This window comes from Nocardioides glacieisoli (assembly GCF_004137245.1).
Taxonomy (GTDB): domain Bacteria; phylum Actinomycetota; class Actinomycetes; order Propionibacteriales; family Nocardioidaceae; genus Nocardioides; species Nocardioides glacieisoli.
In genome coordinates this window covers 1-56585 of record NZ_SDWS01000015.1, presented here as the reverse complement: position 1 = coordinate 56585, position 56585 = coordinate 1, and the positions used below count along the sequence as shown (strand labels likewise).

The window sequence follows — 56585 nt, the reverse complement described above, 5'->3', positions numbered from 1 at the left end:
GTCGCTGCCAGCCTCCGGTCACGGAGTCGAGCACGACGCAGGGCAGCGTGACGACTGCCGCCGACACTGCCCACACTGCTCTGTACCTCCTCATGGTCGCCCTCCCGCCGTTCAGATGTCCTCGGGGAGCATCTCGATCGCGCCGCACGGGCACTCGGCGACGCAGATGCCGCAGCCCTTGCAGTAGTCGAGGTCGATCTCGTACGTCCCCGGCATGCCGATGTTGTGCACGGCGTCGTCGGGACAGACCGCGACGCAGTTGTCGCACGAGAAGCAGGTGCCGCAGGACATGCAGCGACGCGCCTCGTAGAGCGCGTTGTCGGCGTCGAGTCCCTCGACCACCTCGTCGAACGTCGACTGACGGCGTACGGCTTCGAGGCGCGGTCGGTGGGCGCGCGGTGCGTCCTCGTAGTACCAGGTGTTCAGCATGTCGAAGGCGGCCAGCTCACGCGGGGGTTCGGGTGCGGGGGCCAGGCCGGCGAGCCAGTCGTCGATGCGCCCGGCGGCCACCCGGCCGTGCCCGATGGCGACCGTCACCGACCGGTCCCCCGGCGTCACGTCACCGGCCGCGAAGACACCCGGCTGGCCGGTCATCATCGCCGAGGTCGTGTGCACGACGCCGCGGCCGAGGTCGACGTCATCGAGCCCGGCGAGCAGCGACAGGTCGGAGTCCTGGCCCAGGGCCAGCACCACCGAGTCCGCGGCCAGCACCTCGGTGCGCCCGGTCGGCTGCGGGAACCCGGCCTCGTCGAGCTCCATCTGCTCGACGACGATCGAGGACTCCTCGACCTCGCCGATGGTGGACAACCAGCGGAACCGCACGCCCTCCTCCTCGGCCTCCTGGACCTCGATCTCGTTCGCCGGCATCCGCTCCCGGGTCCTGCGGTAGACCACGAGCGCGTCCTCGGCGCCGAGCCGCTTGGCCGTCCTGGCCGCGTCGATGGCGGTGTTGCCTCCGCCGTAGACCGCGACGCGACGACCGAGGAGTGGCTGCTCCCCCGCCGCGACCCCGTGGAGCACGCTCACCGCGTCCAGCACGTGGGCGGCCGACCCGGCCGGGATGTAGGCCCGCCTGCCGATCTGGGCACCCACGCACACGAGGGCTGCGTCGAAGTGCTCCTCGGACATGGTCGAGACCAGGTCGTCGACGCGGGTGTCCAGCTCCAGCCGGACGCCGAGGTCGAGGATCCGCTGCACCTCGGCCTCGAGAACCGTCCGCGGCAGCCGGTAGCGCGGGATCCCCCAGCGCATCATCCCGCCGGGACGGGACTCGGCCTCCTTGAGGACGACCTCGTGACCCAGCCGGACCAGGTGGTACGCCGCCGCGAGACCGGCGGGGCCCGCACCCACCACCAGCACCTTTCGGCCCGTCGGCGGACCAGCGGGAGGCGGGCGCCACCCGAGCTCCAGGGCGCGGTCACCGAGGAAGCGTTCGACCGAGTTGATGCCCACCGACTCGTCCAGCTGGCCGCGGTTGCAGCTCGTCTCGCACGGGTGGTAGCAGACCCGTCCCATCACGGCCGGGAACGGGTTGGCGTCCATGATGCGCCGCCAGGCCCGCTCGTAGCCCGCGTCGCCCTCCTCGGCGTCGTAGAGCCAGTCGCGCACCGCCTCACCGGCCGGACAGGCGTTGCCGCACGGTGCCTGTCGGGTGACGTACGACGCCCGCTCCGTGCGCCACGTGCCGGTCAGGTCCGCCCGGCTCGACGCGGGGGCGAGGGTGATCGCGAAGGGCAGGTCGTGCTCAGACATGGTCCACGCCATCCGGGTCGACGACGGTGACGAGGTCGTACCTGTCGATGTTCCGGTCCGCACCGGCCTGGATGCGGGCGACCACGTCCGGCCTGCCGTCCGGGCCGAAGAGGTGCGCGAAGCGGCCCTGGAGGGTGAGGTAGTCCTCGACCGGCACGCGCCGGCGGATCGGCGTCGTGGCCGTGACCACCCCGTGCTCGGCCTCGAACACCGGGAACAGCCCGCTCTGCGTGGCGAGGCGGGCCAGGCGGATGGTGTCCTGCGACGCCGACGCCCACCCCAGCGGGCACGGCACCAGCACGTGCAGGTAGCGGGCGCCGCGCAGCGACATCGCCTTCTCCACCTTCCGCTCGAGGTCGCGCAGGTCGGCCACGGTGGCCGTCGCGACGTAGGGGATCTCGTGGGCCATGGCGATCCGGGGCAGGTCCTTGCCCTGGCCGAAGACGTTCCCCGGCTCGGACCCGACCGGCCTGGTGTTGGCGGTGCGGGCAGCGGGAGGCGTGGCCCCCGAGCGCTGGACGCCGGTGTTCATGTAGCCCTGGTTGTCGTAGCAGACGAACAACACGTCGTCGTTGCGCTCGAACATGCCCGACAGGCAGCCCAGGCCGATGTCGACGGTGCCGCCATCGCCGGCCTGCGCCACCACCCGGACGTGCTCGCGCCCCTGTGCCTTGAGGGCGGCGGCGACGCCGGTGGCCACGGCGGCGACGTTGCCGAACAGCGAGTGCACCCACGCCAGCTGCCACGCGGACTCGGGATAGGGGGTGGAGAACACCTCGAGGCACCCGGTCGCGTTGGCGATGACGATCTCTCCGCCGGCAGCCCGCATCGCCGCGTCGAGCACGAACCGCGCTCCGAGCGCCTCACCGCAGCCCTGGCACGCACGGTGCCCGGACGTGATCGAGCTGGCGCGGCCCGGGTCGGCCTGGACCGACCGGTCGCCGGGGTCCAGCAGTCGGTTGCCCGCGGCGAAGGTGCCGATCTGGTAGAGCTTGAGATCCGTCGGTGCCATCAGGACTCCTTCGCCAGTGCCAGGCCGAGCTCGCGCGCGACCACGTCCTGGTCGAGGTCGAGGAAGTGGAGCCGGTCGGGGTCGACCTCGCCACCGATCACCGCGGCGAGCAGTGAACGGATGCTCGCGCGCGTGACCGGACGACCGCCCAGTCCGGCCACCACGTCGTGGACCCGGGTCGCCGACGTCGCCAGCGTGAGGCGTACGTCCTGGCCGAGCATGGTCCCGGAGCCGACGGCGAAGGCCCGGTTGAGCACTACCACCTGCTCGAGGCCGGCCAGTGCCGCGCGCACCTCGTCCAGCGGCCACGGCCGGTAGCACGACACGGCGACGACGCCGATGGGGACGCCGACGTCTCGCAGCTCGTCCACCACGTCCTTGACGGAGCCGAGGACCGAGCCCATGGCGAGGACCGCGATCGTCGCCTCCTCCATGCGGTAGGAGCTGACCAGCCCACCGGACGAGCGTCCCGTCGCCTGCTCGAACGCCTCGGCGATCACGGGCACCTCGTCGAGCACCCTCAACTGCTGGGCCGCGGCGAGGTACTTCACCTCGGTGAACGCCTCGGGTCCGACCATCGCGCCGATGGTGACCGGGGCGGCCGGGTCGAGGACCTGTCGCGGCGAGAACGGCGGCAGCAGGGAGTCGACCACCTCCTGGTCCGGGACGTCGATCTCCTCGACCGCGTGGGTCAGCACGAAGCCGTCCATGCAGACCATGACGGGGAGCGAGAGGCGCTCGGCGAGGACGAACGCCTGGACGTGCAGGTCCACGGCCTCCTGGTTGGACTCGGCGAAGAGCTGGACCCAGCCGGCGTCGCGCTGCGACATGGCGTCGGAGTGGTCGTTCCAGATGTTGATGGGCGCGCCGATGGCCCGGTTGGCCACGGTCATCACGACCGGCAGTCCGAGGCCCGACGCGTTCGGCAGCGCCTCGGCCATGAAGAGCAGGCCCTGGCTGGCAGTCGCCGTGTAGGTGCGCGAACCCGCCGCCGAGGCACCGATGCAGGCCGACAGGGCACCGAACTCCGACTCGACCATGAGGTACTCGCACGGCTCCAGCTCACCGGTGCGCACCAGGTCGGACAGCGCCTCGACGATGTGGGTCTGCGGCGAGATCGGATAGGCGGCGATGACCTGCGGTCGACACCGGGCTACGGTCTCGGCGACCGCGCGCGAACCCTCGAGCTGCCTAAGCACGGACCCCACCCCCCATCGTGAGACGGACGCGCACATGGGCGAGGTGGGCGATCTCAGCGTTGGCCTCGGCCACCTCGCCGGTGAAGCGCTGGCGGATCGCGTCCTGGACCGCGGCGAGCGTGACCACCCCGGTCAGCGCGGCGAAGCCGCCGAGGAGTGCGGTGTTGGGCAGCGCCCGGCCGAGACGTTCGCGGGACAGGTCGGTCGCCGGGACCGTGACGAGGTGGGCCGGATCCATCCCGCTCACCAGGTCGTCGACCCCGAGGTCCGCGAACGGGGACGAGCTGTTGACCAGCACGAAGCCGGACGGCTTGATCCCGGCGAACACCGGGACGAGCCGCAGCAGCGTCGGGTCCTGCACGATGACCGCGTCGGGCTCGGCGATGGGGTCGTGGGCGCGGATCGGGGCGTCGTCGATGCGGCAGAACGCCACCACCGGCGCACCGGTGCGCTCGGACCCGAAGCTGGGGAACGCCTGTGCATGCAGCCCCTGGTCGAAGGCGGCCACGGACAGCATCTCCGCGGACGTGACGGCACCCTGGCCGCCCCGTCCGTGGACACGCACGCTGAACACGGGGTCAGCTCGTGACGGAGGACGGGGTGAGCGAGCTCCCGACGAGTCGGGTGAGGTCGGCGAGGCGGCAGGTGTAGCCCCACTCGTTGTCGTACCAGCCGAAGACCTTGGCGAACCGGCCCGAGGCCTGCGTGAGGCCGGAGTCGAAGACGCACGACGCCCCGTCCCCGATCACGTCTGCGGAGACGAACGGGCCGTCCTCGTAGCGCAGCAGGCCGGCCAGGGGCCCGGACGCGGCCGCGGCGGCGAAGGCGGCGTTGACCTCGTCCGCGGTGACGTCGCGATCGAGCAGGACGCCGAGGTCGACCAGCGACCCGTCGACCACGGGCACGCGCAGCGCCACACCGTCGAGGCGTCCGGCGATCTCCGGGAGGACCTCCCCCACGGCCTTAGCCGCGCCGGTGGTGGTCGGAACGATGTTGACCGCGGCCGAGCGCGCCCGGCGGGCGTCCTTGTGGGGGCCGTCGAGGAGGTTCTGGTCGCCGGTGTAGGCGTGCACCGTGGTCATGAACCCCGTCTGGATGCCGAAGGCGTCCTGCAGGACCTTGACCATCGGCGCCACGCAGTTGGTGGTGCACGAGGCGTTGGACACGACGACGTGCGCGGCGGCGTCGTACGTCGTGTCGTTGACGCCCATCACGATGGTGGCGTCCACGGACGTGCCCGGTGCGGAGATGACGACCCGCTGGGCTCCGGCGTGCAGGTGGCCGGCGGCCTGGTCGCGCGTGCGGAACTTGCCGGTGCACTCGACGGCCACCTCGACGTTCTCGCTGGCCCAGGGCAGCTCCTCGGGATCGCGGCAGGACGAGACGGCGATCTTGCGCCCGTCGACGACGAGCACGTCCCCGTCCACCTCGATCTCCCCCGGGAACCGTCCGAAGGTGCTGTCGCGGCGCAGGAGCGTCGCCAGCATCGAGATGCCCATGAGGTCGTTCACCGCGACGACCTCGAGGTCGTCCGTCTGTGCTGCGCGGCGCAGGAGCGCCCGTCCGACCCTGCCCATGCCGTTGATCCCGACGCGGATGCTCATCGTGGTGCCTTCCTTCGCCGCCGCGGTCGCGGGGCCTCTCCACCCACGCTCGCCCTCGAGGACCGGGCGCCACAGGGCCGAAGGTCATCCGCCGGACGGGCATTCGGACTCGCGAGGCTCCGCCGGCGAGGACGCGCGTGATGACGGTGCCGCTGCGCCGTGCCTCGACATCTCACGACCTCGTGGTCCCGGGCCGGACAGGCCGTTCTCCCCTGCCGGCGGCGTCCCCACACGCGTTGACTCGCATGCGACGGACTTGTCGCCAACCCCACAGGAGTGAGCATCATGCGTGCAGCAGTCGTACCAGCCCTCGGCGCCCCGCTGGAGATCCGGGACGTCCCCGTCCCGACACCGGGTCGCGGCCAGGTCCTGGTCAGGATCGAGGCGAGCGGCCTGTGCCACACAGACATCCACGCCGCCCGAGGTGACTGGCCGGTGAAGCCGAAGATCCCGCTCATCCCGGGACACGAGGGCGTGGGTCACGTCGTCGGTGTCGGCGAGGAGGTCGACCCCTCGCTGACCGGGACACGTGTCGCACTCCCCTGGCTCGGTCATGCGTGCGGCAGCTGCCGCTACTGCGTGTCGGGGTGGGAGACCTACTGCACCACGCCTGCCTACATGGGCTACACGATGGACGGCTCCTACGCCGAGTACGCGCTCGGGTACGCCAGCCACGTCGTCCGGGTCCCCGATGGCGTGTCGTCGCTCGACGCGGCGCCGATCACGTGCGCCGGCGTGACGACGTACAAGGCCCTGAAGGTCGCTCGGCCCCAGCCCAATGAGACCGCCATGATCGTGGGTGTCGGCGGACTGGGGCACATGGCCCTGCAGTACGCCCGCATCTTCGGCACGCGGACCGTCGCCGTCGATGTCGAGGACGACAAGCTCGCGCTCGCCAAGGAGCTGGGCGCCGACCACGTCGTCGACGCCCGGGGCGACCAGGCGGCGGAGCTCGCGGCGCTCGGCGGGGTCGACGTCGCTGTCGTGACCGTCCCGTCGCCCTCGTCGATGCGCGCCGCACACGCCGCACTGAACCCGAACGGCCGGCTCGTGCTGGTCGGGCTGCCGGCGGACAACCGGCTCGAGCTCCCGGTGTTCGAGACGGTGCTCAAGGGCATCTCCGTCATCGGTTCGCTGGTCGGCACCCGCAACGACCTCGCCGACTGCTTCGCCCTGCACGAGCAGGGCCACACGCGGGTCGTCACCGAGACGCGGCGTCTCGAGGACGTCAACGCCTGCTTCGACGAGGTCCTCGCCGGCCGCGTGCCGGCGCGTCTCGTCTTCGACCTCGCGCTGTGACGCGAGGCCTCGAGGTCCACCTGGAGGAGCTCGGTGAGCACTCGTGGTGGAGGGCCCTGCTGACCACGATCTCCGGGAGCTACGGGAGTGCTCTCTACCGCTTCGTCGCGGTTCCGGTGGGTGAACCGGCCGAGCACCGCGCCGCCTCGCACGCGCTCGTCAGCTCGACGTTCCCGGTGCTCCGCCTCCAGGACATGGACGACACCACCGAGCCGCACGCCTGGCTCCCGCTCGCGCAGGAGCAGCTGCGCGAGCTCGACGCCGACCTCGCCGCGCACGGTTGGCAGCGGTCGGCCGAGACCGGCCCGCACTGGTGGTCGTTGCACTACACCCCGTCGTGACCGGGGACGGGTCAGGTCTGCGGTGAGACCTCGTCAGCGGTGAGGTCCCACTCCAGCTCGGCCCGTGCGACGTGCACCGGGACGACCATGACAGGACACCGGGACTCGCGGAGGACCGTTCGCGCGATCGAACCCAGGTGGTGCGGGCCCCACGGGGCCCGGCCGTGTCGTCCCATGACGACGAGCCGGGCGACCCGGGAGTCGTCGACGAGCACGTCGGCGGGCCACTGGTGGCGCACCTCGACCTCGACGCTCACGCCGGGGTGGCGGGAGCGCAGCGTGCTGACCGCCTCCGTGAGGACGGTCCGTTGCTCGGCCCGCCACTCGGCGGCGATGCGCGAGGTGATGATGTCGTCGTAGACCGCGTCCAGCCGCCACCCGTGGACGACGCGCACGGGTGCGCCGGTCGCCTCGGCCCAGACGAAGGCCTCGGCCAGGGCCTCGGACGGTCCACCGTCCTCGTGGACGCCGACGACGACCTCACCACCCGCGTCCGGCGGTTCCCAGTCCTCGTTGACCGACACCACCGGGCAGCCGGCCCGGGAGGCGACTCCGGTCACGGTGTGGCCGGTGACGAGCCGGGCGAGACCGTGCGCGTGCCGGTGCTGGACGACCAGCATGCGGGCGTCGACGGCGAGGTCCCCGAGCACGCGCCAGGGGGCGCCGGCGACGGCCAGCGAGGTGAACTGGATCGAGCCGTCGCTCAGCTCCCGGAACTCGTCGCCGACCTCCTTGACCACCCAGTCACCCGCCTCGGAGGCATCGGCATAGCTGAGGAGGATGCCTGGAGGAGGGGCGGGGTGCCCAGGGTGGAAGGCGTGCACGAGCACGACGTCACGTCCCTCACGCCGGGCGCAGTCGGCCGCGAACCGCAGGGCGGCCCGCTCCCGGCCGGGGCCGGTGACCCCCACCACGACCGAGCCAGGCCTGGGGTGGGCGGGTGCGTTGTCCTCGGTGCTCATCATCGTCCTCCTTCGCGGGGTGGTCACTTCAGCGCGCTACCGGCCGCCTCGAGATCGAGGTCGGGGAGCACGGGCACGTGGACGGCCGGGACGACCCGGACCGGGCAGTGTGCGTAGAGCAGCGTGGTGCGAGCGGTGGATCCGAGGTGCGCGGCCGCGGGGAATCCGTGTGCCTTCCGCGCGATGACCAGCTCGTCGGCATCGACGGACGCGTGCACGAGTGCCTGCGCCGGGTGGTCGTGCACGCACCTGAGCTCGACCTCGACGTCGGGGTAGCTGTGCCGCCAGGGCGCGACCAGGTCCTCGAGCTCCGACCGCGCGCGGTCGCCCCACTCGGCAAGCGTGGCGGGGTCGGAGACGATGATGTCGTCGTACGCCGAGGGGAACCGCCACGCGCGCAGGACGACGAGCCGGCTGCCACGCCGACGAGCGACCTCGAACCCCTCGGCCAGGAGGGCCTCGGACTGGTCGGGTCGCTTGACCCCCACCAGCACGGTGCCGGTCTCGCGATCGGCCGACCAGGTCTCCGGGACGGACACGACCGGAACCGCAGCGCTGGCGGCGACACCGGTGGACACGTTGCCGGTGAGCAGCCGGCTCGTCACTGGGCGCCGGTCGCTCCCGACGACGATCTCGAGGGCGTGCTCGCCGGCGGTCACGAGCGTCTTCACCACCGCCCCGCGCTCGAGCTTCGTCGCCAGCGTCGCACCGGAGGTCGAGCCGACCTCGCGGAGCGTCGTCTCGAGGGCCGCGCGGCCGGCCTCCACGAGCTCGGCCGGGGCAATGGGGTACATGCCCGCGATGGGGGCGTAGTCGGGGATGACGTGGACGACCTCCACGTTGCCTCCACTGAGCGCCGCTTCCTTGACCGCGTACCGGAGCGCGTTGGCGCTGGCCGGCGTGCCGTCGACGCCGACCACCAGGTCGCGCGTACGGCGGGTGGGGCGATTCGTGTGCGACATGGTCGGGACCTCCTGGGGTGTCTTTCCGGCACCACCAGCCTGCGGCTCTAGTGGGCCGCGCGGCAGGGCCGGACGGACGTGCGCGCCGGGACGAACGGCCCGCTCAGTCGAGCAGGACCCGTTCGCCGGGCGAGGGAACGACGGCCGTCCAGCCGAGCTCCGAGGCGATGCGGGTGACGAGGGCGTGGGCCGATGCCGGCTCGCCGTGGACGACGTAGACGGTCCGCGGGGCGCGGGGAGCGCGACTGAGCCACTCGATGGTCTCGGTGCCGTCGGAGTGCACGGAGAAGTCGGGGACGGACACGACCTCGGCACGCACCGGCACGTAGCGGCCGTGGATCTTCACCTGCCTGTCTCCCTCGGCCAGCTGCCGGCCGCGCGTCCCCTCCGCCTGGTAGCCGGTCAGCACGACGGTGTTGCGGCGGTCCGGCAGCTGGTGGGCCAGGTGGTGCAGCACACGACCACCGGTGGCCATGCCCGACGCCGAGATGACGATGCAGGGCTGGCTGGGTCGGTTGAGGAGCTGGGAGCCGGCGACGTCATGGACTGCGTGCACCGACCGGTCGTCGAACCCGGCGACGAGCTCGCGGGCCTCGGCCCGGAACTGCGAACCTCCCCGCGCAGCAGCGCGCCGGTACACCTCGAGTGCCGCCAGCGCCATCGGGCTGTCGACGTGGATCGGGACGTCGGGGACCAGCTTCTCGCGGACCAGCCGTTGCAGCTCGAGGAGGACCAGCTCGGTGCGGTCGACCGCGAACGCCGGGACGAGGACGCTGCCACCCCGCTCGATCGTGCGGCACACCGCGTCCGCGAGGACGTGCGGGTCGGGCAGCGGGTGCCGCCGGTCACCGTACGTCGACTCGACGACCACCGTGTCGACCTCGGGCGGGTCCTCGGGCGGGGCCAGCAGCGGGTGGTGGGCGCGGCCGAGGTCTCCGCTGAACAGCACCCGGCTCGCGCCGATGCGGACCTCGATCGTCGCCGAGCCGAGGATGTGCCCCGCCGGACGCCAGGTCGCGCCGACGTGCGGCGCCAGCTCGACGTGTGCACCCGTCCTCACCGGGGAGAACAGACGGAGCGCCCGCTCGACGTCCTGGTGGTCGTAGAGCGGGAGCGCCGGCGAGTGCTTGGAGAACCGGGAGGCGTCGGCGTGCGCCGCGTCCTCCTCCTGCAGGTGCGCGCTGTCCCGGAGCACGATGGCCGCCAGGTCGGCGGTCTCCCGGGTGCACCGCACCGGTCCGGCGAACCCGTCCCGGACGAGACGGGGCAGGTAGCCGGTGTGGTCCAGGTGTGCGTGCGTGAGGAGCACGTGGCCGATCGTGGCCGGGTCGACCGGGAACGTGTCCCAGTTGCGTCGCCGGTGCACCGCGAGGCCCTGGTAGAGGCCGGCGTCGACCAGCACCCGGCCCGTCGGCACGTCGAGGAGGAACTTGCTGCCGGTCACGGTCCCGACGCCGCCGAGGAACGTCATCGCTGCGGTGGGTGCCGCGCTGCGGGTCATGTGCGCCTCCGTCTCCTGGTCCGGCACCCCACCTTCGGTCGAGCCATCCCACGCCGGACAGGGCCTTCGTGCCGTCCGGTACAGGTCGTAGGTCCCTGTCCGCGCCGGAGCGACCGGCGCACGCTGGCCACATGCCGGTCTGCACGTCACCCATGCCCGCGGCGGTCCTCACCTCCGACGGTCGCCACGCGACCATCCGGCCCCCGGACCAGGGCGACCGGGCCGGGCTGCTGGACCTGCACGACGGGCTCGACGACGCCGCCCTGCGGCTCCGCTTCTTCAACGTGAGCCACGCCGCCGGGCGCCACTACGTCGACCACGTGCTGGCGGCGCGTCCCGGAGCCGTGATCAGCCTGGTGGCGGTCGTGGACGGCGCTGTCGTGGGGCTCGGCACGGCCGAGCTGATCACACCGGACGCCGCCGAGCTGGCGTTCGTCGTCTGCGCCGCGGAGCGCGGTCACGGCCTCTGCACGCTGCTGCTGGAGCACCTCACCGCGCAGTGCCGTGCGCTCGGCATCAGGCGGCTGGTCGCCGACGTGCTCCCGGAGAACACCCGGATGGCCCAGGTCTTCCGCGACGCGAGTCCCACCGCCGAGCACCACCTGGAGCACGGCGTCATGCGCTACGAGCTCGACACCGATCCACCATCCAGGGAGAGCGACCAACCATGACCACCACCACCGTGCCGAGCACGCCGCGTCCCGCGGAGCAGGTCCCCTACCCCGTGCACGTCGACGCCGAGCTGGATCCGCAGCTGAGCCGCGGCCTCTGGCTGGTGAAGTGGCTGCTCGCGATCCCGCACTACCTCATCCTGGTCGCACTGTGGATCGCGTTCGCCCTGATGACCGCGCTGGCGTTCGTCAGCATCGTGGTCACGGGCAGGTATCCCCGCAGCCTGTTCGACTTCAACGTCGGAGTCATGCGGTGGAGCTGGCGGGTCAGCTTCTACTCCTACAGCGCGCTGGGCACCGACCGCTATCCGCCGTTCACGTTGGCGGACGTCCCGGACTACCCGGCCCATCTCGAGGTGGACTACCCCGAGCACCTCTCGCGCGGACTCGCGCTCGTGAAGTGGTGGCTGCTGGCGATCCCCCACTACCTGGTCATCGCGCTTTTCGCCGGCGGCGTCGGCTACGGCGTACGTGGTGCCGACGACTCGCCGCTGCTCAGCATCAGCCTCATCGGGGTCCTCGTGCTCGTGGCCGCCGTCGCGCTGCTCGTCACCGGCCGCTATCCCCGGTCGGTCTTCGACCTGGTGCTCGGCCTGAACCGCTGGGTGCTGCGCGTCGCGGGTTACGTGAGCCTGATGACCGACCGCTACCCGCCGTTCCGGCTGGACCAGGGCGGGCACGAACCCGCCGCAACCGGGGCCGCACCGGACGACCTGCAGCCCCGGACCACACCGCCCGTCGAACCCGTGCGTCCCGGACCGGACGGGTGGACGGCCGGCCGGGTCGTGACCCTCGTGGTGGGCTCGCTGGTCGTCCTCGCCAGCCTCATGGTGGCCGGGACCGGCGGCACGCTCGCCGTCATCGACAGTGACCGCCGCAGCTCCGACGGCTTCCTGATGAGTCCCACCGAACGGCTCGACACCGAAGGCTTCGCCATCGTCTCCGAGGACGCCCGCGTGCAGACCGACGACGTGTCCGACTGGCTGCCCGACCACGTGCTGGACGACGTACGGCTCGCGGCCGGCTCGGCGGACGGCGGCGAGCTGTTCCTGGGGATCGCCCGGTCCGAGGACGCCGCTGCCTACCTGGCGGACGTACGGCACGACGTCGTGAGCGGGGTCGAGGACAGCGGACCCGTGTACGAGGCGGTCGCCGGCCGCGCGCCCGGCTCGGCGCCGATCGACGAGTCGATCTGGGTCGTGTCCGACGTCGCTGCCGAGCCCGAGGTCACGTGGGCGGTCGAGGACGGCAGCTGGACCGTGGTGCTGATGAACCCCGACGGGTCGGCCCGGGTCGCGGCGGACCTCCGCGTCGGCGCCGAGGTCCCCGCCCTCCAGACGCTCGTCGGCGTCCTGCTCGCCGCGGCGGCGCTCCTCCTCCTCCTCGGCGCCGTCCTCGTCGCCGTACCCCTCCGACTCGCTGCCCGCACCCACCCCGAAGGACCCCGCACATGACGACCACCACCTCCGTCCACCCACACGACCAGCTGGTCGGGCAGCTCGCCGCGCCCACCGAGGCCGAGGTCCGCGCGCTCGACGCCTGGTGGCGCGCGTGCAACTACCTCACCGTGGGCCAGATCTACCTCAAGGACAACCCGCTCCTTCGTCGCTCCCTCGTCCCCGAGGACATCAAGCCCCGCCTGCTGGGCCACTGGGGCACCAGCCCCGGACTGTCCTTCGTCTATGCACACGTGTCCCGACTGATCCGGCACACCGGCCAGCACGCCATCTACCTCGCCGGGCCCGGTCACGGCGGCCCCGCGCTGGTCGCCGCGGGCTACCTGGAGGGCAGCTACACCGAGACCTACCCGCAGGTGACCCGCGACGAGGACGGGATGCGCCGGTTGTTCCGCCAGTTCTCCTCCCCGGGCGGGATCCCCAGCCACGTGTCGGTCACGACGCCCGGATCCATCCACGAGGGCGGCGAGCTCGGCTACGTGCTCGTGCACGCCTTCGGTGCAGTGATGGACAACCCCGACCTGCTCGCCGTGGCCGTGGTCGGCGACGGGGAGGCCGAGACGGCACCCCTCGAGGGGTCGTGGAAGGGCATCTCCTTCCTCAACCCCGCCCGCGACGGAGCGGTGCTGCCGGTCCTGCACCTCAACGGCGCCAAGATCGCCGGGCCCACGGTGCTGGCCCGCAAGGACCCGGCCGAGGTGCGTTCACTCTTCGCCGGTCACGGCTACGAGGTGATCGAGGTCGAGGGCGCCGACCTGCCCGGCATGCACCTCCGGTTCGCTGCCGCTCTCGCCCAGGCCTGGGGCACCATCCGCGCCATCCAGGACTCGGCCCGCGGCGGTGACTGGGACGGGAGCCGCCCACGCTGGCCGCTCATCGTGCTGCGCAGCCCCAAGGGCTGGACCGGGCCCGACGTGGTAGACGGCATCCAGGTCCTCGGCACCCACCGCGCCCACCAGGTGCCGCTCTCGCGCGTCAAGGAGGGCCCCGACCACCTGCGCCTGCTGGAGCAGTGGATGCGTTCCTACCGGCCCGAGGAGCTCTTCGACGCCGACGGAGCGACGGCGCTCGTCCGGGAGGCCAACCCCGCCGGAGACCTGAGGATGAGCGCGACGCCGTACGCCAACGGTGGCCGGATGCGGCCGCTCGACCTGCCCGACCACCGCGACTTCGCCGTCGACGTGCCGGCACCCGCCACGGTGCGGCGCGAGTCGACCCGGCAGCTCGGCGAGCTGCTGCGCGAGACCTACGTCCGCAACCCGCACACGTTCCGGCTCTTCTCCCCCGACGAGACCACGAGCAACCGTCTCGGCGCCGTGCTCGAGGTGTCCGACCGCGCCTTCGCCGAGCGCGTCACCGAGGCCGACGACCACGTCTCCGTGGACGGTCGCGTCATGGAGGTCCTCTCCGAGCACAACTGCCAGGGGTGGCTCGAGGGCTACACCCTCACCGGCCGCCACGGCATGTTCGCCACCTACGAGGCGTTCGCGATGGTGAGCGCGTCCCAGACCATCCAGCACGCGAAGTGGCTGCAGGAGGCAGATGCGCTGCCGTGGCGCAGGCGCGTCCCGAGCCTCAACATCCTGCTGACCTCCACCGCGTGGCGCAACGACCACAACGGCTTCAGCCACCAGGGCCCCGGACTGATCCAGAACGTCATCACCGCGCGCGGCACCGTGGGCCGGGTCTACCTGCCGCCGGACGCCAACTGCCTGTTGTCGGTGGCCGACCACTGCCTGCGCTCGACGTCGTACGTCAACCTCCTCGTCATCGACAAGCAGCCCCAGCTGCAGTACCTGACGGCCGAGGAGGCCGACGAGCACTGCGCGCGTGGCGCGGGGGTCTGGGAGTGGGCGGGCAACGACGACGGCACCGTCGACCCCGACATCGTGCTCGCCTGCGCCGGCGACGTGGTCACGATGGAGGTCGTCGCGGCTGCCCAGATCCTGCGCGAGCGCCTGCCCCGGCTGCGCACACGTGTGGTCAACGTGGTCGACCTGATGTCCCTGACGCGGCACCGCGACCACCCGCACGGCATGCACGAGACCGCCTTCAAGGAGCTCTTCACCGACACCGTCGACGTCGTGTTCGCCTTCCACGGCTACCCGGGTGCCGTCCACCACCTCGTCCACGGACGGCCGGACACCGACCGCTTCCACGCGCGCGGGTTCACCGAGCAGGGCACGACGACCACGCCTTTCGACATGGTGGTGCGCAACCACGTCTCGCGCTACGACCTCGTCATCGACGCCATCAACAACGCACGCCGGACGCCGCCCGGTGCCAGCGACCTCAAGGCGTGGTGCGAGGAGCGGCTGGCGGCCCACCACGCCTACGTGGTCGAGCACCTCGAGGACCTCCCCGAGGTGCGGGAGTGGACGCTGCCGGTCCGCGACGGGGCAGGCGGGTGACGCCGCCCGGACCGACCGTCCTGGTAGTGAACTGCGGCAGCTCGACGCTGAAGGCCGCGATCGTCGACCCTGCCTCCGGCGCGCGCCGCAGGTCCGCGCTCGTCGAGGACGCCCGATCCCCGGCGGACGCGATCGACCGGCTCCTCGGCGAGTGGGGCGACGACCTCGACGACGTGGTCGCGGTCGGCCACCGGGTGGTGCACGGCGGCATGGTCTTCTGCGGACCCGTAGCCGTGGACGACGCCGTCGTCGTGGCCCTGGACGGGTTGGTGGACCTCGCGCCGCTCCAGATGCCGCCGGCCCTGGCGGCACTCCGCGCTGTGCGCCGACGCCTGCCCGACCTGCCGCACGTGGCCGTGTTCGACACGGCGTTCCACCGGACGCTGCCCGAGGTGGCCCACCGCTACGCCGTGCCGCAGGAGTGGTCCGACCTCGGGGTCCGGCGCTACGGGTTCCACGGCCTCAGCCACCGCTACGTGTCCGGCCGCGCCGCGGAGCTCCTCGGCCGCCCGCTCGAGGAGCTACGACTCGTGTCGCTCCACCTCGGCAACGGCTGCAGCGGCACCGCTGTGCTGGACGGGTCGTCGATCGACACCACCATGGGCCTGACGCCGCTCGAGGGGCTCGTGATGGGCACCCGCAGCGGCGACATCGACCCGGGCGCGCTCGCCTTCGTGGGGCGTCGGCTCGGCCTGGGCCTCGACGAGGTGGTGCTCGCCCTCAACGAGCGCAGTGGCCTGCTGGGGCTCTCCGGGAGCAGCCACGACTGCCGCCTCCTGAGGGAGCAGGCCGGTCAGGGGTCGCGCACCGCGCAGCTGGCGCTCGACGTGTTCTCCTACCGTGCGGCGAAGGCGGTCGGCGCGCTGGCGGTCGCCCTGGGTGGACTCGACGTCCTGGTGCTGACCGGAGGCATCGGCGAGCACGACGCCGACCTGCGCAGTGCGCTGCTGTCCCGCCTCGGACTCTTCGGCCTCGAGGAGGACGAGGAGGCGAACGCGCGGCACGGGTCCGGCACGGCCGGACGGATCAGCCGTCCCGGTCACCCGGTCGCCCTGGTCGTGCCCACCGACGAGGAGCTCGTCATCGCGCGTGACGCCGTGGAGGTCGTGGTCGGCTAACGGGCCACCGCGACCGGGCACTGCGCGTGGCGCAGCACCGACTGGCTGACCGAGCCGAGCAGCAGCCCACCGACGAAGCTGCGTCCACGTGCTCCCACGACCACGAGCGAGGCGCTCGCGGACGCGTCGACCAGCGCCGTCGCTGGAGACGTGCCGATCGCCTCCAGCTCCAGCTCGACGTCGGGGTGGTCCTCCCTCACGCCGGCGACACTCTCCGAGAGCAACCGGCGGCGCTCGTCCTCGTCGGCCAGGCTGCGCGGCACGGCGCTCCAGACGTCCGTCGACGGGACGTGGACGTACCAGCCGTGCAGCGCCACCACGGTCCCGCCCGTGCGTTCGGCGCGTCGACAGGCGAGCTCGAGCGCGGCCCGGCTCCCCGGCGAGCCGTCGACACCCACGACGATGCGCCGGGCACCCGGGTCGCGTGGCTCGCGTACGACGACCACCGGCGAGGTGGCGTGCCGGGCCACGTGCTGGCTGACGGAGCCGAGGATCATCTCGCTCGCCGGGGCGTGACCCCGGCTTCCCAGCACCACGAGGGACGCCGAGGCGGCGGCCTCGAGCAGCTCGCCCACGACGCTGCCGACCGCGTGGTCGAAGGTGGCGACGCCCACCCCCGCCCCTGTCAACGCAGTGCGGGCGCGGTCGAGGACCTCCGGCACGGTCGACGCGACGGCGACCGGCACGCCGTGGCGCATGGAGACGACCATCGGGGTCTCCTGCACGTCCTCGACCGTCATCACGCGCACCGGCAGGCCGGTGCCGCGCGACTCCTCGGCCGCCCACTCCAGGGCGCGATCGGCGTCGGCGGATCCGTCGTAGGCGAGGAGGATGGGAGCGGTCGTCATGGCTCCACCGTGCCCCGGGGGGACCGCGTCGGGGCAGGGCCGTTGGACCTGTTCCGGGCGGCCGTCTAGCCCTGCGGGTGCCTGGCCGCGAACACTGCCGCCTGGGTGCGGCTCGTGAGGCCGAGCTTCGTGAGCACCGCGGAGACGTAGTTCTTGACCGTCTTCTCCGACAGCTGCATGCTCCGCGCGATCTCGCGGTTGGTCAGCCCTTCACCGACGTGCTCGAGGATGCGCTTCTCCTGGGTGGTCAGGACCTCCAGCTCCTCGTCGGCCGGCGGCCCGTTGCGGATGCGGTCCAGCACCTGGGCCGTCAACGCCGGGTCGAGCATCGACTGGCCGCCGGCGACGCGGCGCACGGTGTCGACCAGGTCGTTCCCGCGCACCTGCTTGAGGAGATAGCCCGACGCACCGGCCATGATCGCGGCGAACAACGCCTCGTCGTCGTCGTAGGACGTGAGGATGAGGCCCTTGATCGTGGGATCGATCGATCGCACGTCACGACACACGTCGATGCCCGATCCGTCGGGGAGCCGGCCGTCGAGGATCGCCACGTGCGGGCGGAGCGCCGGGATGCGGGCCGTGGCCTCCCGGGCCGACCCGGACTCCCCCACCACCTCGATGTCGCCCGTGGACTCCAACAGGTCCTTGATGCCGCGTCGGACGACCTCGTGGTCGTCGAGCAGGTACACGCGGATGGTCGTCTGGTCGTTCACGGTTCCACGCTAGGTCCGCACGTGGGGACCTGCCTCGGTCGATGGTCCTCCGTGGGCGGGACCTTGGTCCCTTCTCGTCGTCCCCTCCCCGGCCACCCCGCAGGGCAGCACGGCCCACCCGCGCGGGACCTGCGGCTCTCGTGACCACGCACACGGTGGGCGTAGCAAGGACGTGGCGACACCGTCACCCCGGCACTGTCGCCAGAGGGAGGGACACCGTGAACACCGTGAGGAACCCCGGAGCCGCACCCGGCAGAGAGGTCGAGGAGGCGACCGCAGCCGTCTCGGCTGCCGCCCTCATGGGCCGACCGGTGGCGTCGATCGACCACACGGCATCGGTGCGCGACGCCGCCACGGCGCTGGCGAGCGACGGTGTGGGCGCCCTGGTGGTCCTGCACGGCGAAGCCATCGTGGGAGTCGTCGCGGAGCGCGACGTCGTCGCGCACGTCGCGCTGGGTGCCGACCTCGACCACCTGTCCGTCGGGGACGTCATGCAGGGGGACGTCGTCACCACGACCGGAGATGCGTCGGCGTGGGAGGCGGCGCGAGCGATGACCAGCGCCGACGTACGACACCTCCCGGTGCTGGTGGACGGCCGCGTCGCAGGGATGCTGTCCATCAAGGACGTGCTGGCCGCGCTGAGCAGCCCACGGGTCAGCGGAGACTGATCGGCGGGAAGAACCGCGCCGGGTCCTCGTCGTCCTCGTGCACCCGCGCGGCCGGACCGACGATGAGTGGGTCGGGCACACCGACGAGCTCATGGTCCTTCTGCGGGTAGTCGAGCTGGGAGAGCACGACCCGCATGGCCTCGAGCCGCGCCCGCTTCTTGTCGTTGGACTTGATGACCGTCCAGGGCGCGTCACCGGTGTCGGTGTGGAAGAACATCGCCTCCTTGGCGTCGGTGTAGGCCTCCCACTTGTCCAGGCTGGCCAGGTCGGTCGGGGACAGCTTCCACTGCCGGACCGGGTCGGAGGACCGAGCGGAGAACCGGGCGGCCTGCTCGGCCCGCGACACCGAGAACCAGAGCTTGACCAGGTGGATGTCGGAGTGCACCAGCATGCGCTCCAGCTCCGGCGTCTCCCGCATGAAGTTGAGGTACTCCATCGACGTGCAGTAGCCCATCACCCGCTCGACGCCGGCCCGGTTGTACCAGGAGCGGTCGAACAGGACGATCTCGCCGGCGCTCGGCAGGTGGGCGAGGTAACGCTGGAAGTACCACTGGGACTTCTCCTGCTCCGTGGGCACGGTGAGCGCCACCACGCGAGCCCCGCGGGGGTTGAGGTGCTCCATGAAGCGCTTGATCGCACCTCCCTTGCCGGCTGCGTCACGTCCCTCGAACACGAGCGCCAGCTTCTGTCCGGTGTCCTTCACGTGGGCCTGGAGCTTCAGCAGCTCGATCTGGAGGAGCCGTTTCGTCTCCTCGTACTCCTGGCGCCGGAGCTTGGCGTCGTAGGGGTAGCCCTGCCGCCAGGCCGGGAGGCCGTCGACGCGCGCGACGTCGTCGGCCTCCTCGCCCTCCGGTCGCAGGTCGTCGTCCAGGTCGAGCAGCTCGTCCAGCTCCTCGGCGTGGCCGGGAGCGGTCGTGGAGGTGTCGGTCATGAGGTGGACGGTAGGCAGCACGACACGGCCGCACGAGGGCCGAAGGTCCGTGGCACCCGCGACTTCAGGCACTGCCCCGGTGGGTCACCGGGGCGGGACGCTGGAAGCCACCGACCCGAGGAGTCCGACCATGCAGTCCCCCACGAACGCCACGACGGCCACGATGAAGGCCCTCCGACTCGAGCACTGGCAGTCGCCTGCCGTGCTGCGCGACGTCGACCGTCCCGAGCCCGGCCCGGGCGAGGTCCTGGTCCAGGTCGGCGGAGCGGGCGCCTGCCACTCCGACCTCCACCTGATGCACGAGTTCGGCGAGGGCCAGCTCCCCTGGTCACCCCCGTTCACGCTCGGCCACGAGAACGCCGGCTGGGTGCACACGCTGGGCGACGGGGTCACCGGCCTCGAGCCGGGCCAGCCGGTCGCCGTGGTCGGCGCGTGGGGCTGCGGCACCTGCGAGCGCTGCCGGGCGGACCTGGAGACCTACTGCGACCACCCCGAGCGCACCCGCGCACCCGGAGGCGGTGGCGGCCTCGGGCTCGACGGCGGGATGGCCGAGTTCCTCCTCGTCCCCGACGCCCGCCACCTCGTCCCGCTCCCCGACGGGCTCGAGCCGGTCCACGCGGCACCGCTCACCGACGCGGCGCTCACGCCGTACCACGCCGTGCGTCGCTCGTGGGGCAAGCTCGGCCCCGGCGCCACCGCCGTCGTGATCGGGGTCGGCGGTCTCGGCCACCTGGGCATCCAGGTGCTGCACGCGACGACCGCGGCCCGGATCATCGCCGTGGACCCGCGGGAGTCGGCTCGCGACCTGGCCAAGCGGAGCGGTGCCGACCTCGTCCTCGCCCCCGGCGACGCACTCGCCGCGACCGTCCGGGAGGCCACCGGAGGCATCGGTGCCGACGTGGTGCTGGACTTCGTGGGATCGGACGAGACGCTCCTCTCGGCCGCCGCGATGGTGCGCCAGCTCGGCGACCTCACCCTCGTCGGTCTCGGTGGCGGCACCCTGCCGGTGTCGTTCTTCTCCCCGCCCTACGAGGTCAGCGTCCAGTCGACCTACTGGGGCAACCGCCACGAGCTGGTCGAGGTGCTCGACCTCGCGTCCCGCGGCCTGCTCCACGCCGAGGTGCGGGTCTTCGGGCTCGAGGAGGCCGTGACGGCGTACGAGCTCCTCGCCGCCGGCGCCATCGACGGCCGCGCCGTCATCGCACCGAACACCGAGTACCGGCCGTGAGCGCCGCGGCGGACACCACTCCGACCACCGGCTCCGGTCGCCGGACCACGGCCCTGGTGGTGTTCGAGTCGATGTTCGGCAACACGGCGCACGCTGCCCGGGCGATCGCCGACGGCCTGACCGAGGTCGGGGTGTCGGTCGACGTGGTGGACGTCGCGTCGGCCCCGGAGGAGCTCCCGGCAGACCTCGACCTGCTGGTGGTGGGCGCGCCCACCCACGCGTTCGGCCTGAGCCGACCGTCGACCCGCGCGGACGCCGTGCGTCAGGGCGCCGATCCCGACCACGCAGCGGTGGGGATCCGCGAGTGGCTGGGCGCGGTGCGCGTCCCCGCCGGCGCCACGACCACGGTCGGTGTCTTCGACACCCACGCCACCCAGGTCCGCTGGCTGCCACAGGGGGCGTCCTCCACGATGGCCCGGGCGGCTCGTCGCCGCGGCCTCAGCCCGGCCGGACGCCATCTCGGACTGGTCGTCAACGACGTGAAGGGTCCTCTCGCCGACGGCGAGCGCCAACGCGCGACCGAGTACGGCCGGCACCTGGCCGAGGGGCGTCGCACCGCCGCCGAACGCTAGGGCGTCTCGGCGTGCGGGGTGCTCGGCACGGTCCACGTGACGGTCGTGCCGCTGCCGGGCGCCGACTCGACCTCGACGTCGCCACCGTGCTTGATCGCCCGCTTGCGCATGTTGTCCAGCCCGCTCTGGGGCGCGTCGAGGTCCATCCCCTGGCCGTCGTCGGCCACCCTCACGGACACGCACGAGGCGTCCACCCGGACGTGCACGTGGACGGTGCCGGCCCGGGCGTGCCTGGTCACGTTGGTCAGGGCCTCGCCGAGGACCGCCAGGAGGTCGGGCACCACGGCCGGGGCCACGGCCGTCCGCAGCGGTCCGTCGATGGTCAGCCTCGGACGAAGCTTCATCGTGGCCCCTGCGCGGTCGACCAGCCGCTCGATCTCGCTCTGGACGTCGGACGCCTGCTCCATCGCCCCGAGCGAGAAGATGGTGCGACGGATGTCCTTGATGGTCCCGTCGAGGTCGTCGATCGCCTGCTCGAGCCGGGGTGTGACCTGCGGATCGCGGGTCATGTTGGCGACGCTCTGGAGCCCGAGACCCACGGCGAACAGACGCTGGATGACCAGGTCGTGCAGGTCCTGACCGATGCGGTCCCGGTCCTCGAAGACGATGAGGCGGGCCTGGTCCGTGCGGCTCCGTGCCACCTGCAGCGCCAAGGTGGCCTGCTCGGCGAAGCTCGCCGGCAGGGCCGGGTCCACGCGGCGGAAGCCTTCTGCGTTGGCCTTCGTCCACGCCAGCGAGAGGACGCCCTCGACGCCGCGGCCCGAGCGCAGGGGCACCACCATCACCGGTCCCAGCCTGGGCCACCCGTCGATCGAGGACGGGTCGACCGCCCGCGCGTCCGCGGCCACGTCCTCGACGGCGACTGCCTCACCGCTGCGCACCACCAGGCTGGCCAGCGAGTCCTCCATCCGCAGTCGCTGCATGGCATCGAGGTCCACGGGTGCTCCCGAGACGACCTCGAGGCGCAACGCCGCGCCGTCGGACCCGGTCACCACCCACGACACGTCCGCCCCCGAGACGGCCCGGGCGCGGTCGGCGACCGCCTGGAGCGCGTGCTCCGCCTCGGACTCACCCGCCAGCAACGCGACCGTCTCGGCGGTCGCGGTGAGCCAGGCCTGCCGGTGCTCGGCCTCCTCGTAGAGCGTGGCGTTCTCGATCACCACGCCGGCCGCAGCGGCGAGCGCGACGACGACCTCCTGGTCGATGTCGGTGAAGTCCCCGCCTCCCGCCTTCTCGGTGAGGTAGAGGTTGCCGAACACCTTGTCCCGGATGCGGATGGGCACCCCCAGGAAGGACCGCATCGGCGGGTGGTTCGCCGGGAAGCCGTACGACACCGGGTGCGCCGCGATGTCGTGCAACCGGATCGGTCGCGGATCGTCGATGAGGAGCCCCAGCAGTCCGTGACCGGTCGGGAGCTCACCGATCCGCGTCACCACCTCGGTGGCCATGCCGTGGTGCACGAAGGTGCGCAGCCCCCGGCCCGTCCCGGAGGCGAGGACACCGAGTGCGGCGTACTGCGCGTCGACCAGCTGCCCGGCAACGGCCACGATGCGCGCCAGTACGCCGTCGAGGGTCAGGTCACCGGCCATCGTGACGACCGCGTCGAGGAGGAGCCGCAGACGCGCCTGCTGGTCCAGCGCACCATCCATGCGCGCCAGGACCTCACGCAGCAGGTCGTCGAAGGCGACGGCGCCCAGTGCCGGCTCGTCGCCGTGCTGACCGTGCTCGCCGTGCTCCATCGAGCGCCTCCCTCATGTGGCGGACCTCAGGAACGCACACGCTAGTCGCCTCCGGCGCAGTGGCAACCACCGCGCCAGACCTCGGTCCGGGGCCACCGCCAGGGGTCGCAACGGCCCGCCAGCTGGTGACCAACGGCTCTGTGGTGAACAGGGTCGGTCGGCGCAGGCTTTGTCCAACCCATCGGAGCGGTCGGAGGACACACCATGACCACCACTACGCCCGTGCCGGCAGGCACGATCCGCCGCATCGTCGAGCTCGCGACCCGCGCGCCCAGCGTGCACAACACCCAGCCGTGGCGCTGGGTCGCGCACGGGCACGTGCTCGAGCTGTACGCCGACCACTGGCGAGGCCTGCCGGTGGCCGACCCCACGGGGCGCGACCTGACCGTGAGCTGCGGCGCGGCACTGCACCAGGCCTCGGTCGCGTCCGCCGCCCTCGGCTGGTCGCCCACCGTGACCCGCCTGCCCGACCCGTCGGACCCCGATCTGCTGGCGCGCGTGGAGCTGACACCGGCCCCGCCGCCGGCCGACGCCGCCGACCTGCTCGAGGCCATCGATGCGCGCTGCACCGACCGTCGCCGGTTCACGTCGTGGCCCGTCCCGGACGAGCGTCTCGCCAGGCTCGCCCAGGTCGCGACCCAGGCCGGCACGCGCGCCGTGCCCCTCACCGACGTGTCAGAGCGGTTCCGTGCCGACCGGATCGTCCTCCAGGCGACCGAGCGCTACCGCTCGGACCAGGCGATGACGACGGAGCAGCAGGCCTGGCGCGACCGGTCCTTGGTGGACGGCATCCCGTCGACGGTGGTGCCCCGCCGCACCGGCAGCGTCGGCGCCCCCGAACGGTTCGCGGACGGTGACCTCGACGACCGCGACGAGCATGCGGTCGAGGGCTCGGACGGGCTCGTGGTCATCTTCGACGTCCAGGACGACCCGGCTGCCTGGCTGCGGGCCGGCGAAGGGCTGAGCGCTCTCTGGCTGGCCGCCATGGCGGGTGGGCTGTCGGTCGTGCCGCTGAGCCAGGTCGTCGAGGTCCCGGAGTCGCGCAGGGCCTTCCAGATCGAGGTGCTGGGCGGACTCGCCCACCCACTCATCCTGGCTCGGATCGGCTGGCAGGCGATCGGGCGCAGCGAGCTCGTCCGCACACCGCGCCGAGCCGTCGACGACGTGCTCGAGATCGCCTGAGGGGACCTGGCGAGGTGCTCGGGTGACAGGTCCCGTGGGCATGGGTCCTCCGGCCCTGACCTCGGCGCCTGGATCGCCGTACGGTCGCGGCATGGACGACCCGATCACCCGCATGAGCCACGAGCAGTGCTGGGAGTTCCTGCGCCGGCACGAGCTCGGCCGGATGGCCTACCACCTCGCCGACGAGGTCCACATCGTCCCGATCAACTACGCGGTCGACCACGACCCCGTCAGCGGGGACCACTCCCTCCTCTTCCGCACCGCGGAGGGATCCAAGCTCCTCGGCGTCGTGATGAACGCGGACGTCGCCTTCGAGGTCGACGAGGTCGACGGTGAGCACGCCACCAGCGTCGTCCTGCGCGGCCGCGGTCGTCGGCTCGAGGAGGACGAGGAGCACCGTGCCGAGAACGTTCCCCTGCACCCGTGGGTGGCGACCCCGAAGTGGAACGTCGTCGAGATCGAGGTGACCGAGATCAGCGGTCGCGCCTTCGACCTGTCCCTGCCGTGGCAGCACATGATCCCCGACGCGCCGCAGTGACCTGAGGACGCTGGGCGCCGAAGTGCCTGACTGGTCAGGGCCTTCGCCCGTGTCCGGGACGCGACGCAGCCGCGAGTGTGGAGCCATGGACACCATCCCGAGAACCCGCCTCCACCGACCACCCTCCCCCACGTCGTCGCACGCCAGCTCGCGCTGGTCTCCGGGGCCGAGCTGTCGCGCCACGCCGGAGGAGGCGCGCGGCGTGATGCCGGGCGACGAGATCGTGACGCACCCGCGCTACCGCAGCACCCGTGCACTCACCATCCACGCGTCCGCCGACCAGGTCTGGCCGTGGCTCGTGCAGATGGGCCAGGGTCGCGGCGGCTTCTACAGCTATGACTGGATGGAGAACCTGGTCGGGCTGCACATCCACAGTGCCGATGCCGTCGTGCCGGAGCTCCAGCACCTCGCCGAGGGCGACACCGTCCGTCTGGTCCCCGACGGGACCCAGCCTCCTCTTCACTTCACGGTGGCCCGGGCGAGCGCCCCCCACGTGCTGGTCCTCGGCCCGTCCGGCGGGCGTGCGGAGGCGCTCGCGCAAGGACTCCCCTACCCGTGCTGGACCTTCCAGCTCGTGGACCTGCCCGAGAGGGCCGGTTGCCGGCTGGTCGTGCGCTTCCAGTGCGACTTCACGCCCACCCTGCGGGGCCGCCTCGCCTACCGGGTCCTGCTGGCACCCGTGCACTACATGATGGAGCGGAAGATGATGCTTGGCATCAGGAGCAGGGCCGAGCCGGCCGCCTGACGGGACCCGACCCTCGCTAGGCTCCCGCCCGTGACCGCCACGCTCGTTGCGAAGGACCTGTCCGGCGGCCACGGCCACCGGGTGCTCTTCGAGGACCTCGACCTGACCGTCGCGCCGGGTGACGTGATCGGCGTCGTCGGGGCCAACGGCGCCGGCAAGTCCACGCTGCTCTCGCTGCTGGGTGGCGCGACCCAGCCGATGGCGGGATCGGTGAGCTGCGCGCCGCGCGACGCCTTCGTCGGCCTCCTGCCCCAGGAGCACGAGCGGGTGCCGGGCGAGACCGTTGGGGCGTACGTCGCCCGCCGCACCGGCGCGACCGAGGCCACGGCTGCGATGGAGGAGGCAGCAGCTGCCCTGGGGTCGGACCGCCCCGGCGCCGACGACGTCTACACCGTCGCCTTCGACCGCTGGATGGCGAGTGGTGCCGCGGACCTCGAGGACCGCATCGCGCCGGTGCTCGCCGACCTCGGCCTCGACGTCGCGGCCGACGCCCTGATGACGTCGCTCTCGGGCGGGCAGGCCGCACGGGTGGCGCTGGCCGCGCTGCTGCTCAGCCGCTTCGACGTGGTGCTGCTGGACGAACCGACCAACGACCTCGACCTCGACGGCCTCGCGCGGCTCGAGTCGTTCGTCCAGGGCCTGCGCGGCGGCGTCGTGCTGGTGTCGCACGACCGCGAGTTCCTCGCCCGCTGCGTGACGCGCATCGTCGAGCTCGACCTCGCGCAGGGTCAGGTCACCGTCTACGACGGCGGCTACGACGCGTTCCTCGAGGAGCGCGCGATCGCCCGGCGGCACGCGCGTGAGACCTACGAGGAGTACGCCGACACCCGCGCCGACCTCGTCAAGCGCGCCCGCACCCAGCGCGAGTGGAGCTCGCAGGGCGTGCGCAACGCGATGAAGAAGAACCCCGACAACGACAAGATCCGCCGCAAGGCGGCCACCGAGTCGTCGGAGAAGCAGGCGCAGAAGGTGCGCCAGATGGAGTCGCGGATCGCCCGCCTCGACGAGGTCGAGGAGCCGCGCAAGGAATGGGTGCTGCAGTTCGACATCGCCGCGGCGCCCCGGTCCAGCGGAGTCGTCGCGACCCTCAACGGCGCCACCCGGAGGCTCGGCGACTTCGAGCTCGGACCGGTGTCCGTCCAGGTGGACGCCGGCGACCGGATCGGCATCACCGGACCCAACGGCGCCGGGAAGACGACCCTCCTCCGCCTGCTGCTGGGCGACTCGTCCCCCGACACCGGGACGGCCTCGCTCGGGGCGTCCGTCGCGGTCGGCGTGATCGACCAGGCGCGCACCACCCTCGCCGACGAGCAGAGTCTCGGAGACGCCTTCGAGGCCGCCGTCCCGGAGCTGACGCAGGCCGAGGTGCGCACCCTGCTGGCCAAGTTCGGGCTGAAGGCCGATCAGGTGACGAGCCAGGTCGGTCGCCTCTCCCCCGGTGAGCGCACCCGCGCGGCGATGGCGCTGCTGCAGGCGCGCGGCGTCAACCTGCTCGTGCTCGACGAGCCGACCAACCACCTCGACCTGCCGGCCATCCAGCAGCTCGAGGAGGCGCTGGCGTCGTACGACGGCGCGCTCCTGCTCGTGTCGCACGACCGTCGGCTGCTGGAGAACGTCCGGCTCGACCAGCGCTGGGAGGTCGACGCCGGTCGCGTCGTCGTACGACACGTGTGAGCGGTCGGGCGGGACCGGAGGTCGTTGTCTCGGGGGGTCAGCCTCCGGCCCCGCCCTTTCACCTGCCTCTCCGACAGGGGGAGCGGAGAGGCCGCTGCGAGCACAGGGACGTCGCAGGCGGGGTGACGAGGCCTCGGGGGCGGCCTCGGGTCAGGGGGTTGGTCATGGGGGTGGTCATGGGAGTGGTCACGGCGACATCAGCTCGTCCACGAGGCGGAGGAAGTCCTCAGGGTCGAAGGGCTTCTCGACCAGCTCGTCGACCGGGTCGAGGCGCTGGCGGCTGAGCCACCTCACCCCTGACACGAGGACGAGGCGGGTCTCGATCCCGGCCTCGCGGACCGCGCCGGCGATCTCCAGTCCCGTCATGTCCGGGAGCTCGTGGTCGAGCACGGCCAGGTCGAAGGACCCGCCGAGGAGGAGGTCGTGCGCCTCGCGCCCGTTGCTCGCCGCCGTCACCTGGTGGCCTGCCCCTCCGAGCAACGACGTGAGGAGCTCGAGGACGGCGGGATCGTCGTCCACGACCAGGGTGAGCACCATGGTCCGATCGTGCCCGGGGCGCGCCACCTCCGACGACGTCCCTCCATCCTTAGTCGTAAAGGTGCCGTGAAGAAGCGGTGGAGCATCCATTGCGACGTAGGTTCACGACATGGCGCTGGCTCTCGTGGTGGAGGACGACGCCTCGACGCTGGCCATGTTCGCCGAGCTGCTGCCTTCCCTGGGCCACACCGTGCTGCTCGCGTCAACAGGGCGCGAGTGCCTGGAGCTGGCCGCCTCCCGCAGTCCCGACGTGATCCTGCTCGACCTCGGTCTGCCGGACCTGACCGGCACCACCGTCATCGCCCGCCTGCGCGAGTGGACCGAGATTCCCATCGTGGTGGTGTCGGGCAGCAAGCAGGTCCGCCGCAAGGCCGATGCACTCGACGCGGGGGCCGACGACTTCATCGACAAGCCGTTCGACATCAGCGAGCTCCGGGCCCGGCTGGACGTGGTGCAGCGCCGGCTCGACGCCGCACAGGAGCGCTCGACGTCGCGCGACTTCGACGGCGTGAGCGTCGACTACACCCGCCGCCAGGTCCACCGCGACGGTGAGGAGGTCCGGCTCACCGAGACGGAGTGGCTCATCCTCGAGGGCCTGAGCCGTGACGCCGGACGCATCGTCACGCACCGCTGGCTGTCGACGAGGGTCTGGGGTCCGCATGCCGGGGCCGAGACCCACCAGTCCCTGCGCGTGCACGTGAAGTCGCTGAGGGCCAAGCTCGGCGACGACGCCAAGGACCCGCGCCACATCCGCACCGAGACCGGGCTCGGCTACCGGTGGGTCAGCTCACCGACACCGGAGTCGCCGGACGGCGAGGACGACCTGCGGCGACGGCTCGATGCGGTGCGTGAGGACGTACGCCGCTGGGCGGGCGAGGACAGGACGGATCGCCTGATGGTTCTGCTGGACGCGGCGGCTGACGAGCTGGCCTCACTCCGGGACTACCGGCAGAGCGACCGCTGATCCCGTGAGGAAGCGCCCATGATCCGGAGCAGGTGGTCGGGCGCGCACACCTTCGCGCTGTTCGCGGTGCTGCACGCCGTCGCAGTGCTCATCGGCCGCGCCACCGTGCTGCCGGGCCAGCAGGTCAGCCTGGCCTGGCCGGCTGCCGGTGTCGCCGTGCTGTGGCTGATGTGGACCCAGCGTCCCGCGGCGGTGCTCGTCACCCTGGCGCTCGAGCAGGCGGTCCTCATGGTGGCGACCGGAGCGTCGCCCGTGCTCGCCATGACGGCCACGCTGGCCGCCCTCCTGCAGACCTGGCTGGTCGTGGCCGTGCTCCGTCGGTGGGTGCCGGGTGCCCTCGGGACGGGAGGCGAGGCGAGCATCCACTCGCTCCCGGTCCTGCTGCGGGGCACCGCGTCGGTCGCGATCGGCTGTGCCGCCGGCGCACTGGTGGGCAGCGCCGGGATCCTGCTGGAGACCGGGTCGCTGTCGTGGGTCGACGTCGCCCTCTGGTTCGGACGGCAGCTCTGTGGCGTGATGATCGTCGCGAGCGTGGGGCACCTGACCTGGGAGCGCCTCACGCAGCCGCACCGCCGCCCGGCTGCCGGAGCGCCGGAGCTCGCCCTCCTCTGGGCGACCTCTGCCCTGGCCTACACGGTGGTCTTCACACACGAGCTACCCGTCGCGTTCCTCGTCATCCCGCTGTCGGTGTGGTGCGCCGTGCGCTTCTCGACCTATGCAGCCGCCGTGCACGCCGCGACCTCGGGCGCCGTCGCGGTCGTGGTCACCATGCTCGGCGTCGGTCCGTTCTCCCTCATCGACAAGGCGGCCGTCGCGGCGCTCATCACCCAGGCATTCACGCTCGTGCTGTTGATGACGGCGCTGGTCGTGGGCTCCGTGCGAGACCAGCGCGAGGACGTCGTCGGGCAGCTGGTGCGCTCGGAGGCGACGGCGGCCGCACGCGCCGACCTCCTGACGGCCATGAACCACGCGATGGCGGAAGGCCTGGTGCTGGTCGATGCGTCCGGGACCGTCGTCCAGGCCAACGACTCAGCCCGGCGGCTGCTGGCGAGCACGTCGGCGCGCGGCGCGACCAGCACGTCGGCCTACGAGCTGCTGCGGCCGGACGGCTCTCCGCTGCCGAGCTCCGAGCACCCATCGCGACGTGCGTTGGCCGAGGGCGAGACGGCCCCCACCGACATCGTCCTACCCCTCGAGGACGGCACCCGCCGCGTCCTCTCGGTCCGGGCGACCCGCCTCCCCCTGGGCTTCGAGCCCGGCTCCGGGCCCGTCGCGCTGCTGGTCTACCGCGACGTGACGACCGAGCGGGCCGAGTCACGCCGCCTGGCCGAGTTCGCCGAGGTGACGGCGCACGACCTGCGCAGCCCGCTGACCACCGTGCGTGGCTGGGCCTCGATGGCCTCAAGCGAGCTCGCCGGCGACGACCCCTCCGTCCCGCGCGCGCACGACCTCGTCGCCAAGGCACTGACGGGCGTGACCCGGCTGGGTGACCTGATCGACGAGATGCTGGACCACGCCCTCGCCGAGGGTGCCGAGCTGCGGCCCGAGCCGCTCGGGCTCGCCGGACCCGACGGCCTTGTCCAGGACCTCGGCGACCTCCTGGCCATCCCGAACCTGACAGTGCACGCCGCCGGCGACCACACGGTGCTGGGCGACGAGCGCGCGATCAGGCAGGTGTTCGCGAACCTGCTGGGCAACGCGGTGAAGTACGCCGACCCGCACCGACCGCTCGCCGTGGAGGTGCGCATCCTCGGGCGAGGAAGCCGCATCCGGGTCGAGGTCTCCGACAACGGTCGGGGGATCGCCGAGCAGGACCAGGAGACGGTCTTCGACCGCTTCAGCCGGTCGGCTCCCGCGGCGTCGGTCGCAGGGACCGGGATCGGGCTGGCCGTCTGCCGGCTCGTGGTCGAGCGGCACGGAGGCACCATCAGCTGTCGCAGCGGACCGGACGGCGTCGGTACGACCTTCACCTTCGACCTGCCGGCCAGGGTCGACGGCTGAGCCGTTCTGTCAGGTGCGGTGGGGCTTGTGCTCGTGGCGCGGGTCGAGCCGCGGATAGCCGGCCTTCGGCTCCACGCCCTCAGGCTGCGGCTCGGGACCACCTGCGTGCTGCTCGGGTGGGGCGTCGGGCGGGCCGTCCACGACCGAGGTGTCACGCGTGCCGTCCGCCCCCACCTGGCCCGGGCCGGCATGGCCGACGCGCTCGCTGCTCGAGCCCATCGATCCTGCCGCGCCCTCGGGTCCGGAGGCGTTCGGGGTCGACGCACGCTCGTCGCTATCGGGTCCGTTCGTGTTGGGCGTCATGCTGGCCTCGAACCGACGCATCACCGCGCATGCGGAATGGAGAACGGACGATCGGGTACGGCATCTCCATGGAGTTCGAGACCATCGACGACGGACAGTACCTCGGGGCGCCGGTGCGCGACGTCGTCCAGGAGGCCATTGACGCGACCGCCACCCGCTACACGGGCGCGCCGGAGGTGGACGTCGACCAGACCCTGCGTGAGGAGCTGCGCAGTCGAGGCGTACGGGCGACGACCGAAGGCACGGTCGAGGAGATCGCCCACGCGATCCGCTCCGGGCACGAGGTCGCCCTGGGCGAGCACGACGGGTCGGTCGGGTGACGAGGACCTGCTAGACCACGTCACTGCCGAAGACGTCGTTCACCAGGCATTGCGGAGCTGACGCGTCGAGCGCCCGTGGACGGCTTAGCATGGCTGCCCTGCTGACGAGAGGGGTGCCAGTGATCACGACCGTGAGCACGGTCAAGGACAACCTCTCGCGCCTCGAGCGCTGGATCGACCGCAACCTCACCGCCGGTGTCGACCGGATGCTCGTCTTCGTGGACGACCGCGACGACACGCAGACGGCAGAGGCGCTCAATGCGCATCGCAGCGTGGTCGCCGTCGACGCCGCGACGTGGTGGGGCGACGACTTCTCGCCGAGGCTCAATGCCCGGCAACGCGTCAATGCCAACGCGGCGCTGGCCGTCCTGCGGGATAGCGACCCTCAGGGATGGCTCTTCCACATCGACGGGGACGAGGTCCTGCACCTGGACAAGCAGCGCCTCCAAGGCCTGGCGGACGACGTCGAGGCGGTGCTGCTGTCACCGCTGGAGGCACTGGCGCAGTGGGAGTGGCCGAACGACGAGGTGACGGTCTTCAAGCGCCTCCTCGCCGACGAGGAGCTGAACCTGCTCCACCTCTTGGGCAGGCTCGAGCGTCCGGACAACAGCTCCTACTTCCGGGGGCACACCGTCGGGAAGGCGGGCATGCGCGTCTCGACCGACGCGTGGTTGGACATCCATCGCGTCGTCGACGAGAGCAGGACTCCGGTCGCCGCGCACCGCGCCTCATGGTTGCAGGTCCTGCACTACGAGTCCCACACGCTCGAGGAGTTCGCCCGCAAGTGGTCGAACCACCTCACCTCAGGTCACCGCCTGGTCGCCCGGTCCGAGCGGCGCCGGCTGGCGTCCGCGATGCAGGCAGAGGGGTGGAAGGAGTGGCCGACCGAACTGGCCGACCAGGTCTGCCGTGAGCTGTTCGCCGCGACTGCGCTCGACGACCGCGAGGGACTGGAGCGGCTCGGCCTGCTGGTGACCCCGGCCCTTCCGCAGCGCCCGACCGGGCCGGCGCCGGGCGACCCGCACCTGGACCGGATCGAGGAGCAGCTCGCCGTCCTCGCGAGCACCGACAAGTCGCGCTTCTGGCTGGGTGCACCGCCGAGCGACAGCTGATCGCCGGGCGCACAGGACGAGCACGGGCACCGAGACGGAGGGCTGACCCCGGGCTTGACGCCGTTCGAACACCTGTTCGATGATGGGGAGATGTCGTCCTCCCGCTCCCTGGCGCCGCTCGCCGAGCCGCACGGTCAGCGGCAGAGCACGGTCGAGCAGCTGCGCGCGAGGGTCGCGGCGATGGAGCACAAGGTAGCCGGGGAGCCGGTGCCCACCCTGCCCGGGCTGACCGACATCGTGCCCCTGCACGCCGGCTCGACCTACGCCGTCGACAGCGCCTCGCTGGCCCTCGCCCTGGCCGCGGGGGCGTCCCGCGCCGGTGAGTGGGTCGGCTTCGCCGGGTGCGGCGACTTCGGGGCGGAGGCGGCCGCGGAGCTGGGCATCGAGCTCTCCCGCACGGTGCTCGTGCCGGATCCCGGCGAGCACTGGCTGGAGGTGACGGCAGCGCTGGTGGACGTCCTCCGGGTCGTGGTGCTCCGGCCTCCGGCGTCGGTCACCGCACGGGCCGCGGGCGTCCTCGACTCACGCCTCCGCACCCGCTCGGCGGTGCTGGTCGTCCACGGCGAGTGGCCACGGGCAGTGGCCCGGCTGAGCGTCGAGTCGTCGTCGTGGTTCGGTCCGACGGCCGGGTCCGGGCGGCTGGTCGAGCGACGGGCGAGCATCACCGTGCACCGGGGAGCGCGGCCGCCGGCCCGCGCCGACCTGACGTGGCCGGGGGTGCACCGGGCACGGGAGGCAGTCCGCGAGATCCGGGTCTCGGGGTGAGCGCTCGATGAGGGTGATGGTGGTGTGGTGCCCCGACTGGTCGGTGGTCGCCGCACTCGAGGAGGCCGAACGGTCGCTCCGCTCCCCCGCCGCCGTGATGCACGCCAACCTCGTCGAGGTCTGCAACGGACCGGCGCGCGACGAGGGCGTACGCCGCGGGCAGCGCCGTCGCGACGCCCAGGCCAGGTGCCCCGAGCTCCTGCTGCTGTCGGCCAACCCCGACCGTGACGCCCGCGCCTTCGAGCCGGTGCTGGGGATCATCGAGGACCTGCGCCCGGGAGTGGCGGCACTGCGGCCCGGGCTACTCGCCGTGCGCGCCCCCGGCAGCTGGTACGGCACCGAGACCAAGGCCGCCGCGGTCGCCTCTGAGGCCCTCGTCCAGGGCGGGATCTGGGACGTGCGGGTCGGGATCGCCGACGACCTGTTCACCGCCGAGCAGGCCGCCCGCACCGCCGACGTCCAGTCGTGGGTCGTGGTGGACGAGGGCGGCTCGGCTGCCTTCCTCCGCGGCCTGCCCGTCCACGTGCTCCAGGACGAGGGAGCGCGGGGCCGCGAGCTCGTCAGCCTCCTGCAGCGGCTCGGGCTCCGCACCCTCGGCGACCTCGCCGACCTGCCCGGCGATGCGGTCGAGCACCGGCTGGGCACCTACGGCGCGGCCGTGCGCCGTCGAGCCCGGGGCGAGGACCGCGAGCTGTTCGCGGCCCGCACTCCCCCGCCCGAGCTCGAGGCCGACGTTGCCTTCGAGACACCGCTCGACAACGTCGAGGCGATCACGTTCAGCGTCCGCACGACCGCTGAACGCTTCATCACCCAGCTCGCGCACCACCAGCTCGTCGCCACCGCGGTGCGCGTCGAGGCCGAGTCGGAAGGAGTCGTCTGCTCGTCGCGCGCGTGGTTGCACCCGCGCCACTTCAACGCCCGCGACCTCGTCGACCGGGTGCACTGGCAGCTGCAGGGGGCCGGCTCGACGAGCAGGGTGGGCGCGGCGCTGCGCGGTCGCAAGCAGGCGGGTGAGGTGCGCGCACCGATCGACCGGGTCAGGTTCGTCCCCGAGACCGTCGAGCCCGCCGCAGCGCACGGCGAGGCGCTCTGGGGCACCGCGTCGGACGACCTGGTCGAGCGCGGCGTCGCCCGGGTGCAGGGCATGGTCGGCTTCGAGGCCGTACGCCGTCCGGTGCTGCAGGGCGGCCGCAGCCCGGCGGCCAGGCAGGCCCTGGTGCCGTGGGGCGAGCGGGCCGTCGACCTGCGCCCCGTCGACCGGCCGTGGCCGGGGCGGGTGCCGGGACCGGCGCCGGTGCGGGTGTTCGCCACGCCTCCGGTGGCGGAGGTGGTCGACGACGCGGGGCGCGACGTCCGGGTGACCGACCGCGGTGTCGTCACCGGCGAGCTCAGACGCTTCCGGGTGCGGGAGGGCGGCGAGAGCCTCCCGTGGCAGCCGGTCACCGCGTGGGCGGGGCCGTGGCCGACCGACGAGAGCTGGTGGTCGGCTGGCGGCGGGCCGTCCGCGCGCTTCCAGGTCGTCGGCGCCGACGGCCGCGCGTGGCTGCTGCTGCGCGCGCCCGAGGGCTGGGCGCTGGAGGCGGGCTATGACTAGGGGCGCGGACTGATGGGCTGGAACAACCCCCAGATGCACTGGAAGGAGCTCGAGCGCAGGCTCAGCGGGCTCCCCGGCGCCGACGACGCGCCCGTCTCGCGGCGCAAGCACGCCGCGACCGAGGCGCGCCCGATCCAGCGGCCGGTCACGGTCACCCCCTACGCCGAGCTGCACTGCCACAGCCACTTCAGCTTCCTCGACGGCGCGAGCTCGCCGCAGGAGCTCGTCGAGGAGGCCGTCCGGCTCGGGCTCCACGCGCTCGCGGTCACCGACCACGACGGCTTCTATGCCGCGCCGATGCTGGCCGAGGCCGCGGCAGCGTACGACCTGCCGACGGTCTTCGGCGCCGAGCTCTCCCTGGGCCTCAGCGGGCCGCAGAACGGCGTACCCGACCCCGAGGGCAGCCACCTGCTCGTGCTCGCCCGCGGTGTCGAGGGCTACCACCGGCTGGCCGCGGCCATCACCGACGCGCACCTGCGCGGCGACGAGAAGGGCCGCCCGGTCTACGACCTCGACGAGCTGGGCGAGCGCGGCCGGGGCCACTGGACGATCCTCACCGGCTGCCGCAAGGGCGCGGTCCGGCAGGGGCTGGCCGCCGGCGAAGGGGCGGCAGCGGACGCCCTCGACCGGCTGACCTCGCTCTTCGGGCTCGAGCACGTCCTCGTCGAGCTGTCCCCGCGCCCCGGCGCCGACGTGACCAACGCCGCCCTCGCCCGGCTCGCCGGGGTGCACGGCCTCGACGTGGTCGCCGCCGGAAACGTCCACCACTCCACTCCGCAGCGCCACCGGCTGGCCTCGGCGATGGCGGCCGTCCGCGCCCGCCGCAGCCTCGCCGACCTCGACGGCTGGCTCGACCTGTCGGGCTCGGCCCACCTGCGCAGCGGCGAGGAGATGACGACCGCGCTGGCGGCCCACCCCGGTGCTGTCGAGCGGAGCGTCAGCCTCGCCGACGAGCTGGCCTTCGACCTCCACAAGGCGTCGCCCGCGCTGCCCAAGCGGCAGATCCCCGAGGGCCACACTGCCGACTCGTGGCTGCGCGTGCTGGCCGAGCGCGGGTTCGCCGAGAGGTACGCAGGCGTGCCGCACGAGGCCGAGGCACGCGAGCGGCTCGAGCACGAACTGCGGGTCATCTCCGAGAAGGACTTCGCGGGCTACTTCGTCATCGTGCACGACATCGTGGCCTTCGCCCGCGGGCGGAGGATCCTGTGCCAGGGACGGGGCTCGGCGGCGAGCTCGGCGGTCTGCTTCGCCCTCGGCATCACCGCCGTCGACGCCGTCTTCTACAAGCTGCCGTTCGAGCGCTTCATCTCCGCGCACCGCGACGAGGAGCCCGACATCGACGTGGACTTCGACTCCGACCGGCGCGAGGAGGTGATCCAGTGGGTCTACGACACCTACGGCCGCCGCAACGCCGCACAGGTCGCCAACATCATCAGCTACCGCCCGCGGATGGCCGTGCGCGACGCCGCCAAGGCGCTCGGCTTCTCCCAGGGTCAGCAGGACGCGTGGTCGAAGCAGATCGACGGCTGGAAGTCCGTGGTCGCCGGCGACCAGGGCGACCCCGACGCCCACGACGTACCCCCTCAGGTCGTCGCCCTCGCCGAGGAGCTGATGGGTGCGCCCCGCCACCTCGGCATCCACTCCGGCGGGATGGTGCTCACCGAGCGGCCGATCGGCGAGGTGTGCCCGATCGAGCGCGGCCGGATGGACAAGCGGACCGTGCTGCAGTGGGACAAGGACGGCTGCGAGTCGATGGGGCTGGTGAAGTTCGACCTGCTCGGGCTCGGGATGCTCGGCGCGCTCGACCACATGATGCGGCTGGTCGCCGACCACCTCGGCGAGCAGTGGGACCTAGCGACGATGCCCAAGGAGGAGCCCGCGGTCTACGACATGCTCTGCCGCGCCGACTCGATCGGCGTCTTCCAGGTCGAGAGCCGTGCACAGATCGGCACGCTGCCCCGGCTGCGGCCGCGCGAGTTCTACGACCTCGCCATCGAGATCGCGCTCATCCGGCCGGGGCCGATACAGGGCGGCGCCGTCCACCCCTACGTCCGTCGCGCCACCGGCAAGGAGGAGGTGACCTACGACCACCCCGAGCTGGTGCCGGTCCTCGAGCGCACCAAGGGCGTGCCGCTCTTCCAGGAGCAGCTGATGGCCATGGCCGTCACCCTCGGCGACTGCAGCCGCGACGACGCCGACCTGCTGCGCCGCGCAATGGGGTCCAAGCGCGGGATCGAGCGGATCGAGTCGGTCAAGCACAAGCTCTACGCCGGGATGGAGAAGCGTGGGATCACCGGCGACCTCGCCGACTCGATCTACGTGAAGATCCTGTCCTTCGCCAACTTCGGCTTCGCCGAGTCGCACGCCCTGTCCTTCGCCCTGCTCGTCTACGCCTCGTCGTGGTTCAAGCTCCACTACCCCGCGGCGTTCCTCGCCGGGCTGCTGCGCAACCAGCCGATGGGCTTCTACTCTCCGCAGTCGCTGGTCGGCGACGCGCGCCGCCACGGTGTCGACGTACGCCGCCCGGACGTGACGCGGTCGTCGGCGCAGGCAGACCTGGAGCCTCTCGTGGCCGGGCCGGTCGCCGCCACCGGACCGGACGAGTGCTGCCGGCCGAGGTTCGACCGGGTCGAGTGGGTGCCGGGCACGCCCGACCCCGTGCCGGCCCACCGCCGCGACAGCCACGTCGCCGTACGCCTCGGGCTGGACTCCGTCCGCGGGATCGGGCTCGAGGTGGCGCGCCGGATCGTGGCGGCGCGCGCCGAGGCACCGTTCACCGGCGTCACCGACCTGTCGCGACGGGCCGGCCTGACCCCGGCCCAGCTGGAGGCGCTCGCCACGGCGGGAGCCTTCGACGCCTGGGGCCTGGACCGGCGCGAGGCCCTCTGGGCCGCAGGATTCGCCGAGGGGGCGGAGCACCTGGCCGGCACCACCCCCGCCCCCGCGGCCCCCACCCTCCCCGGCATGAGCCAGCCCGAGATCACCCTCGCCGACCTCTGGGCCACCGGCGTCTCGCCCGAGCGGCACCCGATCGAGCACCTGCGCGACGACCTGCGCCGCGCCGGCATCCGCTCGGTGCAGGACCTCGAGACCACCGAGCCCAACCGACGGGTGCACGTCGGCGGGCTGATCACGCACCGGCAGCGACCCGGCACGGCCATGGGCGTCACCTTCCTCAACCTCGAGGACGAGACCGGCATGCTCAACGTCGTCTGCTCGATCGGGGTGATGAAGGCCCACCGGCAGGCCGCCCGCAACCGGGTCGCCGTCGTCATCCGCGGCAAGCTCGAGCGCAACGAGGGCGTCACCAACCTGATCGCCGACCGCGTCGAGCCCATCGACGTCGTCGTCCCCGGGGCGGGCGCCGTGCTGCAGGCGCGGGCGTCCTCGCGCGACTTCCGGTGAACCCACCCCTGCGGAGGAGTGGAATGCCAATCCGTCGCCGGTGTGACTCCGAACACTCATAACCCGTGCTCACCCAAGGAGCGCGGGCGCTCGGAACCGGCGTACGCACGATCGCGACCCCCCGGGCCAACACAAGGAGTAGTTGCTGATGAAGCGCTCACGACCCACCAAGCGGCACGGGACAATCGCCCTGGCCTGCACCGGCGGCCTGCTGACAGCAGTCGGGTTCGCCGGTCTCGGTCCGCTCGCCGCGACCGCATCAAGTCACCGGGAGGCACCACTCATCTCGGGGACGCCGCAGTACGACGGGACGGACCTCTACGCGTTCCGCAGTCCCGAGGCGCAGAAGACCGTCACGCTGGTCGCCAACTGGCTTCCTTTCGAGGAGCCGGCCGGCGGTCCGAACTTCTACAGCTTCGCGACGGACGCGCAGTACGACATCAAGATCGACAACAACGCTGATGCCAAGCCCGACGTGACGTTCCGCTGGACGTTCAAGGACCACTACGTCACCGGAGACACGTTCCTGGCCGCCACCGGCCCGGTCACGTCCCTGGCCGACAAGGACCTGAACTTCTACCAGACCTACAAGCTGGTCCGGATCAACCACAAGACCAACAACGTCAAGACGGTCGTCAAGAAGAAGCGCGTCGCGCCGTCCAACATCGGCAAGGCGTCCATGCCCAACTACGCCGCGCTGCGTGCCCAGGCGACGACCGTCCCGGCGAAGGGCGTCAAGTCGTTCGCCGGTCAGGCCGAGGACCCGTTCTTCCTCGACCTGCGCGTCTTCGACCTGCTCTACGGCGGTGACCTCTCCGAGGCCGGCGACGACACCCTGGCGGGCTTCAACGTCCAGTCGGTGGCGCTGCAGGTCCCGCAGAAGTGGGTCGCGAAGAAGAACAACCCGAAGAAGAACCCGATCATCGGCACCTGGACGACCACGCAGAAGAAGTCGACCAACGGCAAGTGGGTCCAGGTCTCGCGCCTGGGCAACCCGCTGGTCAACGAGGTCGTCATCCCGCTCAAGCTCAAGGACGCGTTCAACGGCCTCAAGCCCACGGGTGACGCAGCGGCGCTCAAGTACGTGACCAACCCCGAGCTGCCGAAGCTGATCGAGGCCGTCTACGGCATCGAGGCTCCCAAGACCCCGCGCAACGACCTCGTGTCGGTGTTCCTCACGGGTGTCGAGGGGCTCAACATGCCCAAGGGCAAGATCACCCCGAGCGAGCAGCTCCGCCTCAACATGTCGACCCCCGTCACGGCCACGCCGAACCGGCTCGGCGTGATCGGTGGAGACACGCAGGGCTTCCCCAACGGTCGCCGTCTTGGTGACGATGTCATCGACATCGCGCTCCAGGTCGTCGAGGGTGAGCTCGTCGGTTCCGCGAACGACCTCGGAGACGGCGTCGACAACAACGACACCGCCTTCAGCGGCACGTTCCCCTACCTGGCCCTCCCGGCCAGCGGCAGCAACGCCGACCCGCACCCGTCCGCGGGCGCGTCGGCCAAGCAGTCGGCGAGCAAGGAGAGCGCGCTCCAGCGCGTCGTCCCCGGTCGCCAGAGCTCGGCAGCCTTCGTCGGTGTAGGCCTCCTGGCCCTCGTCGGCGGCATCGGTGGCGCAGTGCGTCGCCGCAAGGCCTGACCGTCTCGACCCGGCCCGGCCGCGCGGCACACGTCGCGCGGTCGGGCCACACCCCCGCTTCACCCCGCTGTGCCCGTTCCGGGAAGGACCCCACGCATGCGCAAGAGCCTCATGGTGATCAGCGTCGGCCTCGTGCTCGCAGTGTCGGGTGGCATCGGCTTCGCCACCTCGTCCGACCCGACGTCCTCCACGCCGGCCGCGGCCGTGCCCCGCGTCGTGCCGAACTCCGGCCAGGACCTCGACGCGAGCATCCTCGCGTTGCAGAACACGCTGCGCCGGGTGCCGCGGGACCACGTCTCCTGGGCGAACCTCGCCGTCGCCTACGTCGAGCAGGCCCGTCTCACGGGCAACGCCACCTACTACCAGAAGGCCGACGACGCCGCAGCGCGGTCGTTCGAGGTCTCCCCTGACGAGAACTTCACCGCCCTGGCCGCGGACGCGGCGATCGCCGCTGCCCGCCACGACTTCTCTGACGCGCTGTCGAGCGCCGACCAGGCCCTGGCCATCAACCCGCGCGACCTCGGCGCGCTCGCGATCCGCGCCGACGCCCTCAACGAGCTCGGTCGGTACGCCGAGCAGATGAAGGCCCTGCGCGTGGCCGACCGCTTCCAGCCCAGCACCGCCATCGCCACCCGCTACTCCTACGCCTACGAGCTGCGTGGCGACCTCGACCGCGCCGCCGACATCCTCCGTCGGGCGGCGGCTGCGGGCTCGCGCGCCGACAAGGCGTACACGCTCACGCTGCTCAGCGACATCCTGCGCAAGCAGGGCCGACTCGAGCCGGCCGCGCGCCAGCTCGCCGTGGCCCAGCAGGCCTCTCCCGACTACCTCCCTGCGCTCGTGTCCACCGCCCGCCTGCAGGTCGCGCAGGGTCGCCTCGAGGAGGCAGTCCGGACGTGGCAGGACGTCGTGTCGCGCCAGCCCCTCCCCGAGTACATCACCGAGCTCGGCGAGCTCTACCTTCACCTCGAGCGCCCGGACGAGGCCGACGCCCAGTTCGCGGTCGTCCGCACGACCATCGAGCTGCTCGACGCCAGCGGCGTCCGCACCGACCTCGAGACCGCGCTGTTCGAGGCCGACCACGGATCGGCCGCGCGAGCGCTCGACCAGGCCCGGGCCGAGTGGCAGCAGCGTGAGAGCGTCCATGTCGCCGACGCCCTGGCCTGGGCCCTGCACCGCACCGGCCGCGACCGCGAGGCGCTGGAGATCGCCCGTCGCGCCACCGCGCTGGGCTCCCCGGAGGCCCGCTTTTGGATCCACCGGGGCACGATCGAGGCCGCGCTCGGCCTGACCGACGACGCCCGCACCCACCTGCGTCGCGGGCTCGCCACCGATCCCGGCCTCTCACCGTGGCAGCGCGACGCGGCACGCACCACGCTCGCGACGATCGAAGGAACCCGATGAGACTCCTCACGCGTCTGCTGGTCGCCCTCGGCGCGATCGCCGTCACCGTCCTGGTGGGAGCGGCTCCCGCCTCGGCCCACCCCCTCGGCAACTTCACGGTCAATCGCTACACCGGGATCCTGGTCTCCCCGGACCGCCTCGTCGTCGACCACGTCGTCGACCTCGCGGAGATCCCGACGGCGCAGCTGGGCAACCGCATCGACGACCTGCCGGCACTGGCGGACCGCGAGTGCGCCTCCACCGCCCGCGGGCTCGAGCTGACCGCCGGTGGCAGCCGCGTCGACCTCACCCTCCAGACCTCGCGGGCCTCGCTCGGTGACGGCGAAGGTGGGCTCCCGATCACCCGCATCACCTGCGAGTACGCCGCCGACGTGGAGGTGGCGCCCGGCGAGATCACCTTCCAGGACTCCACCGCCCCCGGTGCGGTCGGGTGGCGTGAGGTCACGGCCATGGGCGACCGGATGACCCTGACCAGCTCGGACGTCGCATCGGAGAGCACCAGCGACCGGCTCACGTCCTACCCCGAAGACCTGTTGCAGTCGCCGCTCGACGTCACCGAGGCCACGCTGGTCGTGGCGACCGGGGGGCCGGCTGGGGTGCTGCCCGGCAGCAGCGAGGACGGACCGACCGCGAGCGACAGGACCTGGCTCTCGGCCAAGGCCACCGCCCTGCTCGGGGAGAACGGCTGGCTGGCAGCGGGGCTCGCGGTGCTCGTCGCGCTCGCCCTCGGCGCCACCCACGCGCTGTCGCCGGGCCACGGCAAGACGGTGATGGCGTTCTACCTCTCCCAGCGCGGCAGCTCGTCGGTCCGCTCCGCCTTCGCGGTCGGAAGTGCCGTGACGATCGCCCACACCGGTTCGGTGCTCGTCCTTGGCCTGCTCGTGTCGTTGAGCAGCGCCTTCGTGCCGGCCACCATCTATCCCTGGCTCACGCTCGCCACCGGCCTGCTCATCGTGGGGCTGGGCCTCTACCTGCTCACCCGGCTGGTCGCAGGTCGGGACGGCCACGGGCACGGGCACGGGCACGGACATGGGCACGGCCACGGCCACGGCCACGGCCACGGCCACGCGGAGCCCGAGCACGATCACGATCACGCGGAGCATGGGCACGACCACGCAGATCACGACCACGGCCACGCAGATCACGACCACGGCCACGCAGAGCCCGGGTCGGTGAAGGTGGCGACGGCCACGGTCACGGCGCCCGCGCCCGCGGAGCCCGAGATCGCTCCCGGACGCTGGGGGGTCTGGGTCATGGGCCTCGTGGGCGGTCTCGTGCCGAGCCCGTCCGCGCTCCTGCTGCTCCTCGCCGCCACCGCGCTGGGACGGGCCTGGTTCGGATTCGCCCTCGTCGTCGCCTTCGGCGTCGGGATGGCCACCTCGCTGGCGGCCGTCGGACTGCTCGCGCGCGACGTCGTGGTCCGTGTCGAGCGGCTGGCGCAGGCCAAGGGCTTCCTCGCGGGCAACGTCCGCACGTTCCTCCGCTACGGCGCGGCGCTCGGCATCTGTGCCGTCGGCACCGGGGTGGTCGTCAGGACGCTGCTCCAGCTCTGAGCGCGGACCGCTCCACGAGAGTCGCGTCACAATTCTTCGCGCGCAGCCCCATCCACCGGGCCGTTGGTGCCGAACACCCGTTGTTGCACATGGCGTGCAACAAGGCAGGGAAGGATCGCTGATGCACGTTCCCGACGGATTCCTGGACGCGCCCACCTCGCTCGCCACTGCCGGGGTCGCCGCAGCCGGCATCGCGATCGCGCTGAGGGGAGCCCGCCGTGAGGTCGACGACCGCATCGCACCGCTGGCCGGGCTCGTCGCGACCTTCGTGTTCGCGACCCAGATGCTCAACTTCCCGGTGGCGGGAGGGACCAGCGGGCACCTCATGGGGGGTGCCCTCGCCGCCGTCCTCGTCGGCCCGTACACCGGGTTGCTCTGCCTCACCGTGGTGCTGGCCGTCCAGTCGCTGCTGTTCGCGGACGGAGGCATCACGGCGCTCGGCACCAACGTCGTGCTGATGGGGGTCGTCACCGTCGTCGCCGGCTACGTCGCCTTCCGCGGCGTCCAGCTCGTGCTGCCGAGGCGGCTGTCGATGGTGGCGCCGGCGGCCGCGATCGGGGCACTCGTGTCGGTCGTGCTGAGCGCGGCGACGTTCGTCGGGCTCTACGCCGTCGGTGGCGCCGTGCCCATCCCGCTCGACACCCTCCTCACGGCGATGGTCGGGGTGCACACGCTCATCGGTGTCGGCGAGGCCGTCATCACGTTCCTCGTCGTGGCCAGCATCGTCTCGGTCCGGCCGGACCTGGTCCACGGCGCCCGTCGCGTGCTCGACGTGCGCACCCTCGAGACCCGGGTGGCGGCATGAACGCCGCTGGTGCTCGCCGGGTCTCCACCAGGACCCTCATGATCGTCGGACTGCTCGTCGCGCTGCTGCTCGCCGGCGTGGTCAGCCTCTGGGCCTCGGCCAGCCCCGACGGACTCAACCGGGTCGCCGGTGATCTCGGCTTCGCCGGTGCCGAGCAGGCCTCCGGCGCCCAGGACGGCCCGCTGGCCGGCTACGAGGTCGCCGGGATCGACTCGCGCTGGTCCGGCGGCGTCGCCGGAGTGATCGGGTGCCTGGTCGTGCTCGCGTGCACCTCGGCCCTGATGCTGCTGCGCAAGCGGTCGACACCCCGCACCGTCGGGGGCGAGTGACGATGGGCGCCCCGCACGGACACCGGCTCCACTTCCACGGGCACTCCCCGCTCCACCGGGCACCGGCGCACCTCAAGGTCGCTGCGCTCGTCACCTTCATGCTCGTCGTCGTCGCGACTCCGGCAGCGTGGGTGCCCGCCTTCGTGGCGTACGCCGTCGTGCTGGCCGCGCTGGTCGCGCTCTCCGGCGTCCCCGTGGGCTACCTCGCCCGACGGATGGTCGTCGAGACGCCGGTCCTGGTGTTCGCGGCGCTGCTGCCCTTCGTCGCCACCGGACCCGAGGTCGAGGTGCTCGGCCTCGGCCTGAGCGAGCCCGGCCTGGTGGCCGCCGGCGCGCTCGTCACCAAGGCCACCCTCGGCGTGCTCGCCAGCCTGCTCCTGGCAGCGACCACGGATCCGCGCGACCTGCTCGCCGGTCTCGAGCGTCTGCGGGTGCCGACCCAGCTGGTGCAGATCATGGGCTTCATGATCCGCTACCTCGACGTGGTGACCGACGAGCTGCGCCGGATGAAGACGGCTCGCGAGTCCCGCGGCTTCACCGCTCGCGACCCGCGCCACTGGCCCGTCGTGGCGAAGTCGGCCGGCGCCCTGTTCATCCGCTCCTTCGAGCGGGGCGAGCGGGTGCACCTCGCGATGATCTCGCGCGGCTACGACGGCAGTGCACCTCAGGGGGCACGGCGATGACCACCCCCATCAACACCCCGGTGCTCGACCTACGGTCGGTGGCGTTCGCCTACCCCGACGGCCACCAGGCGCTCTTCGGCGTGGACCTCCAGGTCCAGCGCGGCGAACGCGTCGCCGTGCTCGGTCCCAACGGTGCCGGCAAGACCACCCTCGTGCTGCACCTCAACGGCATCCTCCAGCCCGGCGCGGGGACCGTGTCCGTCTCGGGCCTGCCCGTGGTGCGCGACAACCTCCAGGAGATCCGCCGTCGGGTCGGGATCGTCTTCCAGGACCCCGACGACCAGCTCTTCATGGGCAGCGTCCGCGAGGACGTCGCCTTCGGCCCCCGCAACCTCGGGGTGCGCGGTGCCGAGCTCGACCGCAAGGTGATGGACGCGCTCGACATGGTCGGGATGGCCGACTTCGCCGACCGCCCCCCGCACCACCTGTCGTTCGGGCAGCGGCGCCGCGTCGCGGTCGCCACCGTCCTGGTGATGGAGCCCGAGATCATCGTGCTCGACGAGCCGAGCTCGAACCTCGACCCGGCGTCGCGTCGCGAGCTCGCCGACATCCTGACCGGGCTGGAGGTCACGCTGATGATGGTGACCCACGACCTGCCCTACGCCCTGCAGCTGTGTCCGCGGGCGATCGTGCTGTCCGACGGGATCGTCGCCGCGCAGGGCAGCACCTTCGACATCCTCACCGACGACGCGCTGATGAAGTCGCACCGCCTCGAGCTGCCGTTCGGCTTCGACCCACACGTCTGCTGACCCGGACGAGAGGTTCAGGCCTCCCGCACCCAGGTCGCCGCGCCCTCGTCGAGCGCGAGGACCGCATCGGTCTGGGCGGCAGCCTCCGGGTCGTGGGTCGCCAGGACGACCGCCGCACCGCGGGCGGCCTCCTCACGCAGGGCGGCGATCATCAGCTCGCGGTTGCCGGCATCGAGGTCGCTGGTCGACTCGTCGGCCAGCAGCACGCGCGGTCGCAGGGCGAAGGCCCGGGCGAGGGCCACCCGCTGCTGCTGGCCACCGGAGAGCTGGTCGACCAGGTGCCGACCGAACTCCGACAGCCCGACCCGACCCAGCTCGGCCTCGACCCGGGCGGACGCCTCCCCGGCGCCGACGCCGAGGGCGAGCAGCGGGACGAGGATGCTCTCCTCGGCCGACAAGCTGGCGCTCAGGCCGTTGCGCTGCGGCACCAGCACGACACCGGCGCGGGCGGCGTCCTCGCGGTCCCACAGCCCCTGTCCGTCGACCTCGACGGTGCCCGTCACGTCCGCGACCGCCGGCCGCAGCGCGCAGGCCAGGGCCCACAGCAGCGACGACTTCCCGGCCCCCGAGGGTCCGGTCACCGCCACCATCCGCCCGCCCGGCACCCGCAGGTCGAGCGGACGTACGGCGACCAGGTCGCCGTACGTCACCCCGAGGCCGGTGCCGACGAGGTCGCTCATCGGTCCTTACCTGTCGATCCGGTCGCGTCGTCGGCGTCGCCCTGGGCGCGCAGCTCGAAGTGGTCCCCCACCTCGTGGACCCGCACGAGCGTGCCCGGCGGCAGCCGGTCGCGCACGTGGCCGAGCAGCGGCAGGAAGCCGTCGGCGGTGACGACGGCGTACTCCTCGCCGCTGCGCCCCTCGCCACCGATCCGGCCGTCGCGGATCGTGACCGTGCGTGGCAGCACCCGCGCGACGTCGGGGTCGTGGGTGACCAGCACGACGGTGGTGCCGTAGGCGCGGTTCACGCGGGCCAGCGCCTCGAGCACCTGGTCACGGGCCGCGTGGTCGAGCTGGCTGGTGGGCTCGTCGCAGAGGAGCAGGCCCGGGCGCGTCGAGACGGCGACGGCGACGGCGGCGAGCTGAAGGCCACCCGGGGTCAGCCGGCCCAGGGGCTCGTCGGCGTGCTCGGCGAGCCCGAGGTCGGCGATGACGTCGGCCGGGTCGGCAAGGTCACGGCCGGCCCGGCGGGCGCGGTGCTGGGCGAAGCGGACGTTGTCGGCCGGGGTGGTATGGGGCAGGAGGTTGCGTCCGGCCCCCTGCAGCATCAGGCCGACGTCGGTGGCGCGGAGCCGGTCGAGGTCGCGCGAGGGCGCGGTCGAGAGCTCGCTCTCACCGACGAAGACCTTGCCGGCACTCGGTCGGAAGATGCCGGCCAGGAGGCTCATCAGGGTCGACTTGCCCGAGCCCGACGGTCCCAGCAGGCCGACCATCTCCCCTGCCGCGACGTCGAGGTCGACGCCCGACAGGGCAGCCACGTCATGGCCCTCGGCGTGGTAGATGTGCACCAGGCCGCGGGTGCGGATCGCGAGTCCGTGCATCAGCCTCCCTCCCTCACTCGCTCGACGTGGGCGCGGCGGGCGACCACCAGTCCGGTCAGCGCCGCGGCCACCGGCAGCAGGACGAGGCAGACCACTGCGACGGCGACGACCGCGGCCCACGACGTGCTGACGTCGAGGACCGGCACCTCGGGGGCCTCGGGGAGGAACGCCACGTCCGGCATGGCCAGAGCAGCCCCTCCGAGCCCGGCGAGGACGCCGCCGACGACCCCGATCAGGACCGCCGGCAGCCGGGCCCAGACGCCGAGCCGTCGGGTCGTGCGTCGGTCGACGCCGTTGAGCCGGAGCACGGCGAGGTCGCGGGCGCGGGTGCGCCAGCCGATGGCGGCGAGGACCAGCAGGACGAGCAGCGCCAGGAGCATGACCGCGGGGGCGACCGCTGCACCCAGCGCCAGGCTCCAGCTGGCGACGGTGTCGTCGTAGGTCCGGCGTACGTCGGCGTAGCGGCGCACGTCGCCCAGGGCGAGGTCACGCTCCCCCAGCGCCGAGCGCACGGCCGCTTCGAGGTCCGGGGCGTCGTCCATCCAGATCTCGATACGGCTGTCGCGGGTGATCGCAGCTCCCCGGGTGACGGCGTCGAGGTCGACGAGGGCGGAGCCGTCGGGCATCGCGGGCAGGAGGACGACCCGGCCGACCTCGTCGCCCGGGCGCTCGATGCCGTCGGATCCCTGGACGGCCAGGGGCTCGTCGTCGGAATCGGGGTGGTCGTCGGTCAGCAGGGCCGGCACGGCGGCCGGGACCCAGGCAGGAGACACCTCGACGGGGTAGAACCCGCTGGCGTCGATCGCGAACCGGACGGACCCCTCCGAGCCGGCGACGGGTTCGATGAGGGTGTCCTCGTCCTGCGTCGTGTTCCAGTCGGAGGCCGACGACACCCAGTCGACCGGGCGACCGTCGACGCGCAGGTCGGCGAGCTCGAGCTCGCCCCGGATGTTGGCACCCTGTGCCGTCGCGAGCTGCAGGGCGGCCAGTCGGCAGCCCTCCTCGCAGGCGTCGATCGTGCCCGTCAATCGTCCGCGCGCGCCGTCGGACGGCAGGAAGCCGAGCGTGGCCGCACGGCGTACGCCGGTGGCGGAGGTGACGACGAGGCTGAGCCGCACGTCGACCTCGCTGCCGAAGATGTCGTCTGCCTCGAGCCCGTCGCTCCACACGTCGAGCGCCACCCGGCTCCCGGTGATCTCCACGGGCTGGTCGTCCGGAGGTGCGATCGCGCGCCACTCCTCGGCCGTGGGTGCCTGCCTGGGGAAGAACGCGATCCGGCGGAACACGACCGCGTCGACGGCCAGGGTGTCGCGGCCGACGAGCACGGGCGTCGCGCGGCTGCCGGTCGGGTCCGCCACCGCCAGCGCCGCCCGGACCGCGTCGAGGTCGCCGCCGGGCACGCCGGCCACCGCGGGAGCACCCGCCTCGTGCTGGCTGGCGGTCGACCGGTTGCGCTCGCCGATCGTGAGGGCGTCCATCGAGAAGGTCGCCAGCGCACACGCGACGGTGACGACCACGATGACCGTGCGGCCCTCGGAGCGACGCCCGGTCTCGAGCAGGCTGGTGCCGGTGACGAGCCACCCCCGGCCCAGCAGACGGCGTCCGAGCGCACGCTCCGCTGGGCCGACCAGGTGTGCGAGCAGGAGGCCGGTGAGCAGCGCCGTCAGCGCCGGCCCGGCCAACGCAAGAGGACCCTGCAGGCTGCCGCTGGCGAACGCCACCACGCCGGTGCCCACGGAGGCGACCACGAAGGCCTCCACCGCCCCGAAGGCCCACGGGGCCGAGGCGACGGGTCCGCTGCGGACCACGTCGTGCAGGGGCTCGCGGGCCGTGCGGACCGCGGCGGCGAGGGTGGTCAGCACGACGGCGACCAACGCGAGCAGCACGGCCGCCGCGAAGCCCGGACCGGCCTCGAAGGTCGACTCGCCCGGCAGCAGGCGGCGGACGACCTCCCCGCCGGCCAGGGCCACCAGCGCCCCGGGGACCACCCCGACGAGGAGGGCGGGGAGGAGCTCGAGGAGCAGCAGGGCGGCCGCCCCGGCCGGCCCACGACCGCGCAGTCGTGCCACCGCGACCTCCCCGCGTCGCGCGGACGTTGCCGCGGTCAGCACGAGCCACAGCACGAAGACGGACAGCACGGCCATCGGCGCCAGCAGCAGCGGCACGGTGCGGTGCGCCTGCGCGACCTGCGCGCGGAGGTCGTCGGTCAGCTCGTCGACCCCGGTCCGGAGCTCCAGGTCGGCGCCGCGCAGGTCCATGGCGCCGGCGATCTCCTGGACGCCCTCGCCCAACGCCGTGAGGGAGTCGACGTCGCCGTCCGTGGTGTCCACGGGGGCGCCCGCCTGCGAGGTCTCCCCGGTGAGGATGGGCGCGTCGACGAATGTCTGCTCGACCGTGAGCCATGCGTCGTGGTTGGCCGAGGGCTCGAGCCCCCGCGTGATGCTCGAGAAGCCGACCGTCCGCTGGCCCTGCCACCACGCATCGTCGCGTGGGGCGTAGGTGCCCACGACCTCGAGGCGCACGGCGGGCTGCTGATCATCGATGTAGACCGGGTTGACCACGCGCTCGGCCCCCGGGCGGAGCCCGAAGTTCTCGACGTCGGCCTCGCTGACCAGGATCTCGCCGGTCGCGTCCGGGCAGGTGCCGCTCAGCAGGCGTACGTGCTCGCAGGCACCGTCACGCCACAGGAGCAGACCCGCCGGGGGCACCTCACCGGTCGTCGGCGTGACGATGGCGGTGCGGCCGAGCACGACGGGCCCGAGCCGGGCAGCCACGTCGTCGGGGATGAGCGCGGCGACCTCGCGCGGGTCGCGCGAGTCGATCGCCCCGCCGGCGAAGTCACTGCTCTCCGACACGAGCGTGACGCTCGCCTCGGCGGGTGTCGCCTGCGCCAGCAGGGTGTCGACGAGCGCCTGCTGCATCGCGCGGTCGTACACCGGGGCGAAGGCCGTGCAGGCGGTGATGAGGGTGGAGATGGCGACCAGTGCGACCGCCTGGCCACGGCGGTGTCCCCACGCCGAGCGCCACGCGTGGCGCACCGGCGACCAGCCGTGCGATCGCGAGGAACGCGAGCCCGTCATGGCCACCCCTCCTCACCGTGCGGTGCCGGGAGGATATCGGTCGTTCGCCCGTGCGGGTGGGACGACAGGACCGGCCGTCCCCCCGGCAGGCCGGAGGGCCATATGCTCGCTCGGGTGCCCGAGCGATCCGCCCCCGACCGATCAGCCTGGACCTACTCCGTCGTGATCCCGGTCTACAACAGCGAAGCAGTGGTCGGCTCGACCGTCGACCGCGTCGTCGAGGTCTTCGAGGCCGCGAGCCTGCGCTACCAGGTGGTCCTGGTCAACGACGGCAGCCGCGACGGCAGCTGGGACGTCATCGCCGACCTCGCGCGGCGCTCGTCGCACGTGGTCGCCCTCGACCTGCTCCGCAACTACGGCCAGCACCACGCCAACCTCGCCGGCCTCCGCGAGTCCACGGGCGACTACGTGATCACCATGGACGACGACCTGCAGAACCCGCCCGACCAGCTGCTCCTGCTCATCGACAAGGCGCTGGAGGGTCACGACGTCGTCTTCGGTCGCTTCGAGCGCAAGCAGGCACCGGGCTACCGGCGGCTGGGCAGCAAGCTGATCGACCTGATCAATCGCCGCGTGTTCGAGCAGCCGCGCGACCTCGCGGTGTCCAACTTCCGGATCCTGCACCGCGACGTGGTCGAGCGGATCTGCGGCTCGCGCACCGCCCACCCCTACATCACCGGCCAGGCGCTGATGTTCTCCCACAGCCCGGCCGACGTCCTGGTCCGACACGACCCCCGGGCCGACGGCACCAGCAACTACGGCCTTCGCCGGATCACCTCGCTGGTGCTGACCATCCTCTTCAGCTACTCGGTCTTCCCGCTGCGGGCGGCCGCGGCGCTGGGCTTCGCCGTCGCCGGGATCAGCTTCCTGCTCGGCCTCTTCTACCTGGTGCGGTCGTTCTTCGTGGACAGCGCCGTCCCCGGCTGGACGACGATCGCGGTGCTGCTGGCCGTCCTCAACGGGGTCGTGATCATGCTGCTGTCGATGCTGGGTGAGTACGTCGTCCGCACCCTCAACGCGGTCAGCGCGGTCACGACCTACCACGTCTCCGAGCGGGTCTCCTCATGACGGGAGACGAGGGGCATCCGGCCCGGCACGTGCTGCTGGTGGGCGCCCAGAGGTGCGGGACGACGTACGTCGGTGCCGCGCTCGACGCGCACCCGCAGATCACCCTGGCCCGCCCGTCGCGCCCGGAGCCCAAGGTGTTCTGCGACGACGACCTCGCCGCGCGCGGTCACGAGTGGTACGACGCGACGTGGTTCGCCCACGCGACCGACGAGACGCTCCTCCTCGACAAGAGCACCAGCTACCTCGAGGTCCCGGGAGCGCCCGAGCGGGCTGCGCAGATGCTGGGCGTGCCCTCCGTCGTGGTCGTGCTCCGCGACCCGGTGCAGCGGGCGGTGAGCAACTGGCGGTTCAGCACGGACCACGGGCTCGAGACGCGCGACCTCGAGGAGGCGCTGCGCGCCGACCTGGACGGGGAGCAGGTGTGGGACCCGGCCGCCTCGTCCGTCTCCCCCTTCGCCTACGTCCGCCGCGGGCGGTACGTCGACCACCTCCCGTCGTGGACGTCGAGGTTCCCCCACTCGACCCACGTGGTGTTCCTGGAGGAGCTGCTGGCCGACCCCGCGGTGCTCACCGAGCTCGTGGGCGAGCTCGGCGCGGCGCCCACGCTGACGCCCACGCCGCCGAGCCGACCCGTCAACCAGAGTTCAGCCGCGACGCCTGTATTGGGCGAGGCGCTGCGGGGCACTCTGGAGGAGTACTACGCGGTGAGCAACGCCGCGCTGGCCGACCTGCTTGGAAGGAAGGTGCCGTGGTGAGCGAGCTCCCCGACGTCGCGTTCAACGTCCCCGCCCTCGAGGGACGCGAGCTCGACTACGTCCAGGACGCTGCACGCGGCGGGCACCTCGCCTCCGGTGGCGAGTTCACCCGGCGCGCCGCCGAGCTGCTGCGCGACGAGACCGGCGCCGCCGAGGTGCTGATGACGACCTCGTGCACCGCGGCGCTGGAGCTGTCCGCGATGCTGCTCGACCTGCAGGAGGGCGACACGGTGGTCGTGCCGTCCTTCACCTTCACCAGCACCGGGCTCGCCTTCGCGCGCCAGGGCGCCGGCCTCGTCTTCTGCGACATCGAGCCGGTCACGCTCGGCCTCGACCCGGCGCACCTCGAGACCCTGCTGGACGAGCACGTGCGCGCGGTCGTGATCGTCCACTACGCCGGCATCGCCTGCGACGTCGACGGCATCCGCGCCGTCCTGGCGAAGTGGCCCGAGGTCCGCCTCATCGAGGACAACGCGCACGGACTCTTCGGCACCTGGCGCGACCAGCCGCTCGGCAGCCTCGGCCGCTTCGCCACGCTGAGCTTCCACGAGACCAAGAACTTCGTCTGCGGCGAGGGCGGCGCCCTCGTGCTCAACGACCCGGACGACGTCGAGCGCGCCCGGGTGCTCTACGACAAGGGCACCAACCGCCACGCGTTCATGCTCGGCCAGGTCGACAAGTACACCTGGAAGGACACGGGCTCGTCGTTCGGCCTCTCCGACATGCTCGCGGCCTACCTCTACGCCCAGCTCGAGATGCGCGAGGTGATCCAGGCCAAGCGGCGCGCGGTCGTCGAGCACTACACGACCTCGCTGGCGCCGTACGCCGACCAGCTCGGCTTCGAGCTCATGCACGTGCCGCCGGAGCGCACCTCCGCGCACCACATGTTCTACGTGCTGCTGCCCGACCGCGACCGTCGCAACGACGTGCTCGAGCTGATGCGGAAGTCCGGCGTGCAGGCGACGTTCCACTACCAGCCGCTCGATGCCTCCGACGCCGGCCGGAGCTTCGCGGTGCGCGAGACGGAGTGCCCGGTCTCGCGCGACATCTCCGACCGCCTGCTGCGGCTGCCGTTCTGGAACAACCTGACGGACAGCGACCTCGACCGGGTGGTGTCCACCTTCGTCGAGGCGACGACGGAGACGCTCGAGAGCCGGTGAGTCCCGCAGAACCGCTGCAGCCGGGCTCGTCCTCGCTGCGCACGCAGGGCTACTGGTGGCACCGGGCGCGCGCCGACCTGCTCGGCGTGGTGATGCGGCCGCACCTCGGCACCCCGCGACGCACCCTCGACGTCGGCAGTGCGGACGCGCCGAGCGTCGGCTGGATGCGCGGTGAGCAGCAGCACGTCAGCCTCGACCTCCTGCCCGAGGGGCTGGTGCCCGGTCAGGGCGTCTGCGGGTCGGCGACCGAGCTGCCGTTCGGCGACGAGACCTTCGACGTCGTTTCGGCCTTCGACGTCGTCGAGCACTGCGCCGACGACGGTCGCGCGGTCGCCGAGCTGGCCCGCGTGCTGGCGCCGGGCGGCCGGATGCTGCTGTCCGTGCCGGCCTACCAGTGGGCGTGGAGCGACCACGACGTCCAGGCCGGCCACCACCGGCGCTACACCCGGCCCGAGCTGGTCCGGCTGGTCGAGGGCGGCGGGATGCAGGTCGTGCGGGCGACGTACGCCTTCAGCGGGGTCTTCCCGCTGTTCGTCGCCGAGCGGCTGAAGCGACGCCTCGCTCCCCCGCCGCCCGGCGACACCCGGCTCCCCCAGGTCTCCGGGCGCGCGGATCGCGTGCTGATGGGGCTGTGCCGGGCGGACGCGCGGGTGCTGCGCCGCCGCGACCTGCCCTACGGCTCGTCGGTGCTGCTGGTCGCGGTCAAGCCCGGGCGTTCCGACCGAGCCTGAGCGAGCGCCACGCCACGACCGCGAGAGCGAGCGCGGCGACGACCTCGGTGGCGAGGAAGACCGCTGCCGTCCGCGGGACCGGCGACAGGCCGGCGAACGCCACCGTCGCGACGGCCCCGGTGCCGACGGCTGCCGCCCACGCGCCCGCCACCCGGAGCGGCCGGTCGCCCGCGAGGGCGGCCACCATCAGGACCACGTTGGCGACTGCCAGCGTGCACCCGGCGGCGACCAGTGCTGAGACCTCCGCACCCACGACCACGGTGCTGCCGAAGACCAGCCGCAGCAGCCACGGCCCGAGCACCGCGCCGAAGACCCCGGCCAGCGGGACCGCGACGACCGTGAGGACCATCAGACCCCGCGCCAGCGCGCGCAGCCGGTCGACGGCACCGGAGACGACGTACGTCGTGACGCGCTCGGTCAGCTGTGGGAGCGTGCCGAGGACGACCATGTAGGGCGCGCGGAAGAGCGCCAGCGCGGCGAACATCGCGGTCACCTCGGCGGCCGAGCCGCCCAGCAGCGCCAGCAGGACGGCGCCCCCGGTGAGCACGCCCTGCGCGACGGACTGCCCGCTCGAGGCCCCGCCGAGGAACGCGAAGGCGCTGGTGTCGCCACCGTCACCCGAGCCGCGGAAGCGCCACGCGGACGGCCACAGCGCGACCAGCCCGCCCGCGACGAGGGCCAGCCCGTGGAGCTCCGGGTCGTGCACGTCGGCGACGAGGAGGGCGCCGACCAGGACGCAGCGCAAGGCGTTCTCGGCGACCAGGCTGACGGCGACCGCACCGAAGCGGCCGCGACCCGCGAGCCCCCCTCGCGTCACGCCCACGGCAGCGCAGCCCAGCGTCACCAGCACCACGAGCAGCGGGAACCACACGTCGTCGCGGTGGAAGAGGCGCTCGCGCAGCAGCCAGGCGACGATCCCGAGGGCCAGCGCGACGGCGACCACGGTCCCGGCCACCCGAGCGGCCGCACGGTTCACGTCTCCCTCGTGTCCGGCGACCACGCTGCGGGTGATCCAGTGCTGCAGCGGGAAGGTGACGGCCGCGGCGGCGAAGGTCCACTGCGTCCACAGCACCGACACCGGTGCTGCCATCTCGGCACCGAGCCCCCGGGTGACAAGCGCGAAGAGCACGTAGGCCAGCAGTCCACTGACCACGGATCCGGCGGCGAGCAGGGCCGGGGCGCGGCGGGTCACTCCGGGTGGTCTTCCAGCACCGCGAACGGATCGGCCGGGTCGTGGTCGGCGGCCTCGCGCAGCGCCGCGATCGTCTCCGCGCCGAGGTCGGCGCGGGCGTACCACTCCCACTGCGGCGCCCGGCCGACGAAGACGTAGTCGGGCATCAGCGCGCGCCGCCATGTGAGCGAGACGGTCTCTCCGGTGGAGACCAGGTCCGGTCGGTCGGCGACGAGGTCGCGCTTGAAGCCGTCGTAACCGCCCGGCCAGGTGTCCTCCATGTAGTCCTGGAGGCCGCTGCGGAACATCTGGTAGCGCGTCGGGTTCGTGCGGCCGGTCAGCACGAGCGGCTGCGGGCCCTCGACCGAGGTGATCGTGGCGTCCTCCGGGAGCTGCGCCAGCACCGCGTCCGTGGCCTCGCGCTGGAGGTCGAGGGTGTCGTCACGGGTGGTGAGCGAGTAGTTCAGGGCCAGCGCCAGGCAGGCGGCGGCTGCCACGGCCGCGACGGTCCCCTGCGGGCGCGGAGGGAGACGGCGTACGACGACGGCGGTGGCCGCGCCCAGCCCGAGGGCGGCGAACGGCAGGAGCGGGAAGAGGTCGGCCCAGGAGTCGTACTCCTTCGTGATCCACCACAGCCCGGCGAGCAGTCCCGCTGTCATCGCAGGGAGCACGGCGAGCGCGGGGAACGCGCGGCGTGCGCGTGGCACGACGGCGGCGAGGGTCACCAGCCCGAGAGCGGCGATGCCGCCGACCAGCAGCCAGACGGTGACGCCGTACGCCTCCTGCAGGCCCAACCAGACCTGGTCCAGGTCGTCGGCGACCGGGTCGGGCACGGTGTAGTCGCGGTTGATCACGTAGAACGCGTCCCACGCCTCGCGCAGCGAGCCGGCCAGTGCGAACCACGTCGCGAGGACGGCCACCGGCGCCAGACCGCCGAGGGCCACCCGGATGAAGGCCTTGGCCCGGCCGGCCACGCGAGGGGAGGCGACCAGCAGCACCGCCACGGCGACGGCGGCGAAGGTGCTGAAGAACGCGGTCTGCAGGCACAGCGTCGCCAGACTGGTGAAGACGCCGGCGGTGAACCACCTGCGCCGGGTGACCGCCCAGAGCGCGACGATGACGAAGAGGGTCATCGGGGTCTTCTCACGCGGGCCGTCGGAGGCGTACTGGATGAAGCCGTGGAACGACAGCAGCGCGCTCGCGGCGACGAGGCCGGCAGCGCGGGAGTCGAAGAGGTCGCGACCGAGCAGGTAGACCATGCAGACCGCCGCGGTCGCCATCAGCATGAAGACGACCCGCATCGTCACCAGCTCGTCGAGCCCGCCCACGCGAGCGACGAGCGCGCCGACACCCGGCAGCGCGTGGGCCAGCGGACCCGCGCGGTTGAGGACGCCGAGGTAGGGCGGCACGCCGTCCGCGACCTGCTGGCCGGCGTAGCTGTAGATGCCGAGGTCTCGCGTGAGGGCGCCGTGGAAGCCGTGCAGCGCGTAGACGATCACGGAGACGATCCCGACGAGTGGCACGAGGGGGTCGCGACGGATCACCTCGGGCACGACGATCACCCTACGGACCACGGGCGACGAGCAGGTGAACGACCCGCGGAATATACCCCTAGGGGGTATATGTTGACGGAGCGAACCCACTCCCGAGACGTCGGAGCTCCCGATGACCACCCACGAACACACCCACGCGCACGCCAGCCGGGCAATGGGGCTCTTCCCAGTTCAGCATGGTTCGGCTCTCGTCGGGCGGGCTGGTCGGTAGGGGCGTGAGCCGTCGGCGGCGAG

At 72.5% G+C, this 56585-nt stretch carries 51 protein-coding genes (1 of these 51 running past the window's edge); 31 read left to right on the top strand and 20 right to left on the bottom strand.

From position 1 onward, the window contains the following. The 6 genes in view from EUA06_RS21385 to gap are tightly spaced (at most 17 nt apart) and all read right to left on the bottom strand, a layout consistent with a single transcriptional unit that may run on beyond the window. Positions 1–94: the beginning of a hypothetical protein gene (locus tag EUA06_RS21385; RefSeq protein WP_129479579.1), read on the bottom strand. The gene continues 461 nt to the left of window position 1, outside the view; only the first 94 of its 555 coding nucleotides appear in the window; it begins with the start codon at positions 92–94; the stop codon falls past the left edge of the window. A gap of 17 nt (positions 95–111) precedes the next feature. Continuing rightward, positions 112–1752, bottom strand: coding sequence for an NAD(P)-binding protein (locus EUA06_RS21380; protein WP_129479577.1), 1641 nt, complete (start codon positions 1750–1752; stop codon positions 112–114). Continuing rightward, positions 1745–2764 (bottom strand): thiamine pyrophosphate-dependent enzyme, encoded by a 1020-nt coding sequence (locus tag EUA06_RS21375; protein WP_129479575.1) that lies wholly within the window; start codon positions 2762–2764, stop codon positions 1745–1747. The genes EUA06_RS21380 and EUA06_RS21375 overlap by 8 nt, the downstream gene beginning before the upstream one ends. After that, positions 2764–3963: a pyruvate ferredoxin oxidoreductase gene (gene porA / locus EUA06_RS21370; RefSeq protein ID WP_129479573.1), complete on the bottom strand. Its 1200-nt coding sequence runs from the start codon at positions 3961–3963 to the stop codon at positions 2764–2766. The genes EUA06_RS21375 and porA overlap by 1 nt, the downstream gene beginning before the upstream one ends. Next, a complete protein-coding gene (locus EUA06_RS21365) occupies positions 3956–4537 on the bottom strand; it encodes a 2-oxoacid:acceptor oxidoreductase family protein (protein WP_129479571.1) in 582 nt (193 codons plus the stop codon). Before EUA06_RS21365 ends, porA begins: the two co-directional genes overlap by 8 nt. A 4-nt stretch (positions 4538–4541) precedes the next feature. Then, complete coding sequence (gap, locus tag EUA06_RS21360) at positions 4542–5567, bottom strand: type I glyceraldehyde-3-phosphate dehydrogenase (RefSeq protein WP_129479569.1); 1026 nt, start codon at positions 5565–5567, stop codon at positions 4542–4544. A 285-nt stretch (positions 5568–5852) separates the two neighbouring features. On the opposite strand from gap, the gene EUA06_RS21355 reads away from it, so the two are divergent. Next, positions 5853–6866, top strand: coding sequence for a zinc-dependent alcohol dehydrogenase (locus EUA06_RS21355; protein WP_129479567.1), 1014 nt, complete (start codon positions 5853–5855; stop codon positions 6864–6866). Further along, a complete protein-coding gene (locus tag EUA06_RS21350) occupies positions 6863–7207 on the top strand; it encodes a hypothetical protein (protein ID WP_129479565.1) in 345 nt (114 codons plus the stop codon). The genes EUA06_RS21355 and EUA06_RS21350 overlap by 4 nt, the downstream gene beginning before the upstream one ends. A gap of 11 nt (positions 7208–7218) precedes the next feature. Here the strand turns inward: EUA06_RS21350 and EUA06_RS21345 are convergent, their stop codons facing one another. The 3 genes from EUA06_RS21345 to EUA06_RS21335 all read right to left on the bottom strand — a co-directional run bounded on the left by EUA06_RS21345 (position 7219) and on the right by EUA06_RS21335 (position 10632). Continuing rightward, a complete protein-coding gene (locus tag EUA06_RS21345) occupies positions 7219–8169 on the bottom strand; it encodes a universal stress protein (RefSeq protein WP_165354493.1) in 951 nt (316 codons plus the stop codon). Between the two features lie 23 nt (positions 8170–8192). Next, positions 8193–9131: a universal stress protein gene (locus tag EUA06_RS21340; protein WP_129479561.1), complete on the bottom strand. Its 939-nt coding sequence runs from the start codon at positions 9129–9131 to the stop codon at positions 8193–8195. A 103-nt stretch (positions 9132–9234) separates the two neighbouring features. Beyond that, complete coding sequence (locus EUA06_RS21335) at positions 9235–10632, bottom strand: MBL fold metallo-hydrolase RNA specificity domain-containing protein (RefSeq protein WP_129479559.1); 1398 nt, start codon at positions 10630–10632, stop codon at positions 9235–9237. A 131-nt stretch (positions 10633–10763) separates the two neighbouring features. Here EUA06_RS21335 and EUA06_RS21330 point away from each other — a divergent pair, with 131 nt between their 5' ends. Genes EUA06_RS21330 through EUA06_RS21315 form a run of 4 tightly spaced genes read left to right on the top strand, consistent with a single transcriptional unit; the run spans position 10764 to position 16289 of the window. After that, complete coding sequence (locus EUA06_RS21330) at positions 10764–11303, top strand: GNAT family N-acetyltransferase (RefSeq protein WP_129479557.1); 540 nt, start codon at positions 10764–10766, stop codon at positions 11301–11303. Beyond that, the gene (locus EUA06_RS21325; RefSeq protein ID WP_129479555.1) at positions 11300–12757 is read left to right on the top strand and encodes a DUF4389 domain-containing protein; all 1458 of its coding nucleotides are present in this window, start codon (positions 11300–11302) and stop codon (positions 12755–12757) included. The genes EUA06_RS21330 and EUA06_RS21325 overlap by 4 nt, the downstream gene beginning before the upstream one ends. Further along, positions 12754–15171: a phosphoketolase family protein gene (locus tag EUA06_RS21320; protein WP_129479553.1), complete on the top strand. Its 2418-nt coding sequence runs from the start codon at positions 12754–12756 to the stop codon at positions 15169–15171. The genes EUA06_RS21325 and EUA06_RS21320 overlap by 4 nt, the downstream gene beginning before the upstream one ends. A 26-nt stretch (positions 15172–15197) precedes the next feature. After that, positions 15198–16289, top strand: a complete 1092-nt coding sequence (locus EUA06_RS21315; RefSeq protein WP_242498307.1) for an acetate/propionate family kinase — start codon at positions 15198–15200, stop codon at positions 16287–16289. Here the strand turns inward: EUA06_RS21315 and EUA06_RS21310 are convergent. Both EUA06_RS21310 and EUA06_RS21305 read right to left on the bottom strand, forming a co-directional pair. Next, a complete protein-coding gene (locus tag EUA06_RS21310; RefSeq protein WP_129479549.1) occupies positions 16286–17137 on the bottom strand; it encodes a universal stress protein in 852 nt (283 codons plus the stop codon). The two genes, EUA06_RS21315 and EUA06_RS21310, sit on opposite strands and share 4 nt — an antisense overlap. 65 nt (positions 17138–17202) lie before the next feature. Further along, on the bottom strand, positions 17203–17850 hold the full coding sequence (locus tag EUA06_RS21305) for a response regulator (protein ID WP_242498306.1): 648 nt from the start codon (positions 17848–17850) through the stop codon (positions 17203–17205). Positions 17851–18077: 227 nt separating this feature from the next. Between EUA06_RS21305 and EUA06_RS21300 the strand changes: the two genes are divergently transcribed. Beyond that, positions 18078–18518: a CBS domain-containing protein gene (locus EUA06_RS21300; RefSeq protein ID WP_165354492.1), complete on the top strand. Its 441-nt coding sequence runs from the start codon at positions 18078–18080 to the stop codon at positions 18516–18518. On the opposite strand, the gene ppk2 is transcribed toward EUA06_RS21300, so the two are convergent. Continuing rightward, positions 18505–19449, bottom strand: a complete 945-nt coding sequence (gene ppk2 / locus EUA06_RS21295; RefSeq protein WP_129479545.1) for a polyphosphate kinase 2 — start codon at positions 19447–19449, stop codon at positions 18505–18507. The genes EUA06_RS21300 and ppk2 overlap by 14 nt on opposite strands. Before the next feature lie 130 nt (positions 19450–19579). On the opposite strand from ppk2, the gene EUA06_RS21290 reads away from it, so the two are divergent. Then, positions 19580–20677, top strand: coding sequence for an NAD(P)-dependent alcohol dehydrogenase (locus tag EUA06_RS21290; RefSeq protein WP_242498305.1), 1098 nt, complete (start codon positions 19580–19582; stop codon positions 20675–20677). Beyond that, a complete protein-coding gene (locus tag EUA06_RS21285; RefSeq protein ID WP_207208485.1) occupies positions 20674–21249 on the top strand; it encodes a flavodoxin family protein in 576 nt (191 codons plus the stop codon). The genes EUA06_RS21290 and EUA06_RS21285 overlap by 4 nt, the downstream gene beginning before the upstream one ends. Here the strand turns inward: EUA06_RS21285 and EUA06_RS21280 are convergent. Then, positions 21246–22988, bottom strand: a complete 1743-nt coding sequence (locus EUA06_RS21280) for a sensor histidine kinase (protein ID WP_129479543.1) — start codon at positions 22986–22988, stop codon at positions 21246–21248. The two genes, EUA06_RS21285 and EUA06_RS21280, sit on opposite strands and share 4 nt — an antisense overlap. A 204-nt stretch (positions 22989–23192) precedes the next feature. On the opposite strand from EUA06_RS21280, the gene EUA06_RS21275 reads away from it, so the two are divergent. The 4 genes from EUA06_RS21275 to EUA06_RS21260 all read left to right on the top strand — a co-directional run bounded on the left by EUA06_RS21275 (position 23193) and on the right by EUA06_RS21260 (position 27127). Beyond that, positions 23193–24170, top strand: a complete 978-nt coding sequence (locus EUA06_RS21275; RefSeq protein WP_129479541.1) for an Acg family FMN-binding oxidoreductase — start codon at positions 23193–23195, stop codon at positions 24168–24170. A 91-nt stretch (positions 24171–24261) separates the two neighbouring features. Further along, a complete protein-coding gene (locus EUA06_RS21270; protein ID WP_129479539.1) occupies positions 24262–24708 on the top strand; it encodes a pyridoxamine 5'-phosphate oxidase family protein in 447 nt (148 codons plus the stop codon). An 85-nt stretch (positions 24709–24793) separates the two neighbouring features. Beyond that, the gene (locus EUA06_RS21265) at positions 24794–25453 is read left to right on the top strand and encodes an SRPBCC family protein (RefSeq protein ID WP_129479537.1); all 660 of its coding nucleotides are present in this window, start codon (positions 24794–24796) and stop codon (positions 25451–25453) included. A 30-nt stretch (positions 25454–25483) separates the two neighbouring features. Further along, on the top strand, positions 25484–27127 hold the full coding sequence (locus EUA06_RS21260) for an ABC-F family ATP-binding cassette domain-containing protein (RefSeq protein ID WP_129479535.1): 1644 nt from the start codon (positions 25484–25486) through the stop codon (positions 27125–27127). 186 nt (positions 27128–27313) lie between these two features. Here the strand turns inward: EUA06_RS21260 and EUA06_RS21255 are convergent, their stop codons facing one another. After that, positions 27314–27664 (bottom strand): response regulator, encoded by a 351-nt coding sequence (locus EUA06_RS21255; protein ID WP_165354491.1) that lies wholly within the window; start codon positions 27662–27664, stop codon positions 27314–27316. A 109-nt stretch (positions 27665–27773) separates the two neighbouring features. Here EUA06_RS21255 and EUA06_RS21250 point away from each other — a divergent pair, with 109 nt between their 5' ends. Both EUA06_RS21250 and EUA06_RS21245 read left to right on the top strand, forming a co-directional pair. Further along, positions 27774–28628 carry a response regulator gene (locus EUA06_RS21250; protein WP_129479532.1) on the top strand — a complete coding sequence of 285 codons (855 nt, stop codon included), beginning with the start codon at positions 27774–27776 and terminating at the stop codon, positions 28626–28628. Positions 28629–28646: 18 nt separating this feature from the next. Beyond that, entirely contained in the window at positions 28647–30629 is a 1983-nt protein-coding gene (locus EUA06_RS21245; RefSeq protein WP_129479530.1) for an ATP-binding protein, read from the top strand. A gap of 9 nt (positions 30630–30638) precedes the next feature. On the opposite strand, the gene EUA06_RS21240 is transcribed toward EUA06_RS21245, so the two are convergent. Continuing rightward, positions 30639–30932: a hypothetical protein gene (locus EUA06_RS21240; RefSeq protein WP_129479528.1), complete on the bottom strand. Its 294-nt coding sequence runs from the start codon at positions 30930–30932 to the stop codon at positions 30639–30641. Between the two features lie 68 nt (positions 30933–31000). On the opposite strand from EUA06_RS21240, the gene EUA06_RS21235 reads away from it, so the two are divergent. From EUA06_RS21235 to EUA06_RS21185, 12 genes are all read left to right on the top strand, one after another. Next, the gene (locus EUA06_RS21235) at positions 31001–31252 is read left to right on the top strand and encodes a hypothetical protein (protein WP_129479527.1); all 252 of its coding nucleotides are present in this window, start codon (positions 31001–31003) and stop codon (positions 31250–31252) included. A 119-nt stretch (positions 31253–31371) separates the two neighbouring features. Further along, on the top strand, positions 31372–32364 hold the full coding sequence (locus EUA06_RS21230) for a glycosyltransferase family 2 protein (protein ID WP_165354490.1): 993 nt from the start codon (positions 31372–31374) through the stop codon (positions 32362–32364). 90 nt (positions 32365–32454) lie between these two features. Next, entirely contained in the window at positions 32455–33129 is a 675-nt protein-coding gene (locus EUA06_RS21225; RefSeq protein ID WP_129479523.1) for a hypothetical protein, read from the top strand. A 7-nt stretch (positions 33130–33136) separates the two neighbouring features. After that, complete coding sequence (locus tag EUA06_RS21220; RefSeq protein WP_129479521.1) at positions 33137–34723, top strand: Y-family DNA polymerase; 1587 nt, start codon at positions 33137–33139, stop codon at positions 34721–34723. A 12-nt stretch (positions 34724–34735) separates the two neighbouring features. Next, on the top strand, positions 34736–38128 hold the full coding sequence (locus tag EUA06_RS21215; RefSeq protein ID WP_129479519.1) for an error-prone DNA polymerase: 3393 nt from the start codon (positions 34736–34738) through the stop codon (positions 38126–38128). Between the two features lie 148 nt (positions 38129–38276). Beyond that, the gene (locus tag EUA06_RS21210; RefSeq protein WP_129479517.1) at positions 38277–39770 is read left to right on the top strand and encodes a DUF4331 domain-containing protein; all 1494 of its coding nucleotides are present in this window, start codon (positions 38277–38279) and stop codon (positions 39768–39770) included. A 96-nt stretch (positions 39771–39866) separates the two neighbouring features. Continuing rightward, positions 39867–41174, top strand: coding sequence for a tetratricopeptide repeat protein (locus EUA06_RS21205; protein WP_129479516.1), 1308 nt, complete (start codon positions 39867–39869; stop codon positions 41172–41174). Beyond that, positions 41171–42727 carry a HoxN/HupN/NixA family nickel/cobalt transporter gene (locus tag EUA06_RS21200; RefSeq protein WP_129479514.1) on the top strand — a complete coding sequence of 519 codons (1557 nt, stop codon included), beginning with the start codon at positions 41171–41173 and terminating at the stop codon, positions 42725–42727. The genes EUA06_RS21205 and EUA06_RS21200 overlap by 4 nt, the downstream gene beginning before the upstream one ends. A gap of 121 nt (positions 42728–42848) precedes the next feature. Beyond that, entirely contained in the window at positions 42849–43532 is a 684-nt protein-coding gene (locus EUA06_RS21195; protein ID WP_207208484.1) for an energy-coupling factor ABC transporter permease, read from the top strand. Further along, positions 43529–43861, top strand: coding sequence for a PDGLE domain-containing protein (locus EUA06_RS22825; protein ID WP_242498304.1), 333 nt, complete (start codon positions 43529–43531; stop codon positions 43859–43861). Before EUA06_RS21195 ends, EUA06_RS22825 begins: the two co-directional genes overlap by 4 nt. 2 nt (positions 43862–43863) lie before the next feature. Beyond that, entirely contained in the window at positions 43864–44544 is a 681-nt protein-coding gene (gene cbiQ / locus EUA06_RS21190) for a cobalt ECF transporter T component CbiQ (protein WP_129479512.1), read from the top strand. Continuing rightward, the gene (locus tag EUA06_RS21185; protein WP_129479510.1) at positions 44541–45293 is read left to right on the top strand and encodes an energy-coupling factor ABC transporter ATP-binding protein; all 753 of its coding nucleotides are present in this window, start codon (positions 44541–44543) and stop codon (positions 45291–45293) included. The genes cbiQ and EUA06_RS21185 overlap by 4 nt, the downstream gene beginning before the upstream one ends. A gap of 14 nt (positions 45294–45307) precedes the next feature. On the opposite strand, the gene EUA06_RS21180 is transcribed toward EUA06_RS21185, so the two are convergent. From EUA06_RS21180 to EUA06_RS21170, 3 genes are read right to left on the bottom strand one after another with little or no spacing between them, the layout of a single operon-like run. After that, entirely contained in the window at positions 45308–45973 is a 666-nt protein-coding gene (locus EUA06_RS21180; protein ID WP_129479508.1) for an ABC transporter ATP-binding protein, read from the bottom strand. Further along, on the bottom strand, positions 45970–46833 hold the full coding sequence (locus tag EUA06_RS21175) for an ABC transporter ATP-binding protein (protein ID WP_129479506.1): 864 nt from the start codon (positions 46831–46833) through the stop codon (positions 45970–45972). Before EUA06_RS21175 ends, EUA06_RS21180 begins: the two co-directional genes overlap by 4 nt. Next, entirely contained in the window at positions 46833–49913 is a 3081-nt protein-coding gene (locus tag EUA06_RS21170) for an FtsX-like permease family protein (protein WP_129479504.1), read from the bottom strand. The genes EUA06_RS21175 and EUA06_RS21170 overlap by 1 nt, the downstream gene beginning before the upstream one ends. A gap of 114 nt (positions 49914–50027) precedes the next feature. Between EUA06_RS21170 and EUA06_RS21165 the strand changes: the two genes are divergently transcribed. From EUA06_RS21165 to EUA06_RS21150, 4 genes are read left to right on the top strand one after another with little or no spacing between them, the layout of a single operon-like run. Beyond that, positions 50028–50981, top strand: a complete 954-nt coding sequence (locus EUA06_RS21165; RefSeq protein WP_165354489.1) for a glycosyltransferase family 2 protein — start codon at positions 50028–50030, stop codon at positions 50979–50981. Then, the gene (locus tag EUA06_RS21160) at positions 50978–51736 is read left to right on the top strand and encodes a sulfotransferase domain-containing protein (RefSeq protein WP_129479500.1); all 759 of its coding nucleotides are present in this window, start codon (positions 50978–50980) and stop codon (positions 51734–51736) included. The genes EUA06_RS21165 and EUA06_RS21160 overlap by 4 nt, the downstream gene beginning before the upstream one ends. Further along, positions 51733–52896, top strand: a complete 1164-nt coding sequence (gene rffA, locus EUA06_RS21155; RefSeq protein WP_165354488.1) for a dTDP-4-amino-4,6-dideoxygalactose transaminase — start codon at positions 51733–51735, stop codon at positions 52894–52896. The genes EUA06_RS21160 and rffA overlap by 4 nt, the downstream gene beginning before the upstream one ends. Beyond that, positions 52893–53627 (top strand): class I SAM-dependent methyltransferase, encoded by a 735-nt coding sequence (locus tag EUA06_RS21150; RefSeq protein ID WP_242498303.1) that lies wholly within the window; start codon positions 52893–52895, stop codon positions 53625–53627. The genes rffA and EUA06_RS21150 overlap by 4 nt, the downstream gene beginning before the upstream one ends. On the opposite strand, the gene EUA06_RS21145 is transcribed toward EUA06_RS21150, so the two are convergent. Both EUA06_RS21145 and EUA06_RS21140 read right to left on the bottom strand, forming a co-directional pair. Then, complete coding sequence (locus tag EUA06_RS21145) at positions 53599–54819, bottom strand: lipopolysaccharide biosynthesis protein (protein ID WP_129479496.1); 1221 nt, start codon at positions 54817–54819, stop codon at positions 53599–53601. The two genes, EUA06_RS21150 and EUA06_RS21145, sit on opposite strands and share 29 nt — an antisense overlap. Further along, positions 54816–56351 (bottom strand): ArnT family glycosyltransferase, encoded by a 1536-nt coding sequence (locus tag EUA06_RS21140; protein ID WP_129479494.1) that lies wholly within the window; start codon positions 56349–56351, stop codon positions 54816–54818. Before EUA06_RS21140 ends, EUA06_RS21145 begins: the two co-directional genes overlap by 4 nt. Between the last annotated feature and the right edge of the window lie 234 nt (positions 56352–56585).

Excerpts from the sequence above, each read along its gene's own strand:
- EUA06_RS21380 (WP_129479577.1), bottom strand. The coding sequence starts at position 1,752 with ATGTCTGAGCACGACCTGCCCTTCGCGATCACCCTCGCCCCCGCGTCG.
- EUA06_RS21375 (WP_129479575.1), bottom strand. The coding sequence starts at position 2,764 with ATGGCACCGACGGATCTCAAGCTCTACCAGATCGGCACCTTCGCCGCG.
- gap (WP_129479569.1), bottom strand. The coding sequence starts at position 5,567 with ATGAGCATCCGCGTCGGGATCAACGGCATGGGCAGGGTCGGACGGGCG.
- EUA06_RS21355 (WP_129479567.1), top strand. The coding sequence starts at position 5,853 with ATGCGTGCAGCAGTCGTACCAGCCCTCGGCGCCCCGCTGGAGATCCGG.
- EUA06_RS21345 (WP_165354493.1), bottom strand. The coding sequence starts at position 8,169 with ATGAGCACCGAGGACAACGCACCCGCCCACCCCAGGCCTGGCTCGGTC.
- EUA06_RS21340 (WP_129479561.1), bottom strand. The coding sequence starts at position 9,131 with ATGTCGCACACGAATCGCCCCACCCGCCGTACGCGCGACCTGGTGGTC.
- EUA06_RS21335 (WP_129479559.1), bottom strand. The coding sequence starts at position 10,632 with ATGACCCGCAGCGCGGCACCCACCGCAGCGATGACGTTCCTCGGCGGC.
- EUA06_RS21330 (WP_129479557.1), top strand. The coding sequence starts at position 10,764 with ATGCCGGTCTGCACGTCACCCATGCCCGCGGCGGTCCTCACCTCCGAC.
- EUA06_RS21325 (WP_129479555.1), top strand. The coding sequence starts at position 11,300 with ATGACCACCACCACCGTGCCGAGCACGCCGCGTCCCGCGGAGCAGGTC.
- EUA06_RS21320 (WP_129479553.1), top strand. The coding sequence starts at position 12,754 with ATGACGACCACCACCTCCGTCCACCCACACGACCAGCTGGTCGGGCAG.
- EUA06_RS21310 (WP_129479549.1), bottom strand. The coding sequence starts at position 17,137 with ATGACGACCGCTCCCATCCTCCTCGCCTACGACGGATCCGCCGACGCC.
- ppk2 (WP_129479545.1), bottom strand. The coding sequence starts at position 19,449 with ATGACCGACACCTCCACGACCGCTCCCGGCCACGCCGAGGAGCTGGAC.
- EUA06_RS21290 (WP_242498305.1), top strand. The coding sequence starts at position 19,580 with ATGCAGTCCCCCACGAACGCCACGACGGCCACGATGAAGGCCCTCCGA.
- EUA06_RS21280 (WP_129479543.1), bottom strand. The coding sequence starts at position 22,988 with ATGGAGCACGGCGAGCACGGTCAGCACGGCGACGAGCCGGCACTGGGC.
- EUA06_RS21275 (WP_129479541.1), top strand. The coding sequence starts at position 23,193 with ATGACCACCACTACGCCCGTGCCGGCAGGCACGATCCGCCGCATCGTC.
- EUA06_RS21270 (WP_129479539.1), top strand. The coding sequence starts at position 24,262 with ATGGACGACCCGATCACCCGCATGAGCCACGAGCAGTGCTGGGAGTTC.
- EUA06_RS21265 (WP_129479537.1), top strand. The coding sequence starts at position 24,794 with ATGGACACCATCCCGAGAACCCGCCTCCACCGACCACCCTCCCCCACG.
- EUA06_RS21255 (WP_165354491.1), bottom strand. The coding sequence starts at position 27,664 with ATGGTGCTCACCCTGGTCGTGGACGACGATCCCGCCGTCCTCGAGCTC.
- EUA06_RS21250 (WP_129479532.1), top strand. The coding sequence starts at position 27,774 with ATGGCGCTGGCTCTCGTGGTGGAGGACGACGCCTCGACGCTGGCCATG.
- EUA06_RS21245 (WP_129479530.1), top strand. The coding sequence starts at position 28,647 with ATGATCCGGAGCAGGTGGTCGGGCGCGCACACCTTCGCGCTGTTCGCG.
- EUA06_RS21240 (WP_129479528.1), bottom strand. The coding sequence starts at position 30,932 with ATGACGCCCAACACGAACGGACCCGATAGCGACGAGCGTGCGTCGACC.
- EUA06_RS21235 (WP_129479527.1), top strand. The coding sequence starts at position 31,001 with ATGGAGTTCGAGACCATCGACGACGGACAGTACCTCGGGGCGCCGGTG.
- EUA06_RS21225 (WP_129479523.1), top strand. The coding sequence starts at position 32,455 with ATGTCGTCCTCCCGCTCCCTGGCGCCGCTCGCCGAGCCGCACGGTCAG.
- EUA06_RS21220 (WP_129479521.1), top strand. The coding sequence starts at position 33,137 with ATGAGGGTGATGGTGGTGTGGTGCCCCGACTGGTCGGTGGTCGCCGCA.
- EUA06_RS21215 (WP_129479519.1), top strand. The coding sequence starts at position 34,736 with ATGGGCTGGAACAACCCCCAGATGCACTGGAAGGAGCTCGAGCGCAGG.
- EUA06_RS21210 (WP_129479517.1), top strand. The coding sequence starts at position 38,277 with ATGAAGCGCTCACGACCCACCAAGCGGCACGGGACAATCGCCCTGGCC.
- EUA06_RS21205 (WP_129479516.1), top strand. The coding sequence starts at position 39,867 with ATGCGCAAGAGCCTCATGGTGATCAGCGTCGGCCTCGTGCTCGCAGTG.
- EUA06_RS21200 (WP_129479514.1), top strand. The coding sequence starts at position 41,171 with ATGAGACTCCTCACGCGTCTGCTGGTCGCCCTCGGCGCGATCGCCGTC.
- EUA06_RS21195 (WP_207208484.1), top strand. The coding sequence starts at position 42,849 with ATGCACGTTCCCGACGGATTCCTGGACGCGCCCACCTCGCTCGCCACT.
- EUA06_RS22825 (WP_242498304.1), top strand. The coding sequence starts at position 43,529 with ATGAACGCCGCTGGTGCTCGCCGGGTCTCCACCAGGACCCTCATGATC.
- cbiQ (WP_129479512.1), top strand. The coding sequence starts at position 43,864 with ATGGGCGCCCCGCACGGACACCGGCTCCACTTCCACGGGCACTCCCCG.
- EUA06_RS21185 (WP_129479510.1), top strand. The coding sequence starts at position 44,541 with ATGACCACCCCCATCAACACCCCGGTGCTCGACCTACGGTCGGTGGCG.
- EUA06_RS21180 (WP_129479508.1), bottom strand. The coding sequence starts at position 45,973 with ATGAGCGACCTCGTCGGCACCGGCCTCGGGGTGACGTACGGCGACCTG.
- EUA06_RS21175 (WP_129479506.1), bottom strand. The coding sequence starts at position 46,833 with ATGCACGGACTCGCGATCCGCACCCGCGGCCTGGTGCACATCTACCAC.
- EUA06_RS21170 (WP_129479504.1), bottom strand. The coding sequence starts at position 49,913 with ATGACGGGCTCGCGTTCCTCGCGATCGCACGGCTGGTCGCCGGTGCGC.
- EUA06_RS21160 (WP_129479500.1), top strand. The coding sequence starts at position 50,978 with ATGACGGGAGACGAGGGGCATCCGGCCCGGCACGTGCTGCTGGTGGGC.